General features: G+C 72.2%; 60 protein-coding genes (2 of these 60 only partly in view). 45 read left to right on the forward strand and 15 right to left on the reverse strand.

Annotated features, from left to right (window positions below):
• The 4 genes from QSK30_RS18355 to QSK30_RS18370 form a co-directional block, all read left to right on the forward strand.
• On the forward strand, positions 1-229 hold the final stretch of the coding sequence (locus QSK30_RS18355; protein WP_285504309.1) for a M16 family metallopeptidase. The gene continues 1,163 nt to the left of window position 1, outside the view; 229 of the gene's 1,392 nt are visible here — the last part of the coding sequence; its start codon lies off the left edge, out of view; the stop codon is at positions 227-229.
• 92 nt (positions 230-321) lie between these two features.
• Complete coding sequence (gene dapB / locus QSK30_RS18360) at positions 322-1,062, forward strand: 4-hydroxy-tetrahydrodipicolinate reductase (RefSeq protein WP_285504415.1); 741 nt, start codon at positions 322-324, stop codon at positions 1,060-1,062.
• Between the two features lie 77 nt (positions 1,063-1,139).
• Entirely contained in the window at positions 1,140-1,583 is a 444-nt protein-coding gene (locus QSK30_RS18365) for a tetratricopeptide repeat protein (RefSeq protein WP_285504310.1), read from the forward strand.
• 6 nt (positions 1,584-1,589) lie between these two features.
• Positions 1,590-2,048 carry an ATP-binding protein gene (locus QSK30_RS18370; RefSeq protein WP_285504311.1) on the forward strand — a complete coding sequence of 153 codons (459 nt, stop codon included), beginning with the start codon at positions 1,590-1,592 and terminating at the stop codon, positions 2,046-2,048.
• Between the two features lie 23 nt (positions 2,049-2,071).
• Here QSK30_RS18370 and QSK30_RS18375 read toward each other — a convergent pair whose 3' ends face one another.
• Positions 2,072-2,683, reverse strand: a complete 612-nt coding sequence (locus tag QSK30_RS18375; RefSeq protein ID WP_285504312.1) for a winged helix-turn-helix transcriptional regulator — start codon at positions 2,681-2,683, stop codon at positions 2,072-2,074.
• 130 nt (positions 2,684-2,813) lie between these two features.
• On the opposite strand from QSK30_RS18375, the gene QSK30_RS18380 reads away from it, so the two are divergent.
• From QSK30_RS18380 to QSK30_RS18425, 10 genes are all read left to right on the forward strand, one after another.
• Complete coding sequence (locus tag QSK30_RS18380; protein ID WP_285504313.1) at positions 2,814-3,608, forward strand: alpha/beta fold hydrolase; 795 nt, start codon at positions 2,814-2,816, stop codon at positions 3,606-3,608.
• A gap of 6 nt (positions 3,609-3,614) precedes the next feature.
• A complete protein-coding gene (locus QSK30_RS18385; RefSeq protein WP_285504314.1) occupies positions 3,615-4,256 on the forward strand; it encodes a class I SAM-dependent methyltransferase in 642 nt (213 codons plus the stop codon).
• A gap of 181 nt (positions 4,257-4,437) precedes the next feature.
• Complete coding sequence (locus QSK30_RS18390; RefSeq protein WP_285504315.1) at positions 4,438-5,154, forward strand: hypothetical protein; 717 nt, start codon at positions 4,438-4,440, stop codon at positions 5,152-5,154.
• 15 nt (positions 5,155-5,169) lie between these two features.
• Complete coding sequence (locus QSK30_RS18395; RefSeq protein WP_285504316.1) at positions 5,170-6,141, forward strand: DUF2207 domain-containing protein; 972 nt, start codon at positions 5,170-5,172, stop codon at positions 6,139-6,141.
• 262 nt (positions 6,142-6,403) lie between these two features.
• Positions 6,404-7,372, forward strand: coding sequence for an RNA polymerase subunit sigma-70 (locus tag QSK30_RS18400; RefSeq protein WP_285504317.1), 969 nt, complete (start codon positions 6,404-6,406; stop codon positions 7,370-7,372).
• A gap of 19 nt (positions 7,373-7,391) precedes the next feature.
• The gene (locus QSK30_RS18405) at positions 7,392-7,865 is read left to right on the forward strand and encodes a GyrI-like domain-containing protein (RefSeq protein ID WP_285504318.1); all 474 of its coding nucleotides are present in this window, start codon (positions 7,392-7,394) and stop codon (positions 7,863-7,865) included.
• A gap of 85 nt (positions 7,866-7,950) precedes the next feature.
• Positions 7,951-8,115 carry a hypothetical protein gene (locus QSK30_RS18410; RefSeq protein ID WP_285504319.1) on the forward strand — a complete coding sequence of 55 codons (165 nt, stop codon included), beginning with the start codon at positions 7,951-7,953 and terminating at the stop codon, positions 8,113-8,115.
• A 32-nt stretch (positions 8,116-8,147) separates the two neighbouring features.
• Positions 8,148-8,357: a DUF2277 family protein gene (locus QSK30_RS18415; RefSeq protein ID WP_285504320.1), complete on the forward strand. Its 210-nt coding sequence runs from the start codon at positions 8,148-8,150 to the stop codon at positions 8,355-8,357.
• 107 nt (positions 8,358-8,464) lie between these two features.
• A complete protein-coding gene (locus QSK30_RS18420) occupies positions 8,465-9,364 on the forward strand; it encodes a helix-turn-helix domain-containing protein (protein WP_285504321.1) in 900 nt (299 codons plus the stop codon).
• A complete protein-coding gene (locus QSK30_RS18425; RefSeq protein ID WP_285504322.1) occupies positions 9,321-9,536 on the forward strand; it encodes a DUF397 domain-containing protein in 216 nt (71 codons plus the stop codon). Before QSK30_RS18420 ends, QSK30_RS18425 begins: the two co-directional genes overlap by 44 nt.
• A 23-nt stretch (positions 9,537-9,559) precedes the next feature.
• Here QSK30_RS18425 and QSK30_RS18430 read toward each other — a convergent pair whose 3' ends face one another.
• Both QSK30_RS18430 and QSK30_RS18435 read right to left on the reverse strand, forming a co-directional pair.
• On the reverse strand, positions 9,560-10,759 hold the full coding sequence (locus tag QSK30_RS18430) for an ATP-binding protein (RefSeq protein WP_285504325.1): 1,200 nt from the start codon (positions 10,757-10,759) through the stop codon (positions 9,560-9,562).
• Between the two features lie 17 nt (positions 10,760-10,776).
• On the reverse strand, positions 10,777-11,430 hold the full coding sequence (locus tag QSK30_RS18435; protein ID WP_285504327.1) for a response regulator transcription factor: 654 nt from the start codon (positions 11,428-11,430) through the stop codon (positions 10,777-10,779).
• 154 nt (positions 11,431-11,584) lie between these two features.
• On the opposite strand from QSK30_RS18435, the gene QSK30_RS18440 reads away from it, so the two are divergent.
• From QSK30_RS18440 to QSK30_RS18470, 7 genes are all read left to right on the forward strand, one after another.
• Entirely contained in the window at positions 11,585-12,079 is a 495-nt protein-coding gene (locus QSK30_RS18440; protein ID WP_285504328.1) for a hypothetical protein, read from the forward strand.
• 22 nt (positions 12,080-12,101) lie between these two features.
• A complete protein-coding gene (locus QSK30_RS18445) occupies positions 12,102-13,169 on the forward strand; it encodes an RND family efflux transporter (RefSeq protein ID WP_285504330.1) in 1,068 nt (355 codons plus the stop codon).
• Entirely contained in the window at positions 13,166-13,906 is a 741-nt protein-coding gene (locus QSK30_RS18450; protein WP_502871849.1) for an ABC transporter ATP-binding protein, read from the forward strand. The genes QSK30_RS18445 and QSK30_RS18450 overlap by 4 nt, the downstream gene beginning before the upstream one ends.
• Positions 13,903-15,108, forward strand: a complete 1,206-nt coding sequence (locus QSK30_RS18455; RefSeq protein WP_285504332.1) for an ABC transporter permease — start codon at positions 13,903-13,905, stop codon at positions 15,106-15,108. Before QSK30_RS18450 ends, QSK30_RS18455 begins: the two co-directional genes overlap by 4 nt.
• Positions 15,109-15,197: 89 nt before the next feature.
• Positions 15,198-15,662: a helix-turn-helix domain-containing protein gene (locus QSK30_RS18460; protein WP_285504333.1), complete on the forward strand. Its 465-nt coding sequence runs from the start codon at positions 15,198-15,200 to the stop codon at positions 15,660-15,662.
• Positions 15,663-15,852: 190 nt separating this feature from the next.
• Positions 15,853-15,999, forward strand: a complete 147-nt coding sequence (locus QSK30_RS18465) for a hypothetical protein (RefSeq protein ID WP_285504335.1) — start codon at positions 15,853-15,855, stop codon at positions 15,997-15,999.
• Positions 15,999-17,216 carry a cupin domain-containing protein gene (locus QSK30_RS18470; RefSeq protein WP_285504336.1) on the forward strand — a complete coding sequence of 406 codons (1,218 nt, stop codon included), beginning with the start codon at positions 15,999-16,001 and terminating at the stop codon, positions 17,214-17,216. The genes QSK30_RS18465 and QSK30_RS18470 overlap by 1 nt, the downstream gene beginning before the upstream one ends.
• On the opposite strand, the gene QSK30_RS18475 is transcribed toward QSK30_RS18470, so the two are convergent.
• A complete protein-coding gene (locus QSK30_RS18475; RefSeq protein ID WP_285504337.1) occupies positions 17,203-18,927 on the reverse strand; it encodes a S9 family peptidase in 1,725 nt (574 codons plus the stop codon). The two genes, QSK30_RS18470 and QSK30_RS18475, sit on opposite strands and share 14 nt — an antisense overlap.
• Before the next feature lie 212 nt (positions 18,928-19,139).
• Here QSK30_RS18475 and QSK30_RS18480 point away from each other — a divergent pair, with 212 nt between their 5' ends.
• Together QSK30_RS18480 and QSK30_RS18485 are read left to right on the forward strand one after the other, a co-directional pair.
• A complete protein-coding gene (locus QSK30_RS18480; RefSeq protein WP_285504339.1) occupies positions 19,140-21,104 on the forward strand; it encodes an ABC transporter ATP-binding protein in 1,965 nt (654 codons plus the stop codon).
• A gap of 182 nt (positions 21,105-21,286) precedes the next feature.
• Complete coding sequence (locus tag QSK30_RS18485) at positions 21,287-21,535, forward strand: hypothetical protein (protein WP_285504341.1); 249 nt, start codon at positions 21,287-21,289, stop codon at positions 21,533-21,535.
• Here the strand turns inward: QSK30_RS18485 and QSK30_RS18490 are convergent.
• Both QSK30_RS18490 and QSK30_RS18495 read right to left on the reverse strand, forming a co-directional pair.
• A complete protein-coding gene (locus tag QSK30_RS18490) occupies positions 21,503-22,012 on the reverse strand; it encodes a YqaA family protein (protein ID WP_285504419.1) in 510 nt (169 codons plus the stop codon). The genes QSK30_RS18485 and QSK30_RS18490 overlap by 33 nt on opposite strands.
• Before the next feature lie 132 nt (positions 22,013-22,144).
• The gene (locus QSK30_RS18495) at positions 22,145-22,702 is read right to left on the reverse strand and encodes a GNAT family N-acetyltransferase (protein ID WP_285504342.1); all 558 of its coding nucleotides are present in this window, start codon (positions 22,700-22,702) and stop codon (positions 22,145-22,147) included.
• Between the two features lie 60 nt (positions 22,703-22,762).
• Between QSK30_RS18495 and QSK30_RS18500 the strand changes: the two genes are divergently transcribed.
• The 4 genes from QSK30_RS18500 (at position 22,763) to QSK30_RS18515 (ending at position 27,417) form a co-directional block, all read left to right on the forward strand.
• Complete coding sequence (locus tag QSK30_RS18500) at positions 22,763-23,707, forward strand: EamA family transporter (protein ID WP_285504343.1); 945 nt, start codon at positions 22,763-22,765, stop codon at positions 23,705-23,707.
• Positions 23,708-23,715: 8 nt separating this feature from the next.
• Positions 23,716-24,924 carry a winged helix-turn-helix domain-containing protein gene (locus QSK30_RS18505; protein WP_285504420.1) on the forward strand — a complete coding sequence of 403 codons (1,209 nt, stop codon included), beginning with the start codon at positions 23,716-23,718 and terminating at the stop codon, positions 24,922-24,924.
• A 389-nt stretch (positions 24,925-25,313) separates the two neighbouring features.
• The gene (locus QSK30_RS18510; protein ID WP_285504345.1) at positions 25,314-26,177 is read left to right on the forward strand and encodes a TIGR04222 domain-containing membrane protein; all 864 of its coding nucleotides are present in this window, start codon (positions 25,314-25,316) and stop codon (positions 26,175-26,177) included.
• Positions 26,178-26,553: 376 nt separating this feature from the next.
• The gene (locus QSK30_RS18515; RefSeq protein WP_285504347.1) at positions 26,554-27,417 is read left to right on the forward strand and encodes a TIGR04222 domain-containing membrane protein; all 864 of its coding nucleotides are present in this window, start codon (positions 26,554-26,556) and stop codon (positions 27,415-27,417) included.
• A gap of 45 nt (positions 27,418-27,462) precedes the next feature.
• Here the strand turns inward: QSK30_RS18515 and QSK30_RS18520 are convergent, their stop codons facing one another.
• Together QSK30_RS18520 and QSK30_RS18525 are read right to left on the reverse strand one after the other, a co-directional pair.
• The gene (locus tag QSK30_RS18520; RefSeq protein ID WP_285504349.1) at positions 27,463-28,455 is read right to left on the reverse strand and encodes a DUF4097 family beta strand repeat-containing protein; all 993 of its coding nucleotides are present in this window, start codon (positions 28,453-28,455) and stop codon (positions 27,463-27,465) included.
• Positions 28,452-28,964: a toxin-antitoxin system HicB family antitoxin gene (locus QSK30_RS18525; protein ID WP_285504350.1), complete on the reverse strand. Its 513-nt coding sequence runs from the start codon at positions 28,962-28,964 to the stop codon at positions 28,452-28,454. Before QSK30_RS18525 ends, QSK30_RS18520 begins: the two co-directional genes overlap by 4 nt.
• A gap of 113 nt (positions 28,965-29,077) precedes the next feature.
• On the opposite strand from QSK30_RS18525, the gene thyX reads away from it, so the two are divergent.
• The 7 genes from thyX to QSK30_RS18560 all read left to right on the forward strand — a co-directional run bounded on the left by thyX (position 29,078) and on the right by QSK30_RS18560 (position 36,438).
• The gene (thyX, locus tag QSK30_RS18530; protein WP_285504422.1) at positions 29,078-29,830 is read left to right on the forward strand and encodes an FAD-dependent thymidylate synthase; all 753 of its coding nucleotides are present in this window, start codon (positions 29,078-29,080) and stop codon (positions 29,828-29,830) included.
• A 4-nt stretch (positions 29,831-29,834) separates the two neighbouring features.
• On the forward strand, positions 29,835-30,239 hold the full coding sequence (locus QSK30_RS18535) for an ACT domain-containing protein (protein ID WP_285504351.1): 405 nt from the start codon (positions 29,835-29,837) through the stop codon (positions 30,237-30,239).
• Between the two features lie 63 nt (positions 30,240-30,302).
• Positions 30,303-31,766, forward strand: coding sequence for a serine/threonine-protein kinase (locus QSK30_RS18540; protein ID WP_285504352.1), 1,464 nt, complete (start codon positions 30,303-30,305; stop codon positions 31,764-31,766).
• Positions 31,767-31,808: 42 nt separating this feature from the next.
• Complete coding sequence (locus QSK30_RS18545; protein WP_285504353.1) at positions 31,809-32,435, forward strand: TIGR03085 family metal-binding protein; 627 nt, start codon at positions 31,809-31,811, stop codon at positions 32,433-32,435.
• A 79-nt stretch (positions 32,436-32,514) separates the two neighbouring features.
• Complete coding sequence (gene dapA, locus QSK30_RS18550) at positions 32,515-33,528, forward strand: 4-hydroxy-tetrahydrodipicolinate synthase (protein ID WP_285504355.1); 1,014 nt, start codon at positions 32,515-32,517, stop codon at positions 33,526-33,528.
• A gap of 91 nt (positions 33,529-33,619) precedes the next feature.
• Positions 33,620-35,320 carry a ribonuclease J gene (locus tag QSK30_RS18555; protein WP_285504357.1) on the forward strand — a complete coding sequence of 567 codons (1,701 nt, stop codon included), beginning with the start codon at positions 33,620-33,622 and terminating at the stop codon, positions 35,318-35,320.
• Positions 35,321-35,481: 161 nt separating this feature from the next.
• On the forward strand, positions 35,482-36,438 hold the full coding sequence (locus QSK30_RS18560; protein ID WP_285504359.1) for a serine hydrolase: 957 nt from the start codon (positions 35,482-35,484) through the stop codon (positions 36,436-36,438).
• 239 nt (positions 36,439-36,677) lie between these two features.
• On the opposite strand, the gene QSK30_RS18565 is transcribed toward QSK30_RS18560, so the two are convergent.
• From QSK30_RS18565 to QSK30_RS18575, 3 genes are all read right to left on the reverse strand, one after another.
• Positions 36,678-38,894 carry a SulP family inorganic anion transporter gene (locus QSK30_RS18565; RefSeq protein WP_285504360.1) on the reverse strand — a complete coding sequence of 739 codons (2,217 nt, stop codon included), beginning with the start codon at positions 38,892-38,894 and terminating at the stop codon, positions 36,678-36,680.
• Positions 38,895-39,088: 194 nt separating this feature from the next.
• Positions 39,089-40,057, reverse strand: coding sequence for an EamA family transporter (locus tag QSK30_RS18570; RefSeq protein WP_285504362.1), 969 nt, complete (start codon positions 40,055-40,057; stop codon positions 39,089-39,091).
• 143 nt (positions 40,058-40,200) lie between these two features.
• Positions 40,201-41,040, reverse strand: coding sequence for a lysophospholipid acyltransferase family protein (locus QSK30_RS18575; protein WP_285504364.1), 840 nt, complete (start codon positions 41,038-41,040; stop codon positions 40,201-40,203).
• Positions 41,041-41,128: 88 nt separating this feature from the next.
• Here QSK30_RS18575 and QSK30_RS18580 point away from each other — a divergent pair, with 88 nt between their 5' ends.
• Together QSK30_RS18580 and QSK30_RS18585 are read left to right on the forward strand one after the other, a co-directional pair.
• A complete protein-coding gene (locus tag QSK30_RS18580; RefSeq protein ID WP_285504366.1) occupies positions 41,129-43,570 on the forward strand; it encodes an FtsK/SpoIIIE family DNA translocase in 2,442 nt (813 codons plus the stop codon).
• Positions 43,571-43,696: 126 nt separating this feature from the next.
• Positions 43,697-44,128 carry a hypothetical protein gene (locus QSK30_RS18585; protein WP_285504368.1) on the forward strand — a complete coding sequence of 144 codons (432 nt, stop codon included), beginning with the start codon at positions 43,697-43,699 and terminating at the stop codon, positions 44,126-44,128.
• A 55-nt stretch (positions 44,129-44,183) separates the two neighbouring features.
• Here QSK30_RS18585 and QSK30_RS18590 read toward each other — a convergent pair whose 3' ends face one another.
• Both QSK30_RS18590 and QSK30_RS18595 read right to left on the reverse strand, forming a co-directional pair.
• Positions 44,184-44,636, reverse strand: coding sequence for a phospholipase (locus QSK30_RS18590; RefSeq protein WP_285504370.1), 453 nt, complete (start codon positions 44,634-44,636; stop codon positions 44,184-44,186).
• 218 nt (positions 44,637-44,854) lie between these two features.
• Positions 44,855-45,349, reverse strand: coding sequence for an amino-acid N-acetyltransferase (locus QSK30_RS18595; protein ID WP_285504372.1), 495 nt, complete (start codon positions 45,347-45,349; stop codon positions 44,855-44,857).
• 108 nt (positions 45,350-45,457) lie between these two features.
• Here QSK30_RS18595 and QSK30_RS18600 point away from each other — a divergent pair, with 108 nt between their 5' ends.
• The gene (locus QSK30_RS18600) at positions 45,458-46,666 is read left to right on the forward strand and encodes an acetyl-CoA C-acetyltransferase (protein WP_285504374.1); all 1,209 of its coding nucleotides are present in this window, start codon (positions 45,458-45,460) and stop codon (positions 46,664-46,666) included.
• A gap of 431 nt (positions 46,667-47,097) precedes the next feature.
• On the opposite strand, the gene QSK30_RS18605 is transcribed toward QSK30_RS18600, so the two are convergent.
• Positions 47,098-47,439: an MmcQ/YjbR family DNA-binding protein gene (locus tag QSK30_RS18605; RefSeq protein ID WP_285504376.1), complete on the reverse strand. Its 342-nt coding sequence runs from the start codon at positions 47,437-47,439 to the stop codon at positions 47,098-47,100.
• Positions 47,440-47,519: 80 nt separating this feature from the next.
• Here QSK30_RS18605 and rimO point away from each other — a divergent pair, with 80 nt between their 5' ends.
• From rimO to QSK30_RS18645, 8 genes are all read left to right on the forward strand, one after another.
• Positions 47,520-48,971: a 30S ribosomal protein S12 methylthiotransferase RimO gene (rimO, locus tag QSK30_RS18610; RefSeq protein ID WP_285504377.1), complete on the forward strand. Its 1,452-nt coding sequence runs from the start codon at positions 47,520-47,522 to the stop codon at positions 48,969-48,971.
• On the forward strand, positions 48,968-49,702 hold the full coding sequence (gene pgsA, locus QSK30_RS18615; protein WP_285504378.1) for a CDP-diacylglycerol--glycerol-3-phosphate 3-phosphatidyltransferase: 735 nt from the start codon (positions 48,968-48,970) through the stop codon (positions 49,700-49,702). Before rimO ends, pgsA begins: the two co-directional genes overlap by 4 nt.
• Before the next feature lie 14 nt (positions 49,703-49,716).
• Complete coding sequence (locus QSK30_RS18620) at positions 49,717-50,220, forward strand: CinA family protein (protein ID WP_285504379.1); 504 nt, start codon at positions 49,717-49,719, stop codon at positions 50,218-50,220.
• 244 nt (positions 50,221-50,464) lie between these two features.
• Positions 50,465-50,905: a helix-turn-helix domain-containing protein gene (locus tag QSK30_RS18625; RefSeq protein ID WP_285504381.1), complete on the forward strand. Its 441-nt coding sequence runs from the start codon at positions 50,465-50,467 to the stop codon at positions 50,903-50,905.
• A gap of 301 nt (positions 50,906-51,206) precedes the next feature.
• Positions 51,207-52,049, forward strand: coding sequence for a PspA/IM30 family protein (locus QSK30_RS18630; RefSeq protein ID WP_285504382.1), 843 nt, complete (start codon positions 51,207-51,209; stop codon positions 52,047-52,049).
• A 12-nt stretch (positions 52,050-52,061) separates the two neighbouring features.
• On the forward strand, positions 52,062-52,841 hold the full coding sequence (gene pspM / locus QSK30_RS18635; protein WP_285504383.1) for a phage shock envelope stress response protein PspM: 780 nt from the start codon (positions 52,062-52,064) through the stop codon (positions 52,839-52,841).
• Positions 52,842-53,126: 285 nt separating this feature from the next.
• Complete coding sequence (locus tag QSK30_RS18640; protein WP_285504384.1) at positions 53,127-53,348, forward strand: hypothetical protein; 222 nt, start codon at positions 53,127-53,129, stop codon at positions 53,346-53,348.
• 81 nt (positions 53,349-53,429) lie between these two features.
• Positions 53,430-54,800 (forward strand): uracil-xanthine permease family protein, encoded by a 1,371-nt coding sequence (locus tag QSK30_RS18645; protein ID WP_352231589.1) that lies wholly within the window; start codon positions 53,430-53,432, stop codon positions 54,798-54,800.
• On the opposite strand, the gene QSK30_RS18650 is transcribed toward QSK30_RS18645, so the two are convergent.
• Positions 54,775-55,558, reverse strand: partial view of a quinone-dependent dihydroorotate dehydrogenase gene (locus tag QSK30_RS18650; RefSeq protein WP_285504385.1) — the 3' portion only. It continues 260 nt past the right edge of the window; only the last 784 of its 1,044 coding nucleotides appear in the window; its start codon lies off the right edge, out of view; the stop codon is at positions 54,775-54,777. The two genes, QSK30_RS18645 and QSK30_RS18650, sit on opposite strands and share 26 nt — an antisense overlap.

Genomic DNA, 55,558 nt, shown 5'->3' on the forward strand with positions numbered 1-55,558 from the left:
GGGGCTGGAGGACACCAGCTCGCGGATGTCGCGCATCGGCAAGGGCGAGCTGGCCTACGGCGACTACCTGACCGTGGAGCAGACGCTCGAGCAGTACAGCGCGGTCACCGCCGAGGACGTGGCCAAGCTCGCCCGCGAGCTGCTGGCCAGGCCGCTCGCCGCGGCCGTGGTCGGCCCCTACGACCACGCCGACGACGTCCCGGTGCGACTCCACGAGGTGAGCAAGTGACCGCAGACATCCCCCAGCCGCAGCGCGCGGTGCCCGTCAGCTCGGCGGTCCGCTCCGGGTCGGCCGCGGTCACCCGCACGGCGGACAACCCGATCCGGGTCGGCGTGCTCGGTGCCCGGGGCCGGATGGGCGAGCAGGTGTGCCGGGCGGTCGAGGCCGCGGTGGACACCGAGGTGGTCGCCGAGGTCGACACCGGCGACCGGCTGGCCGACATCGCCGACGCGCGCGCCGAGGTCGTGGTCGACTTCACCCACCCCGACGTGGTGCTGGACAACCTGCGGTTCTGCCTGGACAACGGGATCCACGCGGTCGTCGGCACCAGCGGCTTCGACCAGTCCAAAATCGACACAGTCACGCGCTGGCTGGCGGACAAGCCGGGGGTGGGCGTGCTGATCGCACCGAACTTCGCCCTCGGCGCGGTCCTGTCGATGCGCTTCGCCGAGCTGGCGGCGAAGTACTACGACACCGTCGAGATCATCGAGCTGCACCACAACCGCAAAGCCGACGCCCCCTCCGGCACCGCGGCGCACACCGCCCGGCTGGTCGCCGCGGCCCGCTCGGCCGCGGGCCTGGGCGCCGTCCCGGACGACACGACGTCCGAAGTGGACGGTGCGCGCGGCGCGCTGGTCGACGACATCCGGGTGCACTCGGTCCGCCTCGGCGGCCTGGTCGCCCACCAGGAGGTCCTCTTCGGCGGCGAGGGCGAGACGCTGACCATCCGGCACGACTCGCTCGACCGCAAGTCCTTCATGCCCGGTGTGCTGCTGGGCGTGCGCGCGATCCTCGACCGCCCGGGGCTCGTGCTCGGGCTGGAGAACCTGCTCGACCTGTGATCTCCGCCGGTCCACCCGGCTTCCGGGTGGACCGGCCCCAAACCTGTAAGACCCTGCTCGACCGGTAAGAGGCTCTCGTGTCCGCTCGCTCAGTCTCGGTGCTGCTCGCCGCCGTGTTGGTGCTCTACTTCGTGCTGCTCGGCGGCCGGGCGGTCGCCCTCTTCCAGGAGGGCTCGCCGATCGCGGTGGCGCTCGGGGTGGGCGTGATTCTGCTGCCGCTGGTCGGGGCGTGGGTGCTGTGGGCGACGCTGCGGTTCGGCGTGCGCACCCAGGAGCTCGGCCGCCGCCTCCAGGCGGAGGACGGCCTCCCGGACACCTCGCACCTGCCCCGCACCCCGTCCGGCCGCGTCGACCGCGCCGCCGCGGACGCCTTCTTCGAGGACTTCCGCGCCGAGACCGAGGCGGCGCCGGACGACTGGCGCTCCTGGTACCGGCTGGCCGTCGCCTACGACGTCGCGGGGGATCGCTCCCGGGCCCGGGAGTCCATGCGCAAGGCGCTGGAGTTGGCCGGGGAGCGCTGAGGCGTTGTGCGGCGGGTTCTGATCACGGGGATGTCGGGGACGGGGAAGTCTTCCGTGGTGCGGGAACTGGTCGCCCGCGGGTACAAGGCGATCGACACCGATGACGGGTGGTGCGAGCCGGTGGCGGACGGGCGCCAACGCTGGCGCGTGGACGCGATCCGGGACCTGCTGAGCACCGAGGACGCGGCGGTGCTGTTCGTCGCGGGGTGTGAGGAGAACCAGGTGGAACTCCACCCGTGGTTCGACCACATCGTCCTGCTCAGCGCGCCGGTCGAGGTGCTGGTCGAGCGGGTGGCTCGCCGGACCGACAACCCGTACGGCAAGGCGCCGGAGGAGTTCCGGCGCTTCCTCGATGACGTCGAGTTCGTCGAGCCGCGGCTGCGGGCGGTGGCCACTCACGAAGTGCGCACGACTGTGCCGCTCGACGAGGTCGTGACCACACTCCTGCGTCTGGTCGACGCTTGACGGTCGGCTGTGCGGGGTGTCGTTCAGTTGGTGGTGGGGCGGGGGAAGAGACCCGCGAACCGCTCGGCGAGCTGCCAGTGGCCGGTGACGTCGCGGAGTTCGCCGCCGGCGAAAAGGGCTTGGCGTAACGTTTCCACGTCGCCGGTGATCACCGCGTCCGGTTTGGCCGTCTGGCCGCGCGCGCACTCCAGCGCGCCGTCGGCCGACCTGATGGTGAACACGTCGTCGCCCATGCGGAGCTGGACCGCGCCGTCGAAGCGTTTGCCGTTGTAGGTCACCTCCAGCGCCAGGATGAACGCGTCGACGCTCAGTTCGCCCGCTGACGTCAGCTGGGCCCGGCTGCCCCAACGACCCAGGGCCGCGACGACCGGCTTCAGCTCGTGGCCGCGTTCGGTGAGCTCGTACACCGTGGTCCGCACGGGCACGCCGAGCTTTCGGCGCTCGACGACCCCGGCCGCCTCCAGCTCGCGGACGCGGTGGGACAGCACGTTCTGGCTGGCGCCCGGCAGGCCCGCCCGCAGGTCGGTGAACCGCTTCGGCCCGTAAAGCAGCTCGCGCACGACGAGCAGCGCCCACCGTTCGCCGACCAAGTCCAAGGCCCTGGCCACCCCGCAGGGGTCCTCATAACTCCGCATGTAGTCACTATACAGGACTAAGTAGTGCTATTTTAGGACTATCAGCCGTCGGGGTGACACCGAACTCCTGGCGCGGCTTTCCGGTTCCAGGCGGCCGCACCGCCGAGGACTTCGCGAAGAGGGTACTGTCATGACCACATTCGTCCTGCTGCACGGCGCGGGTTCCGACGCGCGGTACTGGGACCTGGTGATCCCGCACCTGCGCGGCCACGAGGTGATCGCCCCGAACCTGCCGGTCGCGGACGAGGACGCCGGGCTGGCGGAGTACGCCCGAGCGGTCATCGACGCGGTCGGCGGCCGGGGCGGGGACGGCCTGCCTGATGCCGATGCCGACACGGGCCAGGGTGGTGGCGGCCGAGTCGGCGGCGGTGGCCAGGATGGTGCCGGGGTCGATGCTCCTGGCAGTGCCGGCCGCGACCGGACGGTGCTGGTGGCCCAGTCCATGGCTGGGTTCACCGCCCCGCTGGTGGCCCGGGAGTTGTCGGCGGACCTGATCATCCTGGTCAACGCCATGGTCCCGAAGCCGGGTGAGACGCCGGGGGACTGGTGGGCCGCCACTGGTCAGCCCGCGGCCGCGCGAGCGCTGGCCGTGGCCCAGGGCCGCGACCCGGATGCCCCGTTCGACCCGGTCGAGATCTTCCTGCACGACCTCCCTGAGGACCTGGTCCGCGAGCTGATGTCCGAGGGACCCCCTGGTCAGGCCGACAAGCCGTTCGGTGAGCCGTGGCCGCTGGATGCCTGGCCGGACGTCCGCACGGAGGCCGTCGTCAGCACCGGCGACCGCCTCTTCCCCGCGGACTTCCAGCACCGGGTGCTCGCCGACCGCCTGGGGATCACCGCCGTGGAGATCGACACCGGCCACCTGCCCGCGTTCGCCCGGCCCGCCGCGTTGGCGGCGTTGCTGGAGTCCTTCCTGGCAGACTGAGCAACTGTGACGAGCAGCGCGGAGGGTGCCCGACTGGGGTTCAACCACAACGACTTCTACCACCGCCACCTCCTCCGCCAGGTCCCGCCGGACTGCGGTCGGGCCCTCGACATCGGTTGCGGCACAGGCGGATTCGCTCGTCTGCTCGCGCGACGGGCGCGGTCGGTCGAGGCCATCGACCGCGACCCCGAGGTGGTCCGCGCGGCGGAAGCACTGTCCGGTGGTGTCGCCAACCTGAACTTCACCAGCGCCGATCTCGCTGAGTACCAAGTGGACGATGGTGCCTACGACTTCATCTCCTGCCTGGCGAGCCTGCACCACATGCCGTTCGTCGAGACCGTGACGAGACTGCGCGCGGCGCTGGCGCCGGGCGGCGTGCTCGCGGTCCTCGGCTGCCACCGCCCCGCGACCGCGGCCGACTACCTGCCGGACGTGGTCGCCATCCCGACGAACCTGCTCGCCAACGCCGCCGTGCGGCTGCGGTCGCGGATCGGCGGCGACACCGGACTGGTCGATTCCGCCCCGGTGGCGGCACCCACGATGACAATCGCCGAGATCAGGGCCGCGGCCGCGCGGGTGCTGCCCGGGGCCGTGATCCGCAGGCGGCTCTACTGGCGGCACACCCTGCTCTACACCAAGAGGTCCTGAATCAGGACTTGTCGGTCCTGAGACACCTCCGGATGTGCTCAGCCGCGCACCCCGTGCCTGCTATCACCCGGTCATCGAAGGATTTCAGTCCTTGGACAACCACTGTCCTCGGCGCCCGCTCCCGTTACGATCATGCTCTGCGACCCGTGGTCGGGTCGACGGATCCGGCGGAGCGGCGGATATGACCGAGCAGGTGATCGCCTTCATCGGCTACCGGGGGCCGAACGACCTGATCGCCGTGAGCTGCGAACCCACCGCCGATCTGGCTCAGCTCACTTACCTTGCGGGCGCCCGGGTCTTCCTCGGCCGCCACGGCGACGTCATGAAACCGAGGGGTGGCGAGTTCTCCGCGGCGCCCAGGCGCGGGGAGGTCGCGCCCGCGCCCGCGGCCCGGCTGGCTGTCGACGCGGGTGCCTTCCAGGTGAAACACCATGCCGCGCGGGATCTTCCGGAGCCCCGGCGCGAGTTCAGCTGGCATGGCGTGGGTGCGCCCTACCGCACGATCCTCCGTGCGCTCGACCCGGCGAACTTCGTCCTCGACTGGTCGGACGGCGGTCTGCGGCTCGACTCCAAGCCGCGGGAGGTGGTGTTCGCCGCCGGCAAGCGGACCGCCCCCGCCAAGGTTCTGTACGGCACCGCGGTGGGCACCAGCGCCGACTCGGTGGAGCTCTACCTGGTCGGCGGGAGCGCTGGGCTCGCGACGCGGCAGCTGGTGCGCGAGGTGCGGGTGAAGTACGGCCGGATCAAGGTGAGTGCTCACGACATGTACGGGTTCGTGCACCTGGACGAGCGCGGAGGGCGACTGGTCGCGTCCAAAATGGATGGTTACGCGGTTCAGCCCGACGTGCGGCGGGACGTGGACGTGGACCAGCGCGCGGGGACGCTCCGGTTCGGTTGAGCACCGGGGGTGTGCGTGTCCGTCGTCGCTGATCACGTGCTGGTGCAGGGCAGTCTTCGGGATGCGCACACGGCCGCCGCGGCGGCCGTGTTCGAGCTGGCGGCCGCCGGTTACCTGACGATCGCCCCTGACGACGACCGCTACCTCAGCGTGGTGTTAGTCCGCACCGCCAAGCCCGCTCTTGGTCTCCAACCGGAGGAGCGGGTATTGCTCTCGGCGCTGTTCGGGGCAGGTGGTGAAGGCGCGCTCCGAGTACTCGGCGGTGAGTGCCGGGTGCCGGTGGCGCAGACCGTGATGGGGCTCGCCCGGCGCAGGTTGGCCGAGAGCGGCCTCATCAGGACGTGGAAGCCCAGGGTGGTCCGGCGGTGGATCGTCGCGGGTTGCGTCGCCCTGGCCTGCGCCGTGGCATTGGTCGTCTGGGTGGTTTCCGGGCACGTAGGAGTGTTCCTCCTCGTCTTGTTCAACCTTTCGGTGGCCGCCGGGGCCCTGATCACCACCGTCGGGATCATGGTCGACCGGCCTCGTCGGGTCTACCGGACCTCGCTGGGGGCGGTCCACGCCCGGCCGGTGATCGCGTTCTGCCGGCGCGCGCGCCGCAGGGACGTGGCCAGCTTCATGGTCTACGGCTTGTGGTTGCGCGAGAAGTCCTGGCCGGAGAGCCGGGTCGCGAACCCCGGTGACCAACCGGCGTGGTGGCGCGGCACCCGGTGGCCGGAGGAGGCGAAGCGCGTTCACGACGTGTTCGATGTGCTCGCGTCCGCCTTGGCCCAGTCGGTGACCCAGTCCGGCTACGAGGTCCAAGCGGTCGCCTCCGGCGAGCTGGGTGGGTCGAGCGCCGCCCCGGCCGATCCCGACCACGACGCGGCCGACCGCTACGTGGGCGATTGGGACGGTGGCGCGTGGGGTGGGCACGGCGGGGGCGGGTCCGTCGACTTCGACGGGTTTGACGGGTTCGACGGTGGGGTGGATTTCGGGTACGAGCCTTGACCCGACCCGACCCGACCCGACCCGACCCGACCCGACCCGGACTGGACTGGACTGGACTGGACTGGACTCGGCCGAGCTGGACCTGGCCGGGCCCGGCGGGGCCGAGCCGAGCTGCGCCGGGGCCAGGCAGGGCAGGGCTGAGGTGGGTGAGTTGCGCCGGCTGGGCTGACGGTGTTGGGAAAGGGCTGGTTTCCCGTGAGTTGTCTGAGGTGCGGGTCGGGGACGTTCGCGCGGGAGAACTGGTCTGCTTAAGGTGGCGCGCGTGGACTTGGAATGCCATCGCGTCGAGTTGACGGGGTACTGCTATCGGATGCTGGCGTCCGGGTTCGAGGCCGAGGACGCCGTGCAGGAGACGTTCCTCCGGGCCTGGCGCCGTGCCGATGGCTTCGACGTCGCCAAGGGATCGTTGCGCACCTGGTTGTACGCGATCGCCACCAACGTGTGCGTGGACATGCTCCGAAGCCCGCAACGGCGAGCGTTGAGCGTTGGGCCGCCGTCTGAGCCGGGCAGTCCGCTCGGGGCGCCGTTGCCGGACACGGCGTGGGTGTGGCCGGTGCCGGACTGGAAGGTCCTCGACCCGGCGGACGCGGTGGTGAACAAGGAGTCCGTTCGGCTGGCGTTTGTTGCCGCGCTGCAGCACCTGTCGCCTCGGCAGCGGGCGGTATTGATCCTGCGGGACGTGCTGTGCTGGCGGGCCGCCGAGGTGGCGCTGCTGCTGGACACCTCGCCGCATGCGGTGAACAGCGTTTTGCAGCGGGCCCGCGCGGTCCTGCCGGTGCATCAGTCGGTGGCTTCGCGGGATCTAGTGGTGGCAGATGAGGAGCAGGTAGTCCTAAATAAGGACCAAGTGGTGTCGAGTAGGGATCAGAGGGTCCTGGATCGGTACTGCGCGGCGTTCGAGGCGCACGATGTCGATGCGTTGGTGGCCCTGCTGCACGAGGACGCGACCATGGCGATGCCGCCCTTCGCCTTCTGGATGCGGGGCCGCGCGCACCTGGAGGTCGCGTTGCGGCACGCGACCGCTTGCAAGGACGCCCACCTGGTCCAGGTCACGGCCAACGGTGGCCCGGCGTTCGCCCACTACGCACCCGACGGCACCCCGTTCGCCCTGATCACGGTGGAGTTGGCCGACGGTCTGATCACCGGCACCACCTCGCACCTGGACCCCAGGCTGTTCGGGTTGTTCGACCTGCCGATGAGTTTCCCCGCCGCGCTCCGTACCCATGGATGACACCGAGAGGGGAACACCGTTGGAACCCAAGATCGAGACCCGCGCGGCGCAGCCCTACGCCGCCATCGCCATCTCCGCCCCGCTGAGTGAGTGGGGCCGGGTGAACGCGCTGATCGGCGAGGTCTACGGCTGGCTCGCCGAGCGCGGGACCACCCCCGCCGGACCGCTGTTCTACCGCTACCACGCCGTGCGCGAGGACGTGCTGGACGTCGAGGTCGGTGTTCCCGTCGCGGAGCCGGTCGAGGGCGACGGCCGGGTGATCGCGGGCACCAAGCCCGCGGGCGACTACGCGGTCCTGCTGCACCACGGCCACCCCGACCAGATCCGCACGTCGTTCGCCGTCCTGGACGCCTGGTCGGAGCGCGAGGGCGTTGAGTGGGACGTGGTGGACGGGGTCTGGGCGGGCCGGTTCGAGTCGTACCTGACCGATCCGGCCGTCGAGCCGGACCTGGCGAACTGGGACACCGAGATCGCCTACCGCGTCCGGCCCTGACCGGCCCGGGGGTGGGCGGGGACTAGCATGACCCGGTCATCGGCGACACCAGAGTGGTACCACCCACCTCCGGCTAAGGCGGACTGTGAACATCAACGAAGCCGACACCGACGACCAGGCTGAGTCAACCGGCGTCTGTCTGTGCCCCGCGTACTCGCGGGTACCGGGTAAGCGCGAACTGCACAACATCGGCGCCCCCGGGTGCGCGTACGCGCAGGTCGACTCGCCGAACAGTGAGAAGGAGTGCTAGGCAAGAAGTGAGCGCGGGGCATGATGGTGGGTATGTGTAGGAGCATCAAGACCCTCAGGCCCCCGTACGTGGACGTACTGGAGGACGGCGACGTCCGCGCCGCCGCCCTCCAGTACGTTCGCAAGATCTCCGGCTTCCGAGCACCGGCACCGCACAACGCCGAGGCCTTCGAGGCGGCCGTCGACGCGGTGGAAGCGGCGACGGCGGAACTGCTGGAGCGCCTGGTCGTCCGAGGCCAGTAGCCCGCCACCCATTGCAGCGCAGACAAACTCACCGGGAAGTGCCTACCATCCGGTGATAGTCGGTCGCGGACCGATATCATCCTAGGTCAACCCGGTAGCTTGCTGGCATGAACATGAAGGCCACCGTCCGACGCCGCGAGCTGGGCACCGAGCTGCGCAAGGTCCGAGAGTCCACGGGTATGACCCTCAACGAGCTTGCTCGGAACGTCGGGTGGGATCCCTCGAAGCTCTCGCGCATCGAGCACGGGAAGCTGCCCTGCACCGAGATCGAAGCTGCCATCCTCCTGGGATATTGCCGGGTGGCCGGTAACCGACTCGACGAGGTTGTGGCGCTTTGCAGCGGCGATGTCGATGGCACCTGGCTCCGTCAGAATGGTGGCATCCCCGACCAGCTCCGCACGCTGGTCATGCACGAGGCATGCGCCTCAGCGATCTACGCGCTCGAACTGAACCGGATCGATGGGCTGCTGCAAACTGAGGACTACGCGCGGGAGTTGATGCGGGGAGCCGGCTTGGTTCCCGAACACGGGATCCCGCCACGCGTGCGAGCACGCCTCGAACGGCAAACCCTGCTTCGTCGCGCCGACCCGCCCAGCTTTGTCTTCTACATGCACGAGCAGGTTCTTCACCTGCCGGTGGGCAGTGACCAGATCATGCACGAGCAGATGCTCCACCTGCTGTTTCTCGCCGACCGCCCGCGGTGTGTCATCCGGATCCTGCCCACCGAAGCCGGCCCGCACGCGGGGCTTGGTGGGCCATTCCGAGTGATGCAGTATGTCGATCAGCAGTCCGTGGTATGTCTTGAGACCCAGAACCGCTCGCTGTTCTTGGAGAGCAGCGTCGACATCGCGACCTACTGGTTGATCCTGGCCAAGCTCGCGGAAGTGGCTCTCACTGCGCAAGAATCACGCTCGGTGCTCGCGGCAGCCGTGAGCCGATACGACCGAGTGGGAGTGCGCGATCATGGTGATCCGGACGGGCTGGCGCAAGAGCAGCTTCAGCGGTAACAACGGCGACTGCGTCGAGGTGACTTGGCGCAAGAGTTCGTTCAGCGGTGACAACGGCGCCTGTGTCGAGGTCGCCTACACCGACACCGTCGCCGTGCGGGACTCCAAGCAGCCGGCGGCGGGCATCCTCTCCTTCAACCCCACCGCCTGGGCCACTTTCCTGCGCGGCTGATCTGCCGGGCTGGGCGCCGTCCGTCAGCGCCCAGTCCGAGGTCGTCCTGTCGCGGGCAGGGTGACCGCGACTTCCAAACCGCCGTCCGGACGGGCGGTCGCGGTCGCCGTGCCGTCGTGGGCCTCCACAATGGACCGCACGATCGCCAGGCCCAGGCCTGCCCCCGTCCGGGTGGCCAGTCGATCCGCGCTGCCCCGGTGGAACGGTTCGAACAGGCTGTCCACAGTGTCCTCCGCGACCACCGGTCCGCTGTTGGACACCACCACCACTACCGTCGCGGCCGCGTCGGCCGCATCGGCCGCGACCTCGACCCGGAACCAGCCCCCGGCCACGTTGTACAGCATCGCGTTGCGCACCAGGTTGTCCACGAGCTGGGTCAGCAGCACCTCGTCCCCGAGCACGACCAACTCCGCCGCCTCGACCGAGCCGCGCACGCCCGCCGCGGTGCCGGGCGGTGGAACCGCCAGTGCCTCGGCCACGACTCGCGAAGCCACCTGCGCGATGTCCACCGGGTGCCGTTCCGGCAGGCCGTTGTCGCTGCGCGCCAACAACAACAGCCCTTCCAGCAACCGGTCCAGGCGGCGGTTGGCCGCCAACAGCTCCTCGCGCACCGCGTCGATGTCCTCGGGTCCGGCGGAGGACAGCCGGACCTGGATGATCGCCCGCTCGATCGCCAGCGGGGTGCGCAGCTCGTGCGAGGCGTTGGCCACGAAACGGCGCTGGCTGGTGAACGCCCGGTCCAGCCGGTCGAGCATGCCGTCGAAGGTGTCGGCCAGGTCGCGCAGCTCGTCGGGCGGCCCGGCCAGCGCGATGCGCTCGTGGATGTTGCGGGCCGACATCCCGCGCGCCTGCGAGGTGATCGTGTGCAGCGGCCGCAACACCCGCCCGGCGGCCCACCAGCCGACCACGGACGCGAACAACACCATCACCCCCACGGCCACCGCCGACGCCGCGACCAACTGGGCCAGCGCGTCGTCCTGGATCTGCTCGGCCAGTCTGGTGATCTGGGCCGGGGTCAGCGGCGCGCCCTGGGCCCCGTCGCGGACGTTCTGCTTGGGCACCACCGTCACGTTCGTGCGCCGCTCGCCGGAGATCGCGTCGCGGATGACCACCTCGACGCTGCCCGCCAGGCTGTGGCCGGACAACAGGAACACCACGCCCAGCAGCACCAGGCACGACGCCAGGCACAACCCGCCGTAGAGCAGCGTCAGGCGCAGGCGCACGCCGCTGCGCGGACGGCTCAGATGCGGTAGCCGACGCCGGGCACGGTCGCGATGAGCGGCGGGTCGCCCAGCTTCGCCCGCAGCCTGCTGATCGTGATCCGCACCGCGTTGGTGAACGGATCGGCGTTCTCGTCCCACACGCTCTCCAACAGGCTCTCCGCGCTGACCACGCCACCGCGGGCGCCGAGCAGCATCTCCAGGACCGCGAACTCCTTCCTGGACAGCGCCAGGAACCGCCCACCGCGGACCGCCTGGTGCCGGGGCACGTCCACCTCGAGGTCGCCGTGGCGCAGCACCGGCGAGACCACCTCGGCCGGGCGGCGGCCCAGCGCGCGCACCCGGGCGACCAGCTCGTCGAAGTCGAACGGCTTGGCCAGGTAGTCGTCCGCGCCCAGCGACAGCCCGCCGATCAGGTCCCGCTTGCCCGCCGCCGCGGTGAGCATCAGCACCCGGCTGGCGCCGTGGCCCGCGACGATCCGCCTGCACACCTCATCACCGTGCACGCCCGGCAGGTCGCGGTCGAGCACCACCACCGCGTACCGGTTCACCGCCAGCCGGTCGAGCGCCTCGGTGCCCGAGAGCGCGACGTCGACGGCCAGCGCGTGCCTGCGCAGCCCCTCGGCGATCACCTCGGCCAGCGCCGGTTCGTCCTCGACGACGAGCACCCGCACGATCCAGACCTCCCTAGCCCGATCCGGGACAAGGTAGCGAAATCGGTGTTTCACCGCTGTATCGGCGAAGCGAGACGCCGGGGATAGCCCCACTTCGTTAGATCTTTGGGCAGCGCACGGGACTCGTGCGCCCCCTCGCCGAAAGGTGCTCGCCTTGACTTCGCTGTCCCTCCGCGTCGCGGGCCTGGTGCTCCTCGCGACCGCGGCGGCGTGTTCGCCGGACTCCGACGGGTCCCCGTCGAGCACGTCGGCCACGAACACCGTCGCCGCCGACGGCCCCGTCCGGTTCACCCAGTGCGTGCGCGACCAGGGCTTCGAGCTGCCCGACCCGCCGCCCGGGGCGCAGACCGTGGAGCTGCCCGCCCGGGCCAAGACCGATCCGGCGATGGGGGCCGCGGTCGACAAGTGCAGGCACTTCCTGGGCCAGGGCAGCGGCAAGAACGCCGATGATCCCCAGCAGCAGGACCGGGCCCTGGCCACGGCCCGCTGCCTGCGCGGCAAGGGGATCCAGGTGCAGGACCCGGCGCCCGGGCAGCCGCTGCAGCTCAACGTCGACGCCAAGGACCCCAAGGCCATGCAGGCGGTGCAGGACTGCCGCCGCGAGGTGTCCCGCCAGTTCGAGTCGGGCGGGCCGACCAGTGGCGGCTGAGCGCGGACGACGGCGGTGGTGGGTGCTGGCCGCGGTGGCGGTGCTGGCGGTCGGTGCCGCGGCGTTCGTGGTGCTGCGGCCCGACCGGCCCGCCGCCGTCGCCGGGGCCCGGCCGGTGCCGCCGACGGCGGCGGTCGTGCGGACCGACCTGGCGCAGAGCACCCGGGCCGAGGGCAGGCTCGGGTTCGACGGCAGCGTTCCCGTCCCCGCCGCCCCTGGCAGCGGTACCGCTACCTGGCTGCCCACGCCGGGGGCCGTGGTGCGGCTGGGGGAGCGGGTCTACGCCGTGGACAACCGCCCGGTCCCGCTGCTGCACGGCGACACACCGCTGTGGCGGGAGCTGGCCGAGGGCGTCGCTGACGGCCCGGACGTCCGGTTGCTGCGCGCGAACCTGCGCGCGCTGGGCGTGGCACCGAACCTGAACGTCGACAGCGACCACTTCTCCAGCGCCGTCGGCGACGCCGTGGCGCGTTGGCAGGAGCGGCTCGGGGTCGAGGAAACGCGCAAGATCCGGCCCGGGGACGTCGTGGTGGCGCCGTCGGACCTGCGGGTGGTCGAGGTGCGGGCGACCCTGGGCGGTGCGCTGCCCGCCGTGGTGGCGACCGCGTCCAGCACGGCCCGGGTGGTCGCGGTCGACCTGGCCGTGGCCCAGCAGGGGCTCGCGGTGGTGGGTGCGGCCGTTCGGGTGCTGCTGCCCACCGGTGCGGCGACGCCGGGCAGGGTCGCCTCGATCGGCACCGTGGCCACCTCCGCGCCGCGCGCGCCCGCGGCGGGCGACGACCAGGTGGCCGCGACCCTGCCGGTGCGGATCACCCTCGACGACCCCGCGGCGGCGGGCACCCTCGACGGCGCCCCGGTGTCGGTCGAGTTCACCAGCGACACCCACCGCGACGTGCTCGCCGTGCCGCTGGTCGCCCTGCTGGCGATGCCCAACGGCGACTACGCCGTGGACGTGGTCGAGACCCGCGCGGACGGTTCCTGGACCTCGCGGCGGGTCGTGGTGCGGCTGGGGTTCTTCGCGACCGGGCAGGTCGAGGTCGAGGCCCCCGGGCTGACCGCGGGCACGAAGGTGCAGGTGCCCGCGCGGTGACCGAGATGATCACGGCCAGCCGGGTCGGCAAGGTCTACCGCGGCGGGGTCCCCGCACTCACCGACGTCTCCCTCACGGTGCGCGAGGGCGAGCTGGTGGCCATCGTCGGGCCGTCCGGTTCGGGCAAGAGCACGCTGCTGCACCTCATCGGCACGCTGGACACCCCGACCACGGGAACCGTGCGGGTGCTCGGGCTCGACGTGTCCGAGGTCCGCGACAGCACGCTCTCGGCGATGCGCGCGCACTGGATCGGCTTCGTGTTCCAGCAGTTCTTCCTCGGCGCCACGCTGTCCGCTGTGGACAACGTCGCGCAGGGGCTGGTGTACCAGGGGGTCCCGCGGCGGCAGCGGCGGCGGCGCGCGGCCGAGGTGCTCGACCGGGTCGGCCTGGGCCACCGGCTCGACCACCGGCCCGCGCAGCTGTCCGGCGGGGAGCGCCAGCGGGTCGCCATCGCGCGCGCCTTGGTGGCCGACCCGGCGATCGTGCTCGCCGACGAGCCCACCGGCAACCTCGACTCCGCGTCCGGCGCGGTCGTGCTCGACCTGCTGCACCAGCTCAACCGCGAGGGGACCACGATCGTGGTGATCACGCACGACACCGACGTCGCCGAGCGGCTGCCCCGGCGGGTGCGGATCCGGGACGGGGCCGTGGTCGCGGACTCCGCCCTGGACGACGGCGGGGCCGAGGGCGCGGTCGACGGCACGGCCGTGGGCGGTTTCGCGGGCGGTGCCCGGTGAGCGCGCCGACGCGGCTGCCGCCGCCCTCGGCGCTGCGGGCGCCGGACCTGGCGCGGGAGAGCACCTCGGGCATCCGCGGCAGGCCCGCCCGGGCGGTGCTCTCGCTGCTGGGCATCGCGGTCGGGGTGACCGCGATGGTCGCCGTGCTCGGCATCAGCGCCGCGAGCCAGGCCGGGCTGATCGCGCAGATCAGCGGCCTGGGCACCAACATGCTCACCGTCGCGCCCGGGCGCGACATCTTCGGCGGGCAGACCGAGCTGCCGACCGAGTCGGTGGCCATGGTGAGCCGGATCGAGGGGGTGCGGTCGGTGAGCGCGGTCGGCGCCGTCGACGACCACTCGGTGCGGCGCACGGACAAGATCGACCCCGCCGACACCAACGGCATCGCGGTGCTGGCCGCGCGGCTCGACCTGCTCGACACGCTCGGCGGCTCGGTCGCCGCGGGCTCGTACCTGAGCCCGGCGACCGAGCGCTACCCGGCGGTCGTGCTCGGCGCGGTGGCCGCGAGCAGGCTCGGGGTCGGCTCGGTCGGTGACCAGGTCTACCTCGGCGCGCGCTGGTTCACCGTGGTCGGCCTGCTGGCCCCGCTGCCGCTGGCGCCCGAGGTCGACCGCGCGGCGCTGGTGGGCTGGCCGGTGGCCGAGGCCGAGCTGGGCTTCAGCGGGCACCCCACGACGATCTACGAGCGCTCCGCGGACGAGGCCGTCGCGGGGGTGCGGGCGGTGCTCGCGGCCACGGCGAACCCGGAGAACCCGCAGAACGTGGCGGTCAGCAGGCCCTCGGACGCGCTCACCGCGCAGCTCGCGGCCCGCTCCGCCTTCGACGAGCTGTTCCTCGGGCTGGGCGCGGTGGCACTGCTCGTCGGCGGCATCGGCGTGGCCAACACGATGATCATCTCGGTGCTGGAGCGGCGCGGTGAGATCGGTATGCGCCGCTCGCTCGGCGCGACCCGACGGCACATCCGCGCGCAGTTCCTCGCCGAGTCGGCGGTGCTCTCGGCGATCGGCGGGGTGATCGGCGTGGTGGTGGGGATCGCGGTGTGCGTCGGCTACTCGCTCGGTCGCGACCTGCCGGTGGCCCTGCCGTGGGCCGCCGTCGGTGCCGGGCTCGCCGCGGCGGTGGGCACCGGGATCGTCGCCGGGCTCTACCCGGCGGGCCGGGCCGCGCGGCTGAGCCCCACCGAGGCGCTCGCCGCGGTGTGAGCCCGGCCGGGGTCGACTCCGCCACCGGTTCAGCAGGATCAAGTTCGTCACCGGTCCAGAAGTAGGGGCCGCGAGCCATGGGGGCCGAGATGGGGGTACACAAGTTCGCCAGACCAGCCCGCGACAGCGAGGAGGAACGCCTGCTGCGCAAGCTGGCCGCCTCCCGCACGGTGCCGCGCTGGCTGGGCCAGCGCGCCCAGATCATCGCGCTGAGCTGGGACTGCGTGTCCACAGAGGACATCGCCGAGCAGGTCGGGCTGCGTCCGCGCACCGTCCGGGCCTGGCTGCGCCGCTTCGACTCCGGCGGCATCGGCGGGCTCGCGGACCTGCCCAGGTCCGGTCGGCCGCCGCAGCTGAGCCAGACCGACCGCGGTCGGCTCGTCCGGCTGGCGGCCACCGGCGGGACCGAACCGTGGACGCTGTCCCGGCTCACCGCCGCGGCCCGCGCGCTGGGCATCGAGGTGAGCCGCAGCCAGCTCCGGCGGGTCCTCATCGACGCGGGCGTCGCCTGGGCGGAGGTGCCGGGGAACACCTGCCGAACGGCGTCGGAATAACGCCACCAGAATGGGTTCGGCTTCTTTTGGAACGACCACCCGAGCGCATTGAACCCGTTCTGCTCCAATCGCGTGATTTCCCGTCGATCATGGTTGACGGCGCCACCGAGCGGTCAAGAGAATCGACTCGGCATCCGATTTCCCGCGGATGTCCATCCCACCACACGGACTAAAAGAATTGGGGAAAGCCATGCCCGAAGAGTTCTCGCTCGGTGCCGACGACGTCGAGGTCACCAGGACGCCGCCCGCGTCGGCGGACTTCGTCATCGCCGACAACGACCCCTCCGACCCGGTCCTCGTGATCGCCGACAACGACCCGTCGGACCCCGTTCTCTGATGTCGGAGACGCTCGAACCGGGGAGGGCCGCGCGCGGGCCCTCCCCGGGTCTCTCCGCACTCGTCGCGCCCATCGAGGCCGACCGGTTCCGCGCCGAGTACCTCGAGCGGGCGCACGTCCACATCCCGGCGGGCGCGCCGGGCAAGCCGGTGCCGCTGCGCCTCGCCGACGTGGACGCGATCCTGGCCCAGTCGAGCATCCGCTCGGCCGACCTGCGGGTGGTCGCCGACGGCCGGGAGACCCCGGTCGCCGAGCTGGCGGCACCCGGTGACGCCACGGCGCTGGAGCTGCTCTACGACTGCTACCGCAAGGGTTCCACCGTCGTGATGAAGTTCCTCGACGAACGGTGGCCGCCGCTGCGCGAGCTGTGCGCGGCGCTGGCCGCCGACCTGGATGCCCGGACCCAGGTCAACGTCTACCTGACCCCGCCGGGCGCGCGGGGTCTGACGCCGCACTTCGACACCCACGACGTGTTCGTGGTGCAGGTGTCGGGGAGCAAGCACTGGCGGATCTACGACTCGCCGTACCCGCTGCCGATGTACGGGCAGTCCTACGCCCGCCACCGCACCGGACCGGACCCCGGCGAGCCGGTCGACCGCTTCGTCATGCGGCCGGGCGACGTGCTCTACATGCCGCGCGGCTGCGTGCACGACGCGACCTCCGGCGACGAGGCGTCGCTGCACCTGACCATCGGGGTGCTGCCGGTGCTGTGGGCCTCGGTCCTGCGCGACGCGGTGTCCACCGCGGTCGAGCGCGACGAGCGGCTGCGCCGGGCGGTGCCCGCGGGCACCTTCACCGACCCCGGGGCCCGGGCGGCGGCGGAGTCGGTCCTGGTCGAGCTGCTGGAGGTGGTGCGGTCGCTGGCCGACCCGGCCGAGCTGCTCGAGCGGGCCGAGCGGGCCGCGGAGGTGGGCAGGCGCCCCGACCTGCGCGGGCACCTGCTCGACCTGGAGGCCGTCCGGTCGCTGGACGGGGAGACCACGGTCCGCAGGCGGGAACAGGTGCCGTGCGCGGTCGAGGCCGACACCGACCAGGTCCACCTGCGCTTCCACGGCAAGCGGGTCAGCCTCCCCGCGCGCGTGGGGGAGCAGGTGCGGTTCATCTCCGCGGCGCGCGACCCGTTCACCCCGCGCGACCTGCCCGGCGGCCTGGATTCCCCGGGCCGCGTGGTCTTGGTGGAGACCCTCGTGCGCGAGGGCCTGCTCACCGTCGGGTGACCACCGCCTCGCCCGGTTCCTCGGCTCGTCCGCCGAGGTGCCGGGCGAGGAACCGCTCGGCGGCGGCGTAGAACGCCAACCGGTTGCGCGGCCTGGTGAACGCGTGTCCTTCGTCCGGGAAGAGCAGGTACTCGTGGTCGATCCCCTTGGCCCGCAGCACGGCCACGGCCTGTTCCGCCTCCGCGGCGGGCACCCTCGGGTCGTTGGCGCCGTGGGCGACCAGCAGCGGCACCCGCAGCCGGTCGATCCGCGAGAGCGGCGACCGCGCCCACAGCATGTCCGCGTCGTGTTCCGGGTGGCCGACGCGGCGCCACAACCGTTGTGTGAGCCCGGAAAGCTCCTTGCCGGGAACCGCGGCCAGGAAGGTCCGCAGATCGGACGGGGCCGCGACGGCGACACCGCAGCGGAAAACCTCCGGGGTGAACGTGACACCGACCAGGGCCGCGTAACCGCCGTAGGAGCCGCCGTAGATCGCGACCCGGTGCGGATCCGTCCAGCCCCGGCCGATGGCGTGCGACACCGCGTCGAGCAGGTCGTCCTGCATGGCCGCGCCCCACTGGCGGTCGCCCGCGTTCACGAAGTCCTTGCCGTACCCGGTGGAACCGCGGAAGTTGACCTGCAGCGCCAGGTAGCCGCGGTTGGCCAGCCACTGCGTCTCACCGCGGAAACCCCACAGGTCGCGGGTCCACGGACCACCGTGGACGACCACGACCGTGGGCAGCCCCGCGCGCGGCACGCCCGGCGGCGAGGTCAGGTAGCCGTGGATCGCCAGGCCGTCGCGGGCGGTGAACCCGAACGGTTCGACGCGGGCGAGCGGCAGTCCGTCGAGGGTGGTGGAGTGGGTGAACAGCGGCGTCGTCCGCCTGGTGGCGCGGTCGTACACGCGGAACTCGGCGGGGCCGTCGTCGACCAGGTAGCGCACCAGCCAGGTGCGGTCGGCGTCGTCACCGCCGAGCACCGTGACCTCGCCCGCGCGGGCGGCCAGCAGCGCCGCGACGTCCGCGCGGACGTCCGCGCGCAGCGCCTCGAGGTGGGCGCGTTCCCGGCGCACGACCGCCAGCCGGGCCTCGCCGTCCGGGTCGGTGCCCACGCCCACGACGTCGTGCCCCGGGTCCTCGGCGAGCACCTCGACCGCCCCGTCGCCGATCGCCACGCGCAGCAGCCTGGTGGTCGGGGAGCCTTTGCTGGACAGCAGGAGCAGGTGCTCGCCGGACTTGGTGAACCCGATGACGCGCAGCAGCATGGTGTCGTCGTGGTCGACCTCGTGCAGCGTGCGCCACGAGCCGTCCGGGTCGCGCACGACCACCGCGAGGCCGTCGCCGGGCCGGGTCTGCACCGCGGCCAGGGGGCGCAGGTCGGCGTCGGCGGTCCACGCCGTCACCCCCGGTCGGGACGCGACCAGCTCGGTCTCGCCGGAGGCGATGTCGACCAGGTGCGCGTCGTGCACCGCGCGGTCGCGCAGGTTCATCCCGACCAGCACGTGCCTGGGTCTGCCGGGGCGCAGCGCGATGAGCCGCGCCTGCACGCGCGGGTACGGGGTGAGGTCGCGCGGTACCGGGTTCGCGGCGGTGACGTCCACGGCGTAGAGGTGGGTGTTCTCGTCGCCGTCGCGGTCCTGGGCGTAGAGCAGGTGCGCGCCGTCGTGCGCCCAGGCGAACACGTGCACCCCCCGGCCGCGGTCGTCGGTGACCGCCGCGTACGGCCCGCGCACCGGACCGCACCACACATTCTGAATTCCCTCGACGGGGGAGACAAAAGCGATTCTCGCGCCATCCGGCGACAATGCCGGGCTCAGCCGGTCCGGGTTTCCGAACAGAATCGCGCGGGGAATGATCCTCGGGCTCGCCACGACGGCAAGTATGCGCACGGGCACGGATTCGGTCCAGCGACCGAACGGTGGACACGAGAGATCCTGGGAGAGCGATGTCGGTCCGGTTCGTGTTTTCCAAATCCAGTGGTGACACCGCGGGCAGCGGCCTCACCGGCGACCCCGACCTGGGCGCGGTGGCGGCCCCGCCCGCGGCAGGCCGGGGCCGCCCGTTCGCCGCGCTCGCGGGCATGGTGCGCGTGCTGCGGCTGGTCTGGCGGGTCGACGCGCGGCTGACCGGCTGGCTCGGCGCGGCGATCGTGGTCGCGGGGCTGGTCCCGGTCGTCACCGCGGCCACGGTGCGGGTACTGGTCAACGCCGTGCTCGCGGCGCTGGCGGGCAAGGGCGGCGGCCCGCTGGACGTGCGGCTGCCCGGGTTCGCCTTCGACCTGCCCGCGATGCCCACCGGCACCGCGGTCGCGGTCCTGGTGGCCGTCCAGTTCGCCGCCGCGCAGCTCGGCGGGGTCGCCGCGGCGGTGCGCTCGGGGACCCAGCAGCTCTTGCAGGAGCGGGTCACCCAGGACGTGCGGGCCCGGATCATGGACCACGCGGCGGGCCTGGAACTGGCCTTCTTCGAACGCGGCACGTCCTACGACCTGCTGCGCCAAGCCCAGCAGGAAGCCGCGGTCCGGCCGGTGGGGATGGTCGGCAGCGCGTTCGGGCTGCTGCAGAACCTGATCATGTTCACCGGCCTGGCGGTGCTGCTGGTGACGGTGAGCCCGTGGCTGGCGCTGCTGGCCCTGCTCGCCCCGGTGCCCGCGTTCATCGCCGACGCCCGACACGGCACCCAGGCGTTCCTGCTCTCCACCCTGGCCGCCCCGGCCCGGCGGCGGATGGACTACCTCTCCACGCTGCTCACCACCGACCAGTACGCCAAGGAGGTCCGGCTCCTCGGCCTCGGCGGCTACCTGACCAGCCGCTTCCGGCTCATCGGCGAGCGGTACTACCAGCGGCTGCGCACCCAGGTGCGGCGGCGGCAGGCGGCGGCGGCGCTGTGGGGCTCGCTGAGCACGGTCGTCGGTGCGGCGACCTACCTCTACATCGCCCTGGCGGCGGTGAACGGGAAGCTGACCCTCGGCGACCTGATGCTCTACACGGCGGCGGCGGTCACCCTGCAGGCCGCCATCCAGGCGATCTTCTCCGCACTGTCCACAATGCACGAGAGCACGCTGTACCTGGACCAGCTGTTCGCGCTGCTCGCGGTGCGCCCGCAGGCGTCGGCGGGTGTCCTGCCCGCCGCGGGCACAGCCCCCCGGATCACGTTCGAGAACGTCTCCTTCCGCTATCCGGACGCCGCCGAGTGGGCGCTGCGCGGGGTGAGCTTCGAGCTGGCGGAGGGGGCGACCACGGCCGTGGTGGGCACCAACGGCTCCGGGAAGTCCACTGTGGTCAAACTGGCCTGTGGTCTCTACCAGCCCACCGAGGGCCGGATCCTGCTCGACGGGACGGACCTGCGCTGCTACGACCCGGAGCTGCTGCGCTCGCGGACCGCGGCGATGTTCCAGGACTACGTCACCTACCAGGCCACCGTGCGGGAGAACGTCGGCCTGGGCGCGGTCGACCGGATCGAGGACACCCCGGCCGTCACCGCGGCGATGGCGGGCGCCGACGCGCTGCCGATCCTCAAGGGCCTGCCCAGCGGGCTGGAGACCATGCTGGGCCGCTGGTTCGGCCGCGGCACGGAGCTCTCCGGCGGGCAGTGGCAGCGGGTGGCCCTGGCCCGGGCGTTCATGCGGCCGGAAGCCACGCTCGTGCTGCTCGACGAGCCGTCCTCGGCGCTGGACGCGCGCGCGGAGGTCGACCTGTTCGCCCGGCTCGCCGAACTCACGGCGGGCCGCACGGTGGTCTACGTGTCGCACCGCTTCTCGACCGTCCGCCACGCCGACCAGATCCTGGTCCTGGACAGCGGGCGGCTGGTGGAGACCGGCACGCACACCAGCCTGGTCGACAAACCGGATGGGACCTACGCCGACCTCTTCCGCCTGCAGGCCGCGCCGTTCCTGGACCCGCAACCGGACTAGCCGGGCCGCGCCGAACCGGTGCCGCACAACCGGCTTGTCGATCCGCAGTGGGTGCTTCAGGGTGTTCGGCGCGCGGAGGCGGACCTGGGACGTGTCAAGATCGGTAAGCTGGGGCCGGGCTGTCGCCGGTCGTCCGCGCAGTGGCCTCGCTTCGGACGGCAGCCCGAACCCCGGAGGTTGCCGTGCACAGACGAAAGCCCACCCGCCTGCTCGACCTCTGGTTCGCGGTCACCACCTTTTCGCTGGGGTTGTTGTTCACCTACGAAGTCGTGCCGAAGTCCGCGATCCTGTACGTCTCCGGCGCCTACCTGGTCGTCATGCTGCTCACCTACCACGTCATCGCGCGCAGGGGCCGTCGAGCCGACGAGGAGCGGGCCGCCGCCCGCGCTGTCGACGAGTCAGAGCAGCCAGCCCGCGAACAGGGCCGGTGAGGCGGCCAGGGCGCTGAACCGGATGAACCGGCCCACCAAGCCCACGCTCAGGAACGTCGCCAGCCGCATCCGGACCAGGCCCGCCATCACCACCATCGCCATGAACGGCGGCATCCCGACCACCGAGCTCACGCTGTACGTGCCGAACATCCAGCCGGGGTGGCGCTCGCACTTGTCGCGGACCCAGAACACCCAGTCGCGGGCCCGCTTCGTCCGCCGCTCCCACCGCTGCCTGCGCGGCGTCATCGGCTTGGGGTGCCGGTGCAGGAACGCGGGCAGGTGGATGGAGCCCTTGGCCGCGTAGTAGTACAGCAACTTCCCCAACATTTGCGCGGTGGCCACCACCGCTCCCAGGAGCAGCCACGGCACCCGCGGCTCCTGCGCCGCCAAGCCGAGGACGAACAGCTCCACGCTGATGAACGGCACCAGGGCCGAGCCGAACGCGACCCCGAAGGTCACGCACAGCCAGCCGAGCACCAAGGGGTCCCCCTCGTCGAAGTCCAGCCATCGACGGTACCCGACCGGGGCCCGACCGAGGATGGTGTTGTCCACACCCGTGGCCCTGCGGCAGGCCCTACCCGCCTGCTGCGACGCACGAGCGGCCCCCGCTCACTCGACGGCCAAGTCCAGGGTGCCGGTCAGCCGGACCTCGCGCAGCGGGGTGCCGCCCGCGTCGAGGGTGCGGACGATGCCGTCGGGGGTCCAGCCCGCGCGTTGGAAGAAGGCGACCAGGGACTTGGTGCGTTCCGGGACCCAGCTGATCCCGCGGGTCGAGCCGCCCGCGCGGACCGCGGTAGTCGCCGCGGCGAGCAGCCTGCCGCCGTGGCCGCGCCTGCCCCAGCGCGGTTCGACCAGGATCGTGCCGACCAGCGCCACCGTCGCCGCGTCCTCGACCGGCAGGTCGTTGGCCGTGGCGGACTCCGACTCCGGGGACGGTCCGGCGACGCAGAAACCCACCAGCCACTCGCCCTCGGTGGCGACCACGACCGTCGCCGGGCCCTGGGCGATCGTCTGCGCCCACTGCTCGGTGGCGTCCTCGACCGAGAAGCCCGCGAGCACGTCCGGCGGGAGCAGTCCCTCGAACGCGGTCTGCCAGGTCACCAGTTGGATTCGCGCGATCTCCGGGGCATCGGACACAAGGGCGGGGCGCACCGCGGCGTCGGCCATGGCGGCAACCTAGCGGATAACCGGCTAACAATTGTCAGTGGTTCGTGCGAGGGTCCTCCCATGACCACCAAAGCCTGGCTGCCCTGGGCCGCGCTCGGCGTCGTCTACGTCGTCTGGGGCTCCACCTACCTCGCCATCCTGTTCACCGTCGAGTCCATGCCGCCGCTGCTGTCCGCGGGCCTGCGGTTCCTGATCGCCGGCGCGGTCCTCGCCGTCGCCGTCCGGGTCCTCGGCGGCCGCGGCGCGCTGCGGATGACCAGGGCGCAGCTGGGCACCGGGGTGCTGGTCGGCCTGCTGCTGCCCGCCTGGGGCAACGGCATGGTCGTGGTCGCCGAGCAACACGTCGCGTCCGGGCTGGCGGCGCTGCTGGTCGCCTGCGTCCCGCTCTACGTCGTGGTCCTGCGCCGGGTCCTCGGCGAGCGGCCGTCGAAGACCACCCTGGTCGGCGTGGCCATCGGGCTGGCGGGGCTGGCGGTCCTGCTGCTCGGCGGGCCGGTGGAGGGCGCGCACGGGTCCGCCTGGTGGGGCCCGTGGCTGGTCCTGCTCGCTGCCTTCGGCTGGGCGGTGGGATCGGTGGCGAGTACTCGGCTGCCGGTGCCCGCCAACCCGTTCGCGCTATCTGCCGTGGAGATGTTGGCCGGCGGTCTTGCACTGACCATCGGCGGTGTCGTTACCGGCGAGAAGATCGACCTGGGGTCTTACACCGCGGCTTCCTGGGGTGGGTGGATCTACCTGGTGACCGTCGGCTCCCTGTTCGCGTTCAGCTCTTACGTCTACGTGCTCGGCAAGCTGCCCGTGTCTACCGTGGCCACTTACGCCTACGTGAACCCGGTCATCGCCGTCCTGCTGGGAGTCCTCTTCGCGAACGAGCACTTCGGCCTCGCGCAGCTCGCTGGTGGACTCATCGTGCTGCTCGCCGTCATCCTGGTGGTGAGCGCGGAGCGCCGGGTGTCGGCGCGTGGTGAGACCATCACCGCACCCGAGTCTCGTGAGGTACACCGGTGACCGAAACCATGACCGCGGCGGCCGCCCGCCGCACCGCCCTGGCCGCGCAGGGCTTCGCCGACGCGCGGCCCAGCGGTCCGCCCACCCGTCGCCACCTGCAGAAGGTGCTCTCCCGGGTGCGGCTGCTCCAGCTCGACTCGGTCAACGTCGCGGTCCGCGCGCACTACATGCCGGTGTTCTCCCGCCTCGGCGGCTACGACCAGTCGCTGGTGGACGACGCGGCCTGGTCGCACAGCGCGCGCAGGCCCCGGCTGCTGACCGAGTACTGGGCGCACGAGGCGAGTCTGATCCCGGTCGAGGACTGGCCGCTGTTCCGCTGGCGGATGGACCGCTACGAGACCCGCTACGCCCGGCACATCCGGCGCATCGCCGAGTCCTCGCCCGGCCTGGTCGACGACGTGCTGGCCACCGTCAAGGAGTTGGGCCCGATCGGCGCGGGCACCCTGGAGTCCACTGTGGGCGGTGCGGTCCCGAAGGCCAAGGGCGGCTGGTGGAACCGCTCCGACGTCAAGCACGTGTGCGAGTGGCTCTTCGCCGTCGGCGAGCTGAGCACGGGGACCCGGCGGGGCTTCCAACGCCTGTACGACCTCCCCGAGCGCGTCTTACCGCCGGAGGTCCGCAACGCCCCGCCCGTCTCGGACGAGGAGTCCGCCCGCCAGTTGACGTTGCGCGCGGCGGTGGCGCACGGTGTCGGTACCGAGAAGGACCTGCGCGACTACTACCGCCTGGAGCCCGCCCGTTCCCAGCGCGCGGTCGGCGAGCTGGTCGAGGCCGGTCTGCTGGAGCAGGTTTCGGTGCAGGGCTGGCGCAACCCCGCTTACCGCCACCCGCAGGCGCGCACCCCGCGCAGTGTCAGCGGCCGGGCCCTGCTGTGCCCGTTCGACCCGCTGATCTGGGAACGCGATCGCACGCAGCGCCTCTTCGACTTCCACTACCGCATCGAGATCTACGTCCCCGAGCCCAAGCGCGTCTACGGCTACTACGTCTTCCCGTTCCTGCTCGACGGCGAGCTGGTCGCCCGGGTGGACCTCAAGGCCGACCGCGTCACCAGCACCCTGCGCGTGCCGGGCGCCTTCGCCGAGCCGGGTGCCGACACCGCTCGGGTCGCCGCCGAGCTGGCCGAGGAGCTGCACACCATGGCGGCCTGGCTGGAGCTGGAGAACATCCAGGTCGGCGACCGCGGCGACCTCGCCGCCCGGCTGGCGGCCGCGCTGTAAGCCGGCCGGTAGGGGTGGACCGGACTCCCGCGGGTACCCGTACCCATGACCATGACCCTCGTCGTGCTCGACCCCGCGGGCACGCCGACCACGGCGAGCTGCCCGCCACCTGGCGACCGCTGGCCCAGGCCGTCCGCCCGCGCTGGTTCGGCCTCACCGCGACCAGCCCGCGCGAGGCGCCGGCCGCTGAGCGCCGGGCGGCGGTGACTCGCCGCGAAGGTGGACGCCTGACGCGCACCCCGGGGCCGAGAGTCCTCAGTGGACATTTCGTGGCCGTCGGGTGGTGCGCGGGCCGTCGGGCCGGACAGGCGAATCCGTCCGAAAGCCCTTGGGTCGACCCTCTTGATCGTTACCGTTCGGCGGGAGCGAACCTGTGGAGGGGTGGTCCCGTGTTCTGGTTGTGGGTGGCTGCTTTCGTCGCCGTGAGCGCGTTCCCGGCGTACCTGCTGTGGCGGGACCACAAGCGACTGGCGGGCGTCGACGCGGAGATCGACCTGTTAGAGCTCGATCGGCCCGGGGTCGCCCTGCTGACCGGCGGACCCGCGCGCGTGGCCGACGCGCTGGTCACCGACCTGGTGGAGCGAGGGGTGCTGGCCGTGCACCCGGACGCCCGGGGTTACCTGGTGCTGGGTGACGTGCCGGTGGCGGACGAGCCTGCCGTCGCGGAGGCGCTGGTCGACCGGGTGCGCGAGCACGGCGCCCGGCTGTCGAACCTGCGCGACGACGTCGCCCGGCAGTGCCACGCGGACCTGCTCACCCGGTACGAGGTGTTCCGCCACGGTGGCCTCGTGACGTCCAGTTCCGCCCGGGGCGTCTTCCTGCTCTACGGCTACCCGCTCGTCGCCTCGTTGGTGGCCTTCGTGCTTGTCGGGCGGCTTGCCGACGTGGACTCGGAGGTCTTGGACGCGCGTCCGCTCACCATGATCACCCTCTGCTTCGGGCTCGCCATCGTCCCGGGGGTGCTGCTGTGGCTGCGCCGGGACTCCGGGAGCTGGCCGCACGACCCGCGCACGCGCATGGGCAAGGCCATCGGTGCCCGGCTGTCCGAGCGGGCGGCCGACAGCCTGGACCTCGCCCCGGTGGTCGCCGCCCGCGGCCTGTCGGGTTCCGACGAGGTCCGGCGGTCGATCCTGGGCGCGGAACCGGTCGGCGCGTGGGACATGTTCGCCCGATACGCGCCGGACGACGACGGCCACTGCCGTTACCTCACCAAGGAAATGACGTGGCACAAGAACTGGAACGCGCGGGGCTGACCGCTCGCGCGCACCCGGCTACCCGGGTGCGCGCGGGCACTCACCCGCTCTTGTTGTCGTCGGTGGACTGATCGGGTCCGCTCGCCGTGTCGAGATCCACGTCCCCGAGCCCAAGCGCGTCCACGACTACCACGTCTTCCCGTTGCGGCCTGGCTGGAGCTGGAGAACATCCAGGTCGGCGACCGGGGCGACCTCGCCGCGCAGCCGGCGGCCGCGCGGTAGCGGCGGCCGGGGTCGACTGTCCCCGGTGGACAGTCAGCACCTCGGTCGGAGCCCCCGCCGTTGGTCCGGACAGGCGAATCCGCCCGAACGACCCCAGAGCGGCCACCTTGATCGTTACCGTTCGGCGGGAGCGAACCGGTGAAGGGGTGGTCCGATGTTCTGGGTTTGGTTGGCGGTCTTCGTCGCGGTCTGTGCGTACCCGGTGTACCTGCTGTGGCGCGACCGGCAGCGCCTCGGGCACGCCGAGGAGATCGTCGAGCGGCTGGACCTCGACCGGCCCGGTGTCGCCCTGCTGACCGGCGGACCCGCCCGGGTCGCCGACGCGCTGGTCACCGACCTGGTCGAGCGCGAGGTGCTGGTCGTGCACGAGGACGCCCGGGGCTACTTCGTCCAGGGTGAAGCGCCCGCGGCGGACGCGCCCGCGGTGATCCGGGCGATCTTCGAGCGGGTGGGCGAGCACGGCGCCCGGCTGACCGGCCTGCGCGAGGAGATGTCCCTGCGGTGCGAGCCGGACCTCAGGTCCCGCTACCAGGCGTTCCAGCGGGAGGGCCTGGTGGCGTCCAGTTCCGCCCGCTCCTTCGCGCTGGTGTACGGCTACGGGATCCTCGCCTCGATGGTCGGCTTCTTCATCGGCAACCTGCTGACCGGGACGACGAGCGAGGACCTCGATGAGCGCCCGGGCACGATGCTGGCCCTCTGCTTCGCCCTCGCCATCGTCCCTTCCGTGATCCTCTACCTCCGCCGGGACACCAAGAGCTGGCCGAGCGACCCGCGCACGCGACTCGGCCAAGCCGTCGGGCGGCTGTTGTCCAAGCGCGCGGCGGACAGCCTGGACCTGGCCCCGGTGGTCGCGGCCCGCGGCCTGAAGGGGTCCGACGAGCTCACCCGGTCGATCCTGGGCGGCCACCCGGTCGGCGCGTGGGACATGTACGGCGAGGGCGACCCGGACGACTACGACGCCTGCTACCGGCTGACCAAGAACCTGACCTGGCACAGGTACTGGAACGCGCGGGGCTGAGCCGCCGCGCGCACCACCCCTCGTCGGGTGCGCGCGGCGGGCCGCTCACTCGCCCTTGATGTCCTCAGTGGACTGGTCAGTGGCGGCGCCGCTCGTCTCCTCAGGAGTGGCGGTCTCGGTGGAACCGTTGGGGGAACTGGATTCCGCGGGCGGTCGCGGTGCGCGCGACGCCGCGCTCACCAGGGCCGACCCCAGGCCGGTGCGCCCGTGCACCCGCAGCGCGGGAGCCGACGCGGGCGCCGACCCGGTCAGCGGTAGCTCGCTGCGCGCCTCACCCGAACCGGAGGACACATCCAGCTCGGCGGCCGAGCCCGGCCGGATCCCGATCCGCAGCGCGCCCGAGCCGGTGGTCAGCTTCAGCTGACCGCTGACCGCGTCGGCCACGGTGACGTCGCCGGTGCCGCTGTGCACCGTCGCGTCGGCGGTCACCTCGCCCAGCCACACGTCGCCGCCGCCGGTGACCACGTTCGTCGAGCCGCCCACCGCGGCCAGCTCCACGTCGCCGCGACCGGTGCGCGCCTGCACGCCCGCGGGCGCCGGGCCGATGCGGATCGCACCGGTGCCGCTGGTCGCCCGCACCAGGCCCGAGGCCGCGTCGACGTCCACCGCGCCCGCGCCGCTGGTGATGTCGACCTGGCCCGCGGGGCCGGTCACCCGCACCGCCGCCGCGCCGCTGCGCGCCGACACCGACGAGCCCTTCGGCGCGCGCACCAGCACCGCGATCGGCACGTTGCGCAGCTGCGGCTCCTTGGGGGAGCGCACGACCAGCCGCCCGCCGGTGAACTCCACCCGGGTGCGGGCAACCGCCTCGGCGGGCACGTCGGTGTGCGCCTGGTCGGTGAACTGGCCGTTGAACCAGCTGACCAGGTTGGTGATCCCGTCCGACCAGGCGTTGGCGCTCTCCGGCGCGTGCCGCACCTCGACGTCGACGCCGTCCTCGTCGGTCAGCCGCACGTCGATGCGGCCGGACCCGGTCGCGACCGTGATCTCCACCGGGTCGGTGCCCGAGCTGAACTGCTCCATCCGCACGTCGCTCATCCCTCGTACCAGCCCTGCACGCGGGAGGAACCGCCGCCGGTGGACGGCTTGCCGCCACCGCCACCGTGGCCGGTGGACTTGTCCCAGCTGCTCAGCGCGCCCTGCACGGCCTGCTGGACGAAGGTGTTGAGCGAGACGCCCTTGGACGACGCGGCCCGCTCGGCCTTGGCCTTGATCTCCTCGAACAGCCGCAGCGTCATCCGGCTCATGTCGCCGGTGCCGAAATCGGTGTTCGGCGGCGGTGGCTCGGTGCTCTGTGATGTCTCGGTGGTGCCGGTGACCACCACGCGGACGTCACGCCCGTCCAGGCGCACCTCGACCACGTGGTCGGGCAGGTGCGCGGTGACCTCGGCGGCCAGGTCGGCCAGGGCGTTCATCAGGGCCAGCCGAGCGGCGGGCTCCAGTGCGGCGGCCAGCACGGCGGCGGCCCGGCGGGTGGTCTCGTCACCCGCGGAGGCGGTGGTGGTTAGGTCCTCGCGGAGCGAGGTGAGGTAGGTGCTCAGATCCATGACACCACCATGACGTCAAATTCGGCATCAGTCAAGCAACGGTGGTGTCAGTACTCCCTTCGGCGGCCCCGGACTAGTCTGGCCGCGACGTGGAGCCAGGAGAGGACGTGCGCGTGACCCAGACCGTCTCGCCGAAGGTGCAGCTCATCGCCAAGACGGAGTTCGTCGCCCCGCCGGACGTGCCGTGGTCCACCGACGCCGAGGGCGGTGCGGCGCTGGCCGAGTTCGCCGGCCGCGCGTGCTACCAGTCCTGGTCGAAGCCCAACCCGGCCACCGCGACCAACGCGGGCTACGTCCGGCACGTGATCGAGGTCGGGCACCTGTCGGTCCTCGAGCACGGCAGCGTCACCTTCTACATCACCGGCGTCTCCCGATCGCTCACCCACGAGCTGATCCGGCACCGGCACTTCTCCTACTCGCAGCTGTCCCAGCGGTTCGTGCCCGAGCGGTCCGCGGCCATGGTCGAGCCGGACGTCATCGCCGCCGACCCGGTGCTGCACGAGCGGTTCCTCGCCGCCACCCAGGCCGCCCAGGACGCCTACAACGAGCTGCTCGCGGGCCTGGAGGAGAAGTTCGCGGACGTCCCCAGCGCCACCCTGCGCAAGAAGCAGGCCCGGCAGGCCGCGCGCGCGGTGCTGCCCAACGCGACCGAGACCCGCATCGTGGTCACCGGCAACTACCGCGCCTGGCGGCACTTCCTGGCCATGCGCGCCACCGAGCACGCCGACGTCGAGATCCGCGCGCTGGCCGTGGAGTGCCTGCGGCAGCTGCGGCAGGCCGCCGCGACCGTGTTCGCCGACTTCGTGATCTCCGAGCTGCCCGACGGCACCGAGGTCGCCTCCAGCCCGCTCGTCGCGGAGGGCTGAGCCGATGCGCCGACTCGTCATCGACGTCGTGGCCGGGGACTACGCGGTCACCCGGTTCGACCCGGGCACCGCGGTGGCCGCCGACCTGTTCACCGCGCCCGGCCTGGTCTCGGTCACCTCGACCCCCGCCGAGCTGTCGGTGGTCGCGCCCACCAGCCACGCCCCCGGCGGCGGTCGCACCGAACTCGGCTGGCGGCTGCTCACCGTGCGCGGCCCGCTGGAGTTCACCCTCACCGGGATCATGGCCTCCCTGGCCGGTTCGCTGGCCGCCGCGGGGGTCTCGCTGTTCGCGCTGTCCACCTTCGACACCGACCACATCCTCGTGCACGACGCGGACCTGACCCGTGCGGTGACCGCGTTGCGCGAGGCCGGACACGAAGTGCACCACGCCGACGACACCACCAGTTGACGGGATCGAGCACGCGGCCTGCACTGCCCCATTAGGATGCGGCGCGGCTGAGGAGGTAAGACGGTGTCGCAGGATCAAGGCCCCACGGTGGCGCACGGACCCCGGGTGGTCGCGGGGCGCTACGCGATCCTCAACGAGCTGGGGCGCGGCGGCATGGGTGTCGTGTGGCTGGCCGAGGACCGGATGATCGGGCGGCACGTCGCGATCAAGGAGCTGCACCTGCCCGAGGGCGTGCCGTCGAGCGAGCGCACCGTCTTCGAGGAGCGAGTCCTGCGCGAGGCGCGCACCGCGGGCAGGCTCAACGACCCGGCCGTGGTCACCGTCTACGACGTGGTGCAGGAGTCCGGCGCCACCTACATCGTGATGGAGCTGATCCAGGCCCCCACGCTCTCCGACGTGGTCCGCGAGCGCGGCCCGCTGCCCGCCGAGCAGGTCGCCAAGCTGGCCGAGCAGCTGCTCTCCGCGCTGGAGGCCGCGCACCAGGCCGGGGTGATCCACCGCGACGTCAAGCCCAGCAACATCATGCTGGCCGCCAACGGCCGCGCGAAGCTCACCGACTTCGGCATCGCCCAGTCGCTCGACGACCCCCGGCTGACCAGCAGCGGCATCCTCATCGGCTCGCCGACCTACATGGCGCCCGAGCGGATCCGCGGTGACGAGGCCGGCGCCAGCTCCGACCTGTGGGCGCTCGGCGCGGTCCTGTTCTACGCGATCGAGGGCTACTCGCCGTTCGAGCGCACCACCACCGCGGCCACCATGCACGCCATCCTCAGCGAGGTGCCCTACCTCACCCGGGCGCAGGGCGCGCTGGCGTCGCTGATCAGCGGCCTGATGGTCGGCACCCCGCAGGCGCGGCTCACCGCACCGCAGGTCCGCGGCCTGCTCACGCACGTGCCCAACGGCCCGCCCACCGGCCCCACGGCGATGAACGGCGGCACGGGTTACTTCCCGCACCAGAACCCGACCACGGCCGTGCCCGCGCCCGCGCCGCTCAAGTCGAACCGCAAGGTGCTCGCCGCGCTCGGCGCGGTGCTGCTGGTCCTGGGCGCGGTCGCCGGGATCTTCGCCTACAAGGGGATCACCAGCCCGTCGGCGACCGAGCAGCCGCTGGCGATCAAGAAGTTCAGCTACGGCAAGGACGGAGACCTGCGCACGTTCGCGATCTCCGACGGCTACTGCGCCAGCGGGACCCTGCAGCCCAAGGCGTCCTTCGACAGCTCCTACGACTGCAAGAAGGACTACGACTTCCAGGTCTACGGCTACCTCGAGCCGATGAGCTCCTCGGCCAAGTGGGCCTACCAGAGGTCCGAGCTCGAGCGGCTGGGCGAGAGCTACTGCGCGTGGCTCTTCGGCACCGACCGGGTCAAGGGCGACCACAAGAAGGACCTCACCTACGCGGTGATCCTGCCCTCGGCCGAGACCTGGACCGCGGAGTCGAGCGACGGCGGCGACCGCACGGTGTTCTGCGTGCTCAACCGCAAGGACGGCGCCCAGCTCACCGGCGACCAGGTCAACGCCGTTTCGTGAACGAGCACGCCCCGTGCAACTGACCCTCGGTAGGGTGGTGGCATGGGTGTCGCCAAGGACGAACGCGCGCAGTTGAGCAACCTGTTCACCGAGGTCGGGCCGGACGCGCCGACGCTGTGCGAGGGCTGGGCCACCCGTGACCTGGCCGCGCACCTGGTGGTCCGGGAACGGCGGCTCGACGCCGCCCCGGGGATCCTGGTCAAGGCGCTGGCCGGGTACGCCGAGCGGGTGCGGGCGGGCTACGCGGCCAAGCCATGGGCGGAGCTGGTCGAGCTGGTGCGCACCGGGCCGTCCGGGCTCTCGCCGTTCCGGATCGGCGTGGTCGACGAGCTGGTCAACACCACCGAGTTCTTCATCCACCACGAGGACGTCCGCCGCGCCGAGCCGGGCTGGGAACCGAGGCCCGCCGACGCCGAACGCGACAGTGCCTTGTGGACCGGGCTGACCCGCACCGCCAAGCTGCACTTCCGCAAGAGCCCCGTCGGGGTGGTCCTGCGCACGCCGGACGGCCGCTCGGTCACCGCGCGGCCGGGCACCACCCCGGTCACCATCGTGGGCGAGCCGGGGGAGCTCCTGCTCGACGCCTTCGGCCGGTCGCAGGCCCGAGTGGAGTTCGAGGGCTCGGCCGACGCGGTGGCCGCCGTGCGCGCGCTCAGCCGAGGTCTGTGACTGTCCACAATCCCCCGACTCGTGCACAGCAGACGGGCGGCGGGCGTACGGGCGATCGCCAGGAGGTAGTTTCAGCACCATGACCGCATGTCCAACCGCCGCCCCCGGCAGACCCTTCGGCCGGGTGCTGACCGCCATGGTCAGCCCGTTCGCCGCCGACGGGTCGGTGGACCTCGACCGCGCCCAGTCGCTGGCCACCCACCTCGTCGAGCTGGGCAACGACGGCCTGATCGTCAACGGCACCACCGGTGAGTCGCCCACCACCAGCGACCAGGAGAAGTCGGACCTGATCAGGGCCGTGGTGGCGGCCGTCGGCGACCGGGCGACCGTGGTCGGCTCGGTCGGCACCTACGACACCGCGCACACCACCCGGCTGGCCCGCGAGGCCGAGAAGGCGGGCGCGCACGGTCTCCTCGTGGTCACGCCGTACTACTCCCGGCCGCCGCAGGCGGGCCTGCTGGCGCACTTCACCGCTGTGGCCGACGCGACGCCGCTGCCGGTCATGCTCTACGACATCCCGCCGCGCTCGGTCGTGCCCATCGAGGTCGACACGCTGCGCAGGCTCGCCGAGCACCCGCGCATCCAGGCCGTCAAGGACGCCAAGGGCGACCTGCTCGCGGGCAGCGAGGTCATCGCCAGCACCGACCTGGCCTACTACTCCGGCGACGACGCGCTGAACCTGCCCTGGGCGGCCATCGGCGGTGTCGGCTTCGTCAGCGTCATCGGCCACGTGGTCGCGGGCAGGCTGCGCTCCATGCTGGACACCTACGAGAAGGGCGACGTGGCCGCCGCCCGGGGGATCCACAATGGACTCCTGCCGGTGCTGCGCGCCTTCAGCCGGGTGGGCGGCGTCGTGTTCAGCAAGACCGCGCTGCGGCTGCGCGGCCAGGACGCGGGCGACCCCCGGCTGCCGCTGCCGCCGGCCACCCCGGAGCAGGTCCGCGCCATCGCCGCCGACCTCGCCGAGGCGGGCGTGCCGCTGGCCTCGGCCCCGGACTCGCACGTGGCCACCGCCCGGGTGGCGCACGCCGACGCCAACGCCGCGTACGTGCCCGCCACCACGCACACCAGCACCGGGTCGGTGCGCCAGTGACACCCGCTCTGTCGTTAGCCCGCGGTCCGGTCCCGTCGCGGACGGGTACCGCGGGCCACCCCACTTCCTCCATCGCCGGGACGGTGCACCTGTGACTCAGAACCCCTCGTCCGGCAAGTGGCCCACCAACGCGCCGCCCAAGCTGCCCGAGGGCGGCCTGCGGGTGTTCGCGCTGGGCGGCATCGGCGCGATCGGTCGCAACATGACCGTCTTCGAGTTCGCGGGCAGGCTGCTGATCGTCGACTGCGGCGTGCTCTTCCCCGAGGACCAGCAGCCCGGCGTCGACCTGATCCTGCCGGACTTCCGGCCGATCGAGGCCCGCCTGCACGAGATCGACGCGCTGGTGCTCACCCACGGCCACGAGGACCACATCGGCGCCGTGCCGTTCCTGCTGCGGCTGCGCCCCGACCTGCCCGTGGTGGGGTCCCGGTTCACCCTCGCGCTGGTCGCGGCCAAGTGCAAGGAGCACCGCCTCGACCCGAAGCTGCACGAGGTCAAGGAGGGCGAGAAGGTCTCCTACGGCGAGTTCGACTGCGAGTTCTTCGCCGTCAACCACTCCATCCCCGACGCCCTGGCGGTGGCCATCCGCACCCCGGCGGGCGTCGCCCTGCACACCGGCGACATCAAGCTCGACCAGCTCCCGCTCGACGGTCGGCTCACCGACCTCGCGGGCTTCTCCCGCCTCGGCGACGAGGGCGTGGACCTGTTCCTGGTCGACTCCACCAACGCCGAGGTCCCGGGCTTCGTCATCTCCGAGCGCGAGATCGGCCCGGTCCTCGACGGCGTCATCGACCGCGCGGGCCAGCGGGTGATCGTCGCCTGCTTCGCCAGCCACGTCCACCGGGTCCAGCAGGTCCTCGACGTAGCGGTCGCGCACGGCAGGCGGGTGGCCCTGGTCGGTCGTTCGATGGTCCGCAACATGGGCATCGCCGCAGACCTCGGCCTGCTCAACGTCCCGCCGGGCCTGCTGGTCAACCTCGACGAGGCCATGGGCATGGCCGAGGACCGGGTGCTGTTCGTCTCCACCGGCTCCCAGGGCGAGCCGCTGTCCGCGCTGTCGCGGATGGCCCGCGGCGAGCACCGCCAGATCTCCATCCGCCCGGGCGACACGGTCGTGCTGGCCAGCTCCCTCATCCCGGGCAACGAGAACGCCGTCTTCGGTGTCGTCAACGGCCTGGTCCGGCTCGGCGCGCACGTGGTCCACCAGGGCAACGCCAAGGTGCACGTCTCCGGCCACGCCCCGGCGGGCGAGCTGCTGTTCCTCTACAACGCCGTCCGCCCCAGCAACGTCATGCCGGTGCACGGCGAGTGGCGCCACCTGCGGGCCAACGCCGCGCTGGCGGTGCAGACCGGCGTCCCGGCCGACCACGTGGTCATCGCCGAGGACGGCGTCGTCGTCGACATGGTCGACGGCCGGGCCGCCATCTCGGGTCGGGTCGAGGTGGGCCACGTCTACGTCGACGGCCTCTCCGTGGGCGACGTCGGCGAGTCCACCCTGTCCGACCGGCTGGTCCTGGGCGAGGGCGGCTTCATCGCCATCACCATCGTCATCGACTCCACCACCGGCCGGGCGGTCTCCCCGCCGACGGTCTCCGGCCGCGGCTTCTCCGACGACCCCAAGGCCCTCGACGACGTGGTGTCCCTGGTCGAGATGGAGCTGAGCCACACCGAGTCCGAGGGCATCACCGACACCCACCGCATCGCCCAGTCGGTCCGCCGCGTGGTCGGCCGGTGGGTGGCCGACACCTACCGCAGGCGCCCCATGATCGTCCCCACGGTCATCCCGGTCTGAGACACGAAGGCAGCTATGGGGCGGGTGCTGAACCGCACCCGCCCCCACCGCCGCCACCCGCACAGCACACCCGCGTCCCGTGGGCGCAGTTGTGCGTAACGGGTACACGGCACCTCCGCCCCCGCGATACTTGGCCACCAAGATCACTGGGAGGACGAGCCATGACACTCACCCGCCGCACCGCCATCGGCCTGGGCGCAGCAGCCACCATCGCGGCCGCGACAGCGACCCCGGCGGCCGCAGCCCCCGCGGCGGCGACGCCTGAGCACACCATCCGCCACGCTTACCGCAAGCAGACCCGCAAAGCGGGCGGTACCTGGCAAGCCCTCATCACCCAGCCCGCGGGCACCATCGTCGAGGAGCACGCCGACGACCTGGTCGAGGCCTACAGCGTCAACAAGATCGCCGTGGCCACCGCCGTGCTCGACAAGATCGACCGAGGACTGCTCACCCGCACCCATCGCGTGGAACTGACCCAGGACATCGTCAGCCCCACCGGTGACGGCATCATCCCGCTGGACGGCGCCTACCCGAGCAGCTTCACCCTCGGCCACGTGCTGGCCCTGCTGCTGACCGTCTCCGACGACACCGCCGTCCGCCTCTGCGGCCTGGTCTGCCCGGCCAAGGAACTCAATGAAATCCTTGTGGCGAAAGGCTTTCCGAACACGCAGGTGGTCCCGGTGGCCAACCCGAACCGCTTCTACCTCGGCAAGACCACCCCGCGCGAGACGCACAGGCTGCTCAACTCCCTGGCAGCGGGCACTTTGCTCTCGCCGACCTCGAGCGCTTACCTGCTCAAGATCCTCCGCTCGCAGGCCGCGTTCACCGACGGCATCCGCCGCGACATGTCCTCGGCCGAGCGCTCCCAGGTGGCCACGAAGGCGGGCTGGTTCAACGACGGCCGCAACGAGGCCGGGTTGGTCTTCGACGCCGCCGACCAGCCGGTGCTGACCTACGCGCTGTTCTGCCAGGGTGCCGGGGACCCCAACGACTTCGGCGGCACCCACCCCGCCGTGGTGGCACGGGCGAACCTCGGCCGCACCATCCTCGACACCCTCGCCCCGACCACCGCGATGGCCCGGGTGGCCCCGGGCTACCAGCCATCGAACGGCGGCTGACCGGGTGTGGTGGCGGCGGGATCGCCGCCACCACACCGTTTCACGGCCTGCGTCGGGCGGAGGCCAGCAGCACCGCGAAGGTCGCGGCGGCCAGCTGACGCAGGAGGGCGTTGCGGGCCCTCCGTTGTTCTCTCCGGTCAAGCTGCATCGGGCACCTCCCTGGATCTGGTCCCCTTACATCGCCAGTTCCGGATGAAGTGTGACAGCGCTCACTCCGCATGGGGGCAAGACGACCGAATTCAGCCGGTCAGCGCCTCGTCGGCCATCGCCACGAACCGGTCGCCCTCGAGCATCAGCAGGGTGCCGGACGGGATGTCGAAGAACAGGCCCACCAACCGGACCCCGCTCGACTCGACCTCCGGGATGCCGCGCAGGGTCTCCAGCTGCACGGCCACGTTGACCATCGCCAGCTGGTCGACCTCGGACCACTCCTGCCCGGCCGCCCACGCGGCGATCGGGTGGCCCGCGCGCAGCGCCGCCATGCTCGGCTCGCCCCAGCGCAGCCACTGGCCGACCGGGTCGTCGCCGCGCCCGTCGAGCAGCGCGGCCATACCGCCGCAGCGGGAGTGCCCGCACACCACCAGGGTCGGCACCTCCAGCGCGCTCAGCGCGTACTGCACACCCGCCTGCACCGACTGGTCGCCGGGCTCGCGCGGGTCGGGCACCAGGTTGCCCACGTTGCGGATGGTGAACAGGTCACCCGGCCCGGACGCGGTGATCACGTTCGGCACGATGCGGGAGTCCGCGCAGGTGAGGAAGACCGCGTGCGGGCGCTGACCGCCCGCGAGGGCGCGCATGTGCGGGCGCAGCGCGGCGGCGCCCCGGCGGTGGTACTCGCGCGCACCGGTGACCAGCGGGTGCAGCGCGCTGTCGTGCCCGCGCTGGCGCGGGATGGCGGGCTCGGAGTCCTGCCAATGGGACCAGGGTGAGAACCACCGGGGCAGACCCCGTCGCGGCTCACCGATCTCGTCGACAATCACCGTCCCGCCCGTGTTCTCGTGCTGGCGCTGCCAGGCGGCCAGGTGCTCGTACGCGGCGTGGTCGAGGTAGTCGACGACCAGCTCCAGGTGCACCGCGCTGCCGTCGGGCACCTGCGCCAGCACGCGGGAAAGCCTTGGTACGGAAAGGAAGCTGAGCGTCCCCTCGACGATCACCGCGCAGTGCGGCCTGCCCTCGGGGTCGGTGTCGGTGCTCTCGGCGACCCGGACCCGAGCCCACACGACGCGGCGCATCATCCCCAGCAGCGCCACCGCCAGGCCGATCAGCACGCCCTCGAGCAGGTTCAGCAGCACCACGCCCGCCACGGTGATCACGTACACGTGCAGCTCGCCGTGCGTGCGCGCGGCCGCGATGTCCTCGCGCCGCACCAGCTTGACCCCGATGACGATCAGCAGCCCGGCCAGCGCGGCCAGCGGCACCTGCTCGACCAGGCTGACCAGCAGCACGGTGAACAGCAGCACCCACACCCCGTGCAGCACAGCCGACACCCGCGTCCGGGCACCCGCGCGCACGTTCGTGGAGCTGCGCACGATCACCCCGGTGACCGGTAGCCCGCCGAGCAGGCCGGTGGCGATGTTGGCGCTGCCCTGCCCGATCAGCTCCCGGTTGAGGTCGCTGCGGTGCCCCTCGCGCAGCTTGTCCACCGAGACCGCCGAGAGCAGGCTCTCCACGCTGGCGATGATCGCCATCGTCACGACGCCGACGCCGAAGGCGAACCACTGCCCGTCGGGCAGCTGGGGCAGCTGGATGGCGGAGAACGGCGCGTCCGGCAGCGCCACCCGGGCCACGTCCAGCGCGGCGAGGCTGCCGACCACGGTGACCAGCACGATCGCGACCAGCGGCGCGGGCACCGGCCGCAGCCGGGCGGGCACCCACTTCCAGGACAGCATCAGCCCGATCACCACCAGCCCGAGCAGGGCGGCGGGCAGGTCCAGCGACAGGACCGTGCCGGGCAGGGTGCGCACGTTCTCCCAGGCGGTGGTCCCCGCCGCGCCGCCCAGGAGGACGTGCAGCTGGCCGAGGACGATGGTCACGCCGATGCCCGCGAGCATGGCGTGCACGACGGTGGGGGAGATGGCGAGCGCGGCGCGGCCGACCCGGCAGGCGCCGAGCACCAGCTGCAGGACTCCCGCGAGGACGGTGATCGCGCAGGTGACGGCCCAGCCGAACTGGGTGACCAGCCCGGCCACGACCACGGTCAGACCGGCGGCGGGGCCGCTGACCTGGAGGGGGGACCCGCCGAGGGCCCCGGCGACGACACCACCGACCACGGCGGCGATGAGGCCCGCCAGGACGGGCGCGCCGGAGGCGGCGGCGATGCCGAGGGAGAGCGGGATGGCGACGAGGAAGACGACGAGCGAGGCGGAGAGGTCGTGCCGGGCGTCCCGGCGGAGCCAGGCGCGCACGCGCAGGTGTGGTGGCGCGTGCGCGGGGCCGTTGGTGCGGACAGCACCCATGGGGAACCTCCAGGTGTCGTTTGGGTGAACCGATGCGACATCGCACGGAAACGGACAGGATGAGCACATGGTGACCGATCGACCACGATGTGTCGCGTCCGCTGTGTAAACGACTCTTTACCTTTCACGGTTCCGGTAACGGCGTGACAACGACCACATTCACTCGACCGTGTGATTGTCGAGTGATGGAGGTCTCATTCGGTGGGCATTGGTTCGGCTGGTGTGACAGGCGCCCGGGCGGCCAGCTGCACCAGCAGCGCCCCGGACAGCAGGACCGCCATCCCGACCAGCTGGGCCGCGGTGAGCGTCTCGCGCAGCAGCAGCCAGGCCAGCAGGGTCGCCACGACCGGCTCGGAGAGCGCCAGCACACTGGCCACTGTGGACGGTAGGTCGCGCAGGGAAGTGGTGCTCAGCGCGTAGGCCAGCGCCGTGCTGACCAGTGCCACGGTCACCAGCAGCGTCCACACGGGAAGGTGCCACGGGCCGAACTCGGCGGCCGCGCCGAGCCGGTCGAGCGGCAGCGACCACGGCGGCGCGACGACCGAGATGGCCACCGCGCCCACCACCATGCCCCAGGTGACCATCCCGATCGGGTGTTGCTCGCCCGCACCCCGTTCGCCGATGAGGTAGTAGCCCGCCGAGCAGAGCGCGGCGCCCATCCCGGCCAGCACGCCGACGGCGTCGAGCCGCAGCCCGTCCCACACCTGCGCCACCAGGGTCAGGCCGACCAGCGCCAGCGCGGTGCCCGCCCACGACAGGGCGGGCAGCCGGACGTGCCGCACGAACCGCACCCAGAGCGCGACCAGGGCGGGTGAGGTGTACTCCAGCAGCATCGCCACCCCGACCGGCAGCCGGGAGACGGCCAGGAAGAACAGCAGTTGCACGGCCCCGACGCCGACCAGGCCGTAGGCGACGATCACCCGCCAGTTCTCCCGGCGCACCCGCAGCAGTCCGGGTCGGAAGATCGCGACGACGACGAGCAGGGCCACCGCGGCGATCACCGCCCGCGCCGCCGCCACCTGCTGCGGCGCGAACCCGGCTTGCATGGCGGGCTTGGCCAGCGGCCCCGAACTCGCGAACGCCACCGAGGCCAGCAGGATGAACACCGTGCCCCGGGTGCGGTGTCCCCGGGTGGTAACCGGCGTAGCGAGTTCAGTAGTCACGGGAGCAGCGTCGTCCTTCGTCCATGGCAGGGCAATGGACGGATGTTAGGACGTTTTACTGACGAGTTCTAACGCGTTGACCAGCGGTTTTGGTTCGACCACGCACGGTGGCGATCAACGCGGCGAACTGGGACGGCTCGGGGCTACCTGGGCCGCCACGGGCTGACCGAGTCGCACGGGCGGGTCGGGTCGTGGAAGCGCGGCTCGTCCGGCTCGTCCGCGCGCAGGCGCACCAGGTTCGTCGTGATCTGCTGCATGATCCGGGTGTGCGCCCGCATGGCGTCGCCCGGCTTCCCCGAGGTGAGCCCGCTCAGGTCCACCGGTCCGCCGAAGTGCACCTTGAACACCGGCCGCGCGCGCACCGCGCGGAAGAACGAGGTCACCAGCGGCTTCGCGTCGCTGAGGCCGTTCACCGTCTCGGTGCCCCAGCACACCGCCTCGTGCGCGCCCCACTGGCTGATCGTCAAAACCGGGACGTCGCCGTGCAGCGCCATCCGCGCGGCGCCGGTCTTGCCGCGCTCGGGCCAGAGCCGGGGATCGCGGCTGACACGCCCCTCGGGGTAGAGCAGCAGCGGCACCCGGGCCGTCTTCAGCGACTCGGTCGCGCGGTCGAACGCCTCGGCGATGTTGGCCTTGCCCCGGTCCACCCGCAGGTGGCCGCTGCGGCGCAGGAAGTACCCGAGCACCGGGGCGTCCAAGAGGCCCGCGGTGAGCATGAACCGCGGCAGGAAGCCCACCTGGTGGCAGGCGGCCATCAGGACGAACGGGTCGAACATGCCGATGTGGTTCGCCGCGACCAGCACCGGCTTGCCGCGCAGCTCCTCGGGGAACGAGCCGGAGACCTCGACGCGGCCGACCGAGCGGACCAGCGCGCGGTCGATGACGTTCATCGCCCGCCACACCCTCGGCGTGTCCGGTGCGGTGCCGTTGCGGCGTGTCGGCTCGTCCGCGTGGTCGCGCAGGGCAAACATGGTGGTGAGCATGACATGCCCCAGGTCGGACGGACCTGCCAGGTCTGTGACCGCGGTGACCGCTGGGGCGGGAGGGACAGGGCCGACTACCGTGTGGTCTATGGCGAGCCGGACGACGACCCCCAAGAACGCGGGCAAGCCGGGGCGCAAGCCCGCCACCCGCCCGCCTGCCAAGCGCCCGGCCGCCCGCAAGGCCCCCGCCGCCCGCAAGCCGCCGCCCCCGCCGGAGAAGAGCGTCATCTCGGCCGCCTGGGGCCTGCTGGCCAAGGGCGCGGGCTCGCTCGCCCGGGCCATCGGGCGCACCAAGGAGCTCGACCCCGCGCACCGCCGCGACGGCTACGGCTTCGCCCTGGTCGCGCTCGGGGTGATCCTCGGCGCCGCCGTCTGGTGGCACGCCGCGGGCCGGGTCGGCGGCTGGCTGGAGGACGGCGTGCGCACCGTCTTCGGCGCGATGACCGTGGCGATGCCGCTGCTGCTGCTCGTGCTCGGCGTCGTGCTGATGCGCTCGGACCCCCAGCCGGAGAAGCGACCCAGGCTCGTCGTCGGCTCCGGCCTGATGTTCCTGGCCCTGCTGGGCGTGCTGCACGTGTTCGCGGGCCTGCCCGAGGACAACCACGGCCGGATGTTCGCGGGCGGTGCCCTCGGCTTCGTCTCCGGCGGCCTGCTCGCCAAGGGCGTCACCGCCTGGGTAGCGCTGCCGGTCCTGGTCCTGGTGCTCGGTTTCGGCGTGCTGGTGTTCACCGGTACCCGGATCCGCGACGTGCCGAACCGGCTGCGCGAGTGGGGCCTGGACCCCGAGGACCGGGAGGACGACCAGCTCGAGTTCGAGCCGGAGCTGGTGGAGCCGCCGCTCAAGCCGCGCAAGGCCCCGCGCCGCAGGCAGGCGGCCTCCGCCGAGGACGGCGCCGCCGAGCAGCCGCCGCTCCCGCTCGACGAGCCGCCCGTCAAGCCCGCCAGGGCCCGGCCGCCGGTGCAGGTCAAGGAGACCCCGCAGGTCAGCGAGCCCAAGCCGGACCCGGAGACGATCACCGTCACCCGGGTGGTGGACGGCGACTACCGGCTGCCCGACCCGAACCTGCTGGTCGTGGGCGACGCGCCCAAGGCGCGCAGCAAGGCCAACGACACCATGATCGAGGCCATCTCCGGGGTGCTCGACCAGTTCTCCATCGACGCCCAGGTCACCGGCTTCACCCGCGGTCCGACGGTCACCCGCTACGAGGTCGAGCTCGGCCCCGGGGTCAAGGTCGAGAAGATCACCGCGCTGACCAAGAACATCGCCTACGCGGTGGCCACCGACAACGTCCGGCTGCTGGCCCCCATCCCGGGCAAGTCCGCGGTCGGCATCGAGGTGCCCAACGCCGACCGCGAGATGGTCCGCCTCGGCGACGTGCTGCGCTCCACGACCGCGCTCAAGGACACCCACCCGATGGTGGTCGGCCTGGGCAAGGACATCGAGGGCCACATGATCACCGCGAACCTGGCCAAGATGCCGCACCTGCTCTGCGCGGGCTCCACCGGCTCCGGCAAGTCCAGCTTCGTCAACTCGATGCTGGTCTCGCTGCTGGCCCGGGCCACCCCCGACGAGGTCCGGATGATCCTGATCGACCCGAAGATGGTCGAGCTGACGCCCTACGAGGGCATCCCGCACCTGATCACGCCCATCATCACCCAGCCCAAGAAGGCCGCCGCCGCGCTGACCTGGCTGGTCGAGGAGATGGAGCAGCGCTACCAGGACATGCAGGTCAACCGGGTCCGGCACATCGACGACTTCAACAAGAAGGTGCGCTCCGGCGACATCACCGCGCCGCCCGGCAGCGAGCGCGAGTACCGGCCCTACCCCTACATCCTGGCCATCGTCGACGAGCTGGCCGACCTGATGATGACCGCGCCGCGCGACGTCGAGGACGCCATCGTCCGGATCACCCAGAAGGCCCGCGCGGCGGGCATCCACCTGGTGCTGGCCACCCAGCGCCCGTCGGTCGACGTGGTCACCGGCCTGATCAAGACCAACGTCCCGTCCCGGCTGGCCTTCGCGACCTCCTCGCTCACCGACTCCCGGGTCATCCTCGACCAGCCCGGCGCGGAGAAGCTGATCGGCATGGGCGACGGCCTCTACCTGCCGATGGGCGCCTCCAAGCCGGTGCGCGTGCAGGGCGCCTACGTCAGCGACGAGGAGATCGCCGAGATCGTGGCGTTCACCAAGGAGCAGGCGCAGCCGGACTACACCGACGGGGTCACCGCGGCCAAGCCGGGCGAGCAGAAGGACATCGACCCCGACATCGGCGACGACCTGGACCTGCTGCTGCAGGCGACCGAGCTGATCGTCACCTCGCAGTTCGGCTCCACCTCGATGCTGCAGCGCAAGCTGCGGGTCGGCTTCGCCAAGGCCGGGCGGCTGATGGACCTGCTGGAGACCCGCGGCGTGGTCGGCCCCACCGAGGGCTCCAAGGCCCGCGACGTGCTGATCAAGCCCGACGAGCTGGAGAACGTCCTGTGGACGATGCGCGGCGGCGCCGCGGCCGAACCGGACGACGAGGACTGAGCGACGAGGACTGAGCGGCCACCCTGGGCGAAACCCGCCCGGAATGGGTACTCCCACCACGGGCCGGGGCGCGTGCAACCGAGGGCCGCGCGGGTTCCGTCTTAGGGGTGAGCTGAGGGAGTGGCGATGAGCACGAGTGTGATCACCAGGGTGCTGCTGGCGGCGGCCGCGTTGTCGATGCTGGCCGCGTGTGGCAAGGCCGAGCCGACGGCGTCGCCGGGTGGCACCGGACCCGCGACGCCCGAGCCGAGCGTCCAGGTCGGACCGGCGCTGGGCGCGGAGTTCGACCTGGAGCGGGGCAAGACCACCACGATGTCGGGCTCCGACGTGGCGGTGGCCTTCCGCGAGGTGACCCAGGACAGCCGGTGCAAGCCCGGTCAGACCTGCGTGTGGGAGGGCGACGCGACCGTCGCGCTCACCGTGGCCGGATCCCCGGTCGAGGTCCACACGAACAAGCAGTTCCCGGTCGAGGCCGTCGCGGGCGGCTACAAGGTGCAGTTGGTCAAGCTCGACTGGGACGGCGTCGTGGCGACGCTGACCGTGACGAAGTCGGCCTGACCGCGGGCGGTCCGGGGCCGGGGCGCGGCAGCGCGCCCCGGCCCCGGGGCGCGCGCTAGCTGTTGCCGAACTGGCGCACGGCCGCGTAGTAGACGTCGGCGGTGCGGTTGCAGGACCAGTTGCCCGCGCAGATCGTGTACAGGTCGGACTTGAAGTTGTTGTCGATCTGCAGCCGGGTGGTCTCGTTGAACCGCGCCTGCTTCTTGTAGTTGCGGTAGCCGAAGTCGTGCCGGTAGCACGCCTTGACGAAGTTGAAGCCGAACGGGTTGTCCGGGGAGTTCGAACAGCCGTCGGAGGACCAGTCGAGCTGGTTGGCGTAGGGCCGCGCGGCGCGGGTCGACTGGAACGTGTTCAGGCTCTGGCTGAACAGGTAGCTGTCGGTCGTGGAGCGCAGCTGGGTCGGGTTCAGGTCCGCGGCCGCGACACCGGCCCCGGCCACGAGCGCGGCGGTGGCGGCGATCGAGGTGACGGCGCCGCGGGCGAACCTGCGCAGGGTTGAGGTCGGCACGGGAGAACTCCCTTGGGAAGGCCCACCACGGACGGGGCCGGTGTCCCCATTACGCCCGGTGGCCGGGCGCCAGGACACCACCGTTCGAGCGAACGGTTGGTGAAACCCCGTCCACGCAACGGTTTGCGCCCCCTAGGGCGGCCACTGTCAACCCCGGACCCGCGCCGCGGCACCCCTGTGTTCCACTGTGGACAGTGCGGTTCGGCGGCGCGGTTGGGCTAGAGCTTGAGCAGCATCCGGGAGTTGCCCAGGGTGTTGGGCTTGACGTACTCCAGGTCGAGGAACTCGGCCACGCCCTCGTCCATCGAGCGGCGCATCTCGGCGTAGACCTCCGGGCTCACCGGGGTGCCGTCGATCTCGACGAAGCCGTGCCGGGCGAAGAACGCCGTCTCGAAGGTCAGCACGAAGATCCGCGCCAGCCCCAGCTCGCGCGCCACCGCCACCAGCTGGTCGGCCAGCGCGTGCCCGACCCCCGTCCCGCGGGCGCGGGGGGCCACCGCGATCGTGCGGATCTCGGCGATGTCCTCCCACAGCACGTGCAGCGCCCCGCAGCCGACGATCTCGCCGTCGAGCTCGGCCACCCAGAACTCCTGGATGTCCTCGTACAGGGTCACCAGCGCCTTGGCGAGCAGTACCTTGCCGACGTAGGTGTCGATCACGGCCTTCATCGCCCGGACATCGGCCGTCCGGGCCCGGCGTACCAGCGGTTCCACAGTCCTGGAACTTAGCGCCCCCCGGCCGTGCGGGTGTGACGGCGGGCCGCGGGGCAGAATCGGTTCGAGCGCCGAGACGACGAAGCGCCCACGCGACGAAGGAGCGCCATGCGCGAGGCAGTCATCTGCGAGCCGGTCCGCACCCCGGTGGGCCGCTTCGGCGGCGTGTTCACCGCGGTCCCGGTGACCACCCTCGCCGCCGCGGTCATCCGCGCGGTGGTCGCGCGCACCGGCATCGACCCGGCCGTCGTCGAGGACGTCGTGTTCGGACAGTGCCACCCCAACGGCGAGGCGCCCGCGCTCGGCCGGGTCGCCGCGCTCGACGCGGGCCTGCCGGTCAGCGTCCCCGGGGTGCAGGTCGACCGCCGCTGCGGCTCCGGCCTGCAGGCCGTCATCGACGCCGCGATGCGCGTGCAGACCGGTGCGAACGACGTGGTCATCGCAGGCGGCGCGGAGAACATGAGCCAGGTGGAGTTCTACTCCGCGGCCATGCGCTGGGGCGTCAAGGGCACCGGCGTCGAGCTGCGCGACCGGCTCGCCCGCGCCCGCACCACCGCGGGCGGGGTGAACTACCCGGTCGAGGGCGGCATGGTCGAGACCGCCGAGAACCTGCGCCGCGAGTACGGCATCGGGCGCGCCGAGCAGGACGAGCTCTCGGTCCGCTCGCACCAGCGCGCGGTCGCGGCGATCGAGGCGGGCCGGTTCGCCGACGAGATCGTCCCGATCACCGTGCCGGGCAAGTCGGAGGTCGTGGTCGACCGGGACGAGCACCCGCGGCCGGACGCCAACCTGGACGCGCTGGCCAAGCTCAAGCCAATCATGGGCAGGCAGGACCCGGAGGCCACGGTCACGGCGGGCAACGCCAGCGGCCAGAACGACGGCGCCGCGGCCTGCCTGGTGACCACACCGGAGAAGGCGGCCGAACTGGGGCTGCGGCCGTTGGCGCGGCTGGTGAGCTGGGCGGTGGCGGGGGTGGGTCCCGCGACGATGGGGGTCGGGCCGGTGCCCGCTACCGCGCGCGCTTTGTCCCGGGCCGGGCTGACCTTGGCCGAGGTGGACCTGATCGAGCTGAACGAGGCCTTCGCGGCTCAGGTGCTCGCGGTCTCCCGTGAGTGGGGGCTTTCGGCTGGTGACTGGGACCGGGTCAACGTGAACGGGTCCGGGATCTCGTTGGGGCATCCGCTAGGGGCCACTGGGGGGCGGATCCTGGCCACTTTGCTGCGTGAGATGGATCGTCGGGGGGCGCGGTTCGGGCTGGAGACGATGTGCATCGGTGGGGGGCAGGGGTTGGCGGCTGTGTTCGAGCGGGTTGGTTGATCGCGGGGGCTTGCTGCGCTGAGTTGCTACCCGGGGGTTCCCTGTGGGCTTTTGCTACCCGGCGGTCCCTGCTTCCCCTACGCCAAGTGTGACTACGGGCTGAGGGGGTGTGTCAAGGCGGGAAAGATGCCTTGACACACCCCCTCAGCCCGTGTTTGGGCTGCGTATGGGATGCAGGGGGCGGGGTGGTCAGCGGGGTGGGTTGGGTGGCCGGGCTGGGGTTGTGGGGGTGGTTGGGCAGGGCGGGGTCTCGTCGGTGGGGGAGTTGGGGGATTGGGCTGCGGGCTGGGGGCTGGGGGCTGGGCGGCCAAGGTGGGGCCGGGCTGCAGTAGGTGGTGAGGGGACTGGACTGGGGACCGGTCAGATGCGGGGGCGGTGCACTGGTGGCTGGAAGCTGGTGGGTGGGTAGCCAGTCGCCGGAGAAGTGGCTGTTAGCTCGCGTCTAGCTCGTCTCGTAGCTTCTGCGGTGCCCGGGCTCGCCAAGCGTCCAGGAGGACGTCGGCGAGGCTGTCGGGGTCCAAGGTGTTCAGCCTGACCAGCACCGAGGCGTAGCCGTCGTAGTGCGGGGTGGTGAAGTAGCGGTCCGGGTCCTCGGCGATCAGTGCCAGCTTCTCCGACTCGTCGGCGCAGAAGGCGACCAGGGTCTCGCCGTCCTCCTTGATCCGGGCGAAGAGCTTGTCCCGGACGCGGAAGCCCGGTGTGCCGTAAGAGCGCTTCTCGGTCGTGCCCGGCAGGGCCAGTGCTGCTGTTCGGACGTCGTCCTCGGTCACCATGGGGTCATCTTCGGCCGGCTCGGGTGAGCCCACCAGCGCTCGGGTCCAACCGCCGGACACCTGGCGGTTACCCTTTGACCGTGCCTTCCCCGACGTCCAGCCCGTCCAGCTCCCGCCGTGTCGCCATGCTCACGCTCGGCTGCGCCCGCAACGAGGTCGACTCCGAGGAGCTGGCGGGCAGGTTGTCCGGCGGCGGTTGGGAGCTGGTCGACCTCGACCAGGCCGCGCCCGACGTGATCGTGGTCAACACCTGCGGGTTCGTCGAGTCGGCCAAGAAGGACTCGGTGGACATGCTGTTGGCGGCGGCCGACACCGGGGCCAAGGTCGTCGCGGTGGGGTGCATGGCGGAGCGGTACGGCGCGGAGCTGGCCGAGAGCCTGCCCGAGGCGAGCGCGGTGCTCGGCTTCGACCACTACCCCGACCTGGCCGAGCGGCTCGGCGAGGTGGTCGCGGGGGCGACCATCGCCTCGCACGTGCCGGTCGACCGGCGCACGCTGCTGCCGATCTCCCCGGTCGAGCGGCGCGACACCGACGTCACCGTCCCGGGCCACGCCTGGGGGCCCACCGTGGCCCGCAAGCGGCTCGACGACGGACCGGTGGCCTCGCTCAAGATCGCTTCGGGGTGTGACCGGCGCTGCTCGTTCTGCGCCATCCCGTCCTTCCGGGGCTCGTTCGTCTCCCGGCACCCCGACGAGATCGTCGCCGAGGGGGTCTGGCTGGCGGGGCAGGGCGCCCGCGAGGTGGTGCTGGTCAGCGAGAACTCCACCTCCTACGGCAAGGACCTCGGCCGCGAGCACGCGGGCCAGGGCGCGCTGGAGGCGGTGATCACCCGGCTGGCGGCCATCCCGGGGATCGACCGGGTCCGCGTGTCCTACCTGCAGCCCGCCGAGACCCGCCCCAACCTGGTGCGCGCGATCGCCACCACCCCGGGGGTGGCCGACTACTTCGACATGTCCTTCCAGCACGCCAGCGAGCCGGTGCTGCGCCGGATGCGGCGGTTCGGCAACACCGAGTCCTTCCTCGGGCTGGTCGAGCAGATCCGGGCGCACTCGCCCGGCGCGGGCATCCGGAGCAACGTGATCGTCGGGTTCCCGGGCGAGACCGAGGACGACGTCGACGAGCTCGCCCGCTTCCTGACCGGCGCCAAGCTCGACGCGGTCGGGGTGTTCGGCTACTCCGACGAGGACGGCACCGAGGCCGAGGGCCTCGACGGCAAGCTCGACGCCGACACCATCGGCGCCCGGGTCGCCCGGATCTCCCAGCTCGCCGAGGAGCTCACCGCCCAGCGCGCCGAGGACCGGATCGGTTCGGAGGTGGTGGTGCTGGTCGAGCGCGCCGAGTCCGAGGACGAGGACTGCGTCGGCCGCGCCGCCCACCAGGCGCCCGAGGTCGACGGGGAGTGCGTGGTCCTCGACGGCGAGAAGTACGAGGTCGGTGACTTGGTACGGGCCCGGGTGGTCGACACCGAGGGTGTCGACCTGGTCGTCGAGGCCATCGAGGTGCTGCCCCGCGTGGAACCGGGGTCGCAATGAGCTCGGCGGCGACCGGTGGACCCGGTGAGACCGTCGGCGACGAGGGCTGCGTCCCGGCCCCGGCCACCGGCGAGCTGCCACCGGTGCGCGCGGTGCCCGCCCAGGCCACCGCGCACCCCCAGGCCGCCGTGGAACCCGGTCACCCGGTCCTGCCGGAGCCGACCGAGGTGCCGCTGCTGAACGTGGCGAACCTGCTCACCCTGTCCCGCCTGGTCCTGGTCCCGGTCTTCCTGGCCGCGCTGTTCGCCGGGGACGGCACCGACACCACGTGGCGGCTGATCGCGTTCGCGGTGTTCGCGGTCGCCTCGATCACCGACCACGTGGACGGGTGGCTGGCCCGCAAGCACGGCCTGATCACCGATTTCGGCAAGATCGTCGACCCGATCGCGGACAAGGCGCTCACCGGTGCCGCCCTGGTCGGGCTGAGCGTGCTCGGCGAGCTGCCCTGGTGGATCACGCTGGTGATCGCCGCCCGCGAGGTCGGGGTGACCCTGCTGCGGTTCTGGGTCATCCGGCACGGGGTGATCCCGGCCAGCCGCGGCGGCAAGCTCAAGACCCTCACCCAGGTCTTCGCCATCGGCCTGTTCCTGCTGCCGCTGCCCTCGTGGCTCACGCCGTTCTCCTGGACGATGATGGGCGCGGCCGTGGTGCTCACCGTGGTCACCGGCGTGGACTACGTGATCCGCGCCATCCGGCTGCGTGCCCGGGGCCTGCGCGCCGTCCCCCAGTGACTGCAGAGCCCCTCGTGAGCGGTTTGCTCACCGGGTTGCCCGCCGAGCAGCTCACCGCCGTGGTCGCGGCCCTGCGCGCACGAGGCGAGACCGTCGCTACCGCCGAGTCCCTGACCGCTGGTCTCCTCACCGCCGCCCTCACGAGCGTCCCCGGCTCCAGTGCCGTCGTGCGCGGGGGAGTGGTCGTCTACGCCACCGAGCTCAAGACCAGCCTGGCAGGCGTACCCGAGACCCTCTTGGCCGAGCGAGGTCCGGTAGACGCCGAAGTTGCCGTAGCGTTGGCCGAGGGCGCCCGTGACCGTTGCGGCGCGTCCATCGGGATCGGACTGACCGGCGTCGCGGGTCCTGATCCACAGGACGGTAAGCCGGTCGGCACTGTCTACGTCGCCTTGGCCGGTCCACGGGGAGTCCGGTCGGTAGCGTTGACGGAGCCCGGTAGCCGCGAGTCGGTTCGGGCGGGCGCGGTGCGTGCGGCCCTTCAGCTGCTCGCCCACGACCTGGGTACGCTCGACGGGTGAGCCCGATGTCACCGTCAGTACCCGAGTGCGCGTACCGCGCGCGGGTCGGGTGCGGTGCGTACCGGGAACATCCCGCCAGTCCCACTCGTTCGCTCTTGGCGGATTACCCGGGAAGTCGCTGCGCCGTGTCAGTGCCTCTCGGTAACGTTGTCACTGTGACGGCCACGCGCGGTCCCCGCTCAGGCTCCTGCTCTCGGGCGGGAGCGGCGCGCGGACCGGCCCCGTCGAGGAAGGGAGGTGCGCGATGACCGTGCTGTTGCGCGAGGCGATCGGTGATCGGCTCCGACACGCCCGCACCAACCAGCAGCGCACGCTGCGCGAGGTCTCCCGTTCGGCCCGGGTCAGCCTGGGCTACCTCTCCGAGGTCGAACGCGGGCGCAAGGAGGCCTCCAGCGAGCTTCTGGCCGCGATCTGCGACGCCCTGGAGCTGCCGCTCTCCGAGCTGCTCTACCACGTCGCCTCCGACATCGGCGCGCTCACCTCGGTGGAGAGCGTGGTCCCCGACCCGGTCGAGGCCGCCGACGGCAGGCGCGAGCCCGCCCCGCGCGCCGGGGTCGAGGGCGGCAGGCTGGTGCCCGCGGTGGTCGGGGAGAACCTGGCCGACCTGCGCATCCAGCCGGTGCTGACGCACCGCATCGACACCACCCTCAAGACCACCAGGGCGGGCGCGGTGTTCGCCGCCTGACCTGCTCGGCGCCCAGTTCGCACGGTCCGGTCGCCCGGGGTCATGTCCGCATGGCCCCGGGCGGTCGCGCGTCCGGGCACCGCGCCAAGCTGACCGGGGTCCGGGATGACCCCGAAGGGCGGTCCGGTTCCTCAGGGCCGATATCGGAGTGATCCCTGATTTCTGCCGGGTCCGGTGGAACAGCGCGGACGCACCTGACACGATGGAACCCACAGCGGTGCCGGGGCGTTGCCGTTTCGTCGGTGTGCGTGGCAGCGATGGGTCCAGTGACCGGCACAGGGAAAGAAGGCAGGCGGAGGAGATGGCCAACCCGTTCGTGAAGTTCTGGAAGTACCTGATGGCGTCGTTCTCGTCGAAGATCGACGAGCACGCCGACCCCAAGGTGCAGATCCAGCAGGCCATCGAGGAGGCCCAGCGCCAGCACCAGGCCCTCTCGCAGCAGGCCGCCGCGGTGATCGGCAACCAGCGCCAGCTCGAGATGAAGCTCAACCGCCAGCTCGGCGACGTGGAGAAGCTGCAGGCCTCCGCCCGCCAGGCGCTGGTGCTCGCCGACGAGGCCCGGGCCAAGGGTGACGAGCAGAAGGCCACCCAGTTCGAGAACGCCGCGAGCAGCTTCGCCACCCAGCTGGTCACCGCCGAGCAGGGCATCGAAGACCTCAAGACGCTGCACGACCAGGCGCTGCAGGCCGCGGGCCAGGCCAAGCAGGCCGTCGAGCGCAACGCGATGGTGCTGCAGAACAAGCTGGCCGAGCGCACCAAGCTGCTCAGCCAGCTCGAGCAGGCCAAGATGCAGGAGCAGGTCTCCCGCTCGCTCAACCAGATGAGCGAGCTGGCCGCGCCGGGCAACACCCCCTCGCTGGAGGAGGTCCGCGACAAGATCGAGAAGCGGTACACCACCGCGCTCGGGTCCGCGGAGCTGGCGCAGAACTCGGTGCAGGGCCGGATGATGGAGGTCCAGGTCTCCACCACCGAGCTCGCCGGCCGGTCCCGGCTCGACCAGATCCGCGCCTCGATGGGCGGCGGCCAGGTCGCGGGCCAGGTCACCAGCGGCGCCACCCCGGCGGCCGCGCCGAGCAACATCCAGGCCGAGATCCAGCAGCGGGTGGCCAAGGAACAGCAGGCCAACCCCCAGGCGGGCGCGTAGAAGCAGGCAGCGATGGGGCCGCGGCGGCACGAGCTGATCAAGATCGGCGGTGAGCTGGTCACCCAGCACCTCCGCGGTCCCTACGCCGAACAGGTGCGCAACGCCCTGTCCGGCTGGCGCGACCCGCGCGCCAAGGCGCTGCGCCGCAGGCGCAAGGCGGTCCGGCGCACCAAGCTGTGGGCGGGCACCGGCGTCACCACCGGCGCGGGCGCGGTGGTGGTCGACGTCGCCGTGGCCAACCCCGGCGGGGGCGTCGCTGTCCTGATCGGCGCGGCCGTGGTCTCCGGGGTCGCCGCCATCTCCTCCGGCGTCAGCACGTGGCGGCTGCACCGCGAGCCGCTGCCCGAGCCGGTCGCCGCCCCGGTCGCGCTGCCCGGCCGCGGGTCGGCCGCCCGGGAGCCGATGCGCAGGCTCACCGAGGCCGAGGACACCCTGCGCGAGGCCCTCACCCAGCTCTCCCGCGCGGCCCTGGTGCCGCCGGACGCGGTCACCGAGGCCCGGGAGACCGGTGCCGAGGCCGCCACCGCGCTGCGCGCCGTCGCGGCCCGTCTGCAGGTCGTGGAGCGGGCCCGCGAGCACGCCCCGCCGCTGGAGCGCGGCCACCTCACCGAGAGCGTCCGGCGGCTGGCCGCCCAGGTCGACGAGGGCCTCGACGGCTACGGCGCCCTGGTCGCCGCCGCCGCGCACGCGCTGGCCGCCAGTTCCACCGCGGCACCGACGCACGCCCTCACCGACGCGACCGACCGCCTGGCCGCGCTCGCCTCGGCCCTGCGCGACCTGACCCAGCCCTGACCAGCATTGACCGGCGTCGACCCAGCACGGACCGGTGCCGACCCGGCGCTGATCCCGCGCTGACCTGGCGCTGACCCCACTGTGACCCGGCGCTGACCGTGGGCCGCCATCCGGCTAAATCCCGGTACCGGCAGTAGCGTTGCGGGATCCCCGGCCGACACATCTGGCATCCGTCCTGTCCGGCGGTCATTCACCCGTCCGTGACCGAGTTCACGGCCGAAGGCGCGTCATGAGCACGCAACGTAGACGTGTCTCCGGTGACAGAGCCCGCGAGAGGAGCACGCGATGGACGACGTGACCACCTGCAGTCACCTCCGCCAGGTTGTAACCGCCCGGGTCGCCGCGATGGCCGACTACGAGGACGAGTTCTGGGCCATCGCCGACGGCTGCGGGGTCGACCGCGCCCGGGCGGGCCACATGCTCGACATCGCCGTCGACTGGATCGGCGCGGGCCGCGCCGAGTCGGCCGACCCGTACGCGCTCGCCCTTTCCTGGATGCCCAGCTGACCTCGGTCACCCGAGGTGACGGTTTCGCCCCGCCGGCGCGCCGGAGGCGGCAACCACTAGGGCATCCGTGTGAACATCACGGTGTCGTATCGACTGATCGACTACGTGCTGTGGCACCATGCACGGCAGCAAGCCGGGGCTCACGGGCGGGTGGAGGCGGCGTTGACGTTGTGGTCCGTGCACGGCGACGGCCGCCGTGTCCGCGACGGCGCGGTCGTCGCCCCGAACGAGCGGCTGAGCTGGCCGTTGACGATCGGGCTCGGCGTCCAGCACGTGGCCGCGATGTTCAGCGCCACGGTGCTCGTGCCCACCCTCACGCACTTCCCGGTCAGCACCACGCTGCTGTTCTCCGGGGTGGGCACACTGCTCTTCCTGGTGATCACCCGCAACCGGATCCCCAGCTACCTCGGCTCCTCGTTCGCCTTCATCGCCCCGCTGACCGCCGCGGCCAACTACGGCATGGCCACCCAGCTGGGCGCGGTGCTGGTGGCCGGGCTGCTGCTGATGGGCGTGGGCGTGGCGGTCAAGGCGCTGGGGGTGCGGCTGCTGGAGTCGGTCATGCCGCCGGTGGTCACCGGCGCGGTGATCGTGCTGGTCGGGCTGAACCTGGCGCCGACGGCCACCCGGTCCTTCGCCGCGCAGCCGCTGATCGCGCTGCTCACCCTGTCGGTGATCGTCTTCTGCGCGGTCGTCCCGCACGGGCTGCTGTCCCGGGTGTCGGTGCTCGCCGGGATCGCCGTCGGCTGGCTGGTCGCGGCCCTGGCGGGCGTGCTCGACCAGAGCAGGCTCGCCGCGCTGGGCAACGCCGCCTGGTTCGGGCTGCCGGAGTTCCACGCCCCGGTCGTGCGGCCCACGGTGATCCTGCTGGTCATCCCGGTGGTGATCGTGCTGGTCGCGGAGAACGTCGGGCACGTCAAGGCGGTCGCCGCGATCACCGGCCGCGACCTCGACGGCAGCGTGGGCGACTCGCTGATCGCCGACGGCCTGGCCACCGCGCTGGCGGGCTCGGGCGGCGGCTCGGGCACCACGACCTACGCGGAGAACATCGGCGTTATGGCCGCCACCCGGGTGTACTCCACCGCCGCCTACGCCGTGGCCGGGATCACCGCGGTGGTGCTGTCGCTGTGCCCGAAGTTCGGTGCCCTGGTCAACACCATCCCCGACGGCGTCCTGGGCGGTGCCACGATCCTGCTCTACGGCATGATCGCGCTGGTCGGCGTGCGGATCTGGCTGGCCGACCGGGTCGACTTCGGCGACCCGGTGAACCTCACCGTGGTGGCCGTGGCGATCGTCGCCGGGGTGGGCGACCTCAAGATCGCCATCGGCGGGATGACCGTCGGCGGTATCGCCTGGGGCTCGATGACCGTGGTGGTGCTCTACCCGCTGCTGCGCTGGGTGCGGCTGCGCCGCGACGGCGGCGGCGAGGTCACCGGGCGGCGACCGCGCGGTTGATCCGGCGCACCAGCGGCGGGCCCTCGAAGACGAAGCCGGTGTAGAGCTGGACCAGGCTCGCGCCCGCGTCGAGCATCCGCAGCGCCCCGTCCGCGTCGAAGATCCCGCCGACGCCGATGATCGGCAGCCTGCCACCGGTCTCCTTGGCCACGAACGCCACCACGTCCCGGGCCCGGTCGGCCAGCGGCCGCCCGCTGAGCCCGCCCGCCTCGGCACCGGTGGCGGTGTCGGCGGCGGCCAGGCCGTCGCGACCGAGCGTGGTGTTGGTGGCGATCACGCCCGCGACCTGGTGGTCGGCGCACACCTGGAGCACCTCCGCGATCGCCCGGTCGGTCAGGTCCGGGGCGATCTTGACCAGCAGCGGCCGGGGCGGGCCGCCGCCCGCGAGGATCACCGACTCCCGGTGCAGCTCGCTGACCAGCGCGTCGAGCGCGGCGGCGTCCTGCAGGCCGCGCAGGCCCGGGGTGTTCGGCGAGCTGACGTTGATCGCGAAGTAGTCGCCGTGCGCGTAGAGCGCGCGCAGCGAGTGCCGGTAGTCGGCGACTGCCTCCTCGACCGGGGTGACCTTCGACTTGCCGATGCTGATGCCCAGCGGCACGCCGACCGGGCCCAGCCCGCGCAGCCGGGCCGCCAGCGCCTCCGCCCCGGCGTTGTTGAAGCCCATCCGGTTGATGATCGCCTCGCTCGCGGGCAGCCGGAACAGCCGCGGCGCCGGGTTGCCCGGCTGCGGGTGCCGGGTGACCGTGCCCACCTCGACG

It is taken from the genome of Actinokineospora sp. NBRC 105648 (assembly GCF_030269645.1).
Lineage (GTDB): Bacteria > Actinomycetota > Actinomycetes > Mycobacteriales > Pseudonocardiaceae > Actinokineospora.

What these genes read in the sequence shown, in the direction of transcription:
- QSK30_RS18375 (WP_285504312.1), bottom strand. Translation starts at nt 2,683, where the DNA reads ATGCGGAGTTATGAGGACCCCTGCGGGGTGGCCAGGGCCTTGGACTTG.
- QSK30_RS18380 (WP_285504313.1), top strand. Translation starts at nt 2,814, where the DNA reads ATGACCACATTCGTCCTGCTGCACGGCGCGGGTTCCGACGCGCGGTAC.
- QSK30_RS18390 (WP_285504315.1), top strand. Translation starts at nt 4,438, where the DNA reads ATGACCGAGCAGGTGATCGCCTTCATCGGCTACCGGGGGCCGAACGAC.
- QSK30_RS18415 (WP_285504320.1), top strand. Translation starts at nt 8,148, where the DNA reads ATGTGTAGGAGCATCAAGACCCTCAGGCCCCCGTACGTGGACGTACTG.
- QSK30_RS18420 (WP_285504321.1), top strand. Translation starts at nt 8,465, where the DNA reads ATGAACATGAAGGCCACCGTCCGACGCCGCGAGCTGGGCACCGAGCTG.
- QSK30_RS18425 (WP_285504322.1), top strand. Translation starts at nt 9,321, where the DNA reads ATGGTGATCCGGACGGGCTGGCGCAAGAGCAGCTTCAGCGGTAACAAC.
- QSK30_RS18460 (WP_285504333.1), top strand. Translation starts at nt 15,198, where the DNA reads ATGGGGGTACACAAGTTCGCCAGACCAGCCCGCGACAGCGAGGAGGAA.
- QSK30_RS18465 (WP_285504335.1), top strand. Translation starts at nt 15,853, where the DNA reads ATGCCCGAAGAGTTCTCGCTCGGTGCCGACGACGTCGAGGTCACCAGG.
- QSK30_RS18470 (WP_285504336.1), top strand. Translation starts at nt 15,999, where the DNA reads ATGTCGGAGACGCTCGAACCGGGGAGGGCCGCGCGCGGGCCCTCCCCG.
- QSK30_RS18480 (WP_285504339.1), top strand. Translation starts at nt 19,140, where the DNA reads ATGTCGGTCCGGTTCGTGTTTTCCAAATCCAGTGGTGACACCGCGGGC.
- QSK30_RS18495 (WP_285504342.1), bottom strand. Translation starts at nt 22,702, where the DNA reads ATGGCCGACGCCGCGGTGCGCCCCGCCCTTGTGTCCGATGCCCCGGAG.
- QSK30_RS18500 (WP_285504343.1), top strand. Translation starts at nt 22,763, where the DNA reads ATGACCACCAAAGCCTGGCTGCCCTGGGCCGCGCTCGGCGTCGTCTAC.
- QSK30_RS18505 (WP_285504420.1), top strand. Translation starts at nt 23,716, where the DNA reads ATGACCGCGGCGGCCGCCCGCCGCACCGCCCTGGCCGCGCAGGGCTTC.
- QSK30_RS18515 (WP_285504347.1), top strand. Translation starts at nt 26,554, where the DNA reads ATGTTCTGGGTTTGGTTGGCGGTCTTCGTCGCGGTCTGTGCGTACCCG.
- QSK30_RS18520 (WP_285504349.1), bottom strand. Translation starts at nt 28,455, where the DNA reads ATGAGCGACGTGCGGATGGAGCAGTTCAGCTCGGGCACCGACCCGGTG.
- QSK30_RS18525 (WP_285504350.1), bottom strand. Translation starts at nt 28,964, where the DNA reads ATGGATCTGAGCACCTACCTCACCTCGCTCCGCGAGGACCTAACCACC.
- QSK30_RS18535 (WP_285504351.1), top strand. Translation starts at nt 29,835, where the DNA reads ATGCGCCGACTCGTCATCGACGTCGTGGCCGGGGACTACGCGGTCACC.
- QSK30_RS18545 (WP_285504353.1), top strand. Translation starts at nt 31,809, where the DNA reads ATGGGTGTCGCCAAGGACGAACGCGCGCAGTTGAGCAACCTGTTCACC.
- dapA (WP_285504355.1), top strand. Translation starts at nt 32,515, where the DNA reads ATGACCGCATGTCCAACCGCCGCCCCCGGCAGACCCTTCGGCCGGGTG.
- QSK30_RS18560 (WP_285504359.1), top strand. Translation starts at nt 35,482, where the DNA reads ATGACACTCACCCGCCGCACCGCCATCGGCCTGGGCGCAGCAGCCACC.
- QSK30_RS18565 (WP_285504360.1), bottom strand. Translation starts at nt 38,894, where the DNA reads ATGGGTGCTGTCCGCACCAACGGCCCCGCGCACGCGCCACCACACCTG.
- QSK30_RS18575 (WP_285504364.1), bottom strand. Translation starts at nt 41,040, where the DNA reads ATGCTCACCACCATGTTTGCCCTGCGCGACCACGCGGACGAGCCGACA.
- QSK30_RS18580 (WP_285504366.1), top strand. Translation starts at nt 41,129, where the DNA reads ATGGCGAGCCGGACGACGACCCCCAAGAACGCGGGCAAGCCGGGGCGC.
- QSK30_RS18585 (WP_285504368.1), top strand. Translation starts at nt 43,697, where the DNA reads ATGAGCACGAGTGTGATCACCAGGGTGCTGCTGGCGGCGGCCGCGTTG.
- QSK30_RS18600 (WP_285504374.1), top strand. Translation starts at nt 45,458, where the DNA reads ATGCGCGAGGCAGTCATCTGCGAGCCGGTCCGCACCCCGGTGGGCCGC.
- QSK30_RS18605 (WP_285504376.1), bottom strand. Translation starts at nt 47,439, where the DNA reads ATGGTGACCGAGGACGACGTCCGAACAGCAGCACTGGCCCTGCCGGGC.
- pgsA (WP_285504378.1), top strand. Translation starts at nt 48,968, where the DNA reads ATGAGCTCGGCGGCGACCGGTGGACCCGGTGAGACCGTCGGCGACGAG.
- QSK30_RS18625 (WP_285504381.1), top strand. Translation starts at nt 50,465, where the DNA reads ATGACCGTGCTGTTGCGCGAGGCGATCGGTGATCGGCTCCGACACGCC.
- QSK30_RS18630 (WP_285504382.1), top strand. Translation starts at nt 51,207, where the DNA reads ATGGCCAACCCGTTCGTGAAGTTCTGGAAGTACCTGATGGCGTCGTTC.
- pspM (WP_285504383.1), top strand. Translation starts at nt 52,062, where the DNA reads ATGGGGCCGCGGCGGCACGAGCTGATCAAGATCGGCGGTGAGCTGGTC.
- QSK30_RS18640 (WP_285504384.1), top strand. Translation starts at nt 53,127, where the DNA reads ATGGACGACGTGACCACCTGCAGTCACCTCCGCCAGGTTGTAACCGCC.